The organism is Actinophytocola sp. (assembly GCF_035712165.1).
Taxonomy (GTDB): Bacteria; Actinomycetota; Actinomycetes; order Mycobacteriales; family Pseudonocardiaceae; genus DASYTH01.
The window spans coordinates 1-43,087 of sequence record NZ_DASTBH010000147.1 but is presented as its reverse complement, the minus strand read 5'-3'; the positions used below and the strand labels follow the sequence as shown (position 1 = coordinate 43,087).

Annotated in this window: 36 protein-coding genes and 1 pseudogene; 22 read left to right on the top strand and 15 right to left on the bottom strand. The window is 71.8% G+C overall.

The window, feature by feature from the left end; translation table 11 throughout:
• Nucleotides 1-242: 242 nt before the first annotated feature.
• The gene (locus VFO68_RS08340) at nt 243-2,477 is read right to left on the bottom strand and encodes a rhamnogalacturonan lyase (RefSeq protein WP_325157602.1); all 2,235 of its coding nucleotides are present in this window, start codon (nt 2,475-2,477) and stop codon (nt 243-245) included.
• Nucleotides 2,478-2,606: 129 nt separating this feature from the next.
• Between VFO68_RS08340 and VFO68_RS08335 the strand changes: the two genes are divergently transcribed.
• Both VFO68_RS08335 and VFO68_RS08330 read left to right on the top strand, forming a co-directional pair.
• Complete coding sequence (locus tag VFO68_RS08335) at nt 2,607-3,107, top strand: mycothiol transferase (RefSeq protein ID WP_325157601.1); 501 nt, start codon at nt 2,607-2,609, stop codon at nt 3,105-3,107.
• 103 nt (nt 3,108-3,210) lie between these two features.
• Nucleotides 3,211-4,383: a histidinol-phosphate transaminase gene (locus VFO68_RS08330; RefSeq protein WP_325157600.1), complete on the top strand. Its 1,173-nt coding sequence runs from the start codon at nt 3,211-3,213 to the stop codon at nt 4,381-4,383.
• Nucleotides 4,384-4,387: 4 nt separating this feature from the next.
• On the opposite strand, the gene VFO68_RS08325 is transcribed toward VFO68_RS08330, so the two are convergent.
• A complete protein-coding gene (locus VFO68_RS08325; RefSeq protein WP_325157599.1) occupies nt 4,388-5,551 on the bottom strand; it encodes a hypothetical protein in 1,164 nt (387 codons plus the stop codon).
• Between the two features lie 109 nt (nt 5,552-5,660).
• Between VFO68_RS08325 and VFO68_RS08320 the strand changes: the two genes are divergently transcribed.
• Nucleotides 5,661-6,587: an ATP-binding cassette domain-containing protein gene (locus VFO68_RS08320; protein ID WP_325157598.1), complete on the top strand. Its 927-nt coding sequence runs from the start codon at nt 5,661-5,663 to the stop codon at nt 6,585-6,587.
• Nucleotides 6,587-7,357, top strand: coding sequence for an ABC transporter permease (locus tag VFO68_RS08315; RefSeq protein WP_325157597.1), 771 nt, complete (start codon nt 6,587-6,589; stop codon nt 7,355-7,357). Before VFO68_RS08320 ends, VFO68_RS08315 begins: the two co-directional genes overlap by 1 nt.
• Here VFO68_RS08315 and VFO68_RS08310 read toward each other — a convergent pair.
• From VFO68_RS08310 to VFO68_RS08300, 3 genes are read right to left on the bottom strand one after another with little or no spacing between them, the layout of a single operon-like run.
• Nucleotides 7,341-10,502, bottom strand: coding sequence for an AfsR/SARP family transcriptional regulator (locus VFO68_RS08310; protein WP_325157596.1), 3,162 nt, complete (start codon nt 10,500-10,502; stop codon nt 7,341-7,343). The genes VFO68_RS08315 and VFO68_RS08310 overlap by 17 nt on opposite strands.
• 4 nt (nt 10,503-10,506) lie before the next feature.
• Nucleotides 10,507-11,268: a putative protein N(5)-glutamine methyltransferase gene (locus tag VFO68_RS08305; RefSeq protein ID WP_325157595.1), complete on the bottom strand. Its 762-nt coding sequence runs from the start codon at nt 11,266-11,268 to the stop codon at nt 10,507-10,509.
• Nucleotides 11,261-12,115, bottom strand: coding sequence for a class I SAM-dependent methyltransferase (locus VFO68_RS08300; RefSeq protein WP_325157594.1), 855 nt, complete (start codon nt 12,113-12,115; stop codon nt 11,261-11,263). The genes VFO68_RS08305 and VFO68_RS08300 overlap by 8 nt, the downstream gene beginning before the upstream one ends.
• A 55-nt stretch (nt 12,116-12,170) precedes the next feature.
• Between VFO68_RS08300 and VFO68_RS08295 the strand changes: the two genes are divergently transcribed.
• A complete protein-coding gene (locus VFO68_RS08295; protein ID WP_325157593.1) occupies nt 12,171-12,758 on the top strand; it encodes a TetR/AcrR family transcriptional regulator in 588 nt (195 codons plus the stop codon).
• Between the two features lie 22 nt (nt 12,759-12,780).
• Here the strand turns inward: VFO68_RS08295 and VFO68_RS08290 are convergent, their stop codons facing one another.
• Nucleotides 12,781-14,319, bottom strand: coding sequence for a carboxylesterase/lipase family protein (locus tag VFO68_RS08290; protein ID WP_325157592.1), 1,539 nt, complete (start codon nt 14,317-14,319; stop codon nt 12,781-12,783).
• A gap of 150 nt (nt 14,320-14,469) precedes the next feature.
• Here VFO68_RS08290 and VFO68_RS08285 point away from each other — a divergent pair, with 150 nt between their 5' ends.
• Nucleotides 14,470-15,294: an SDR family NAD(P)-dependent oxidoreductase gene (locus VFO68_RS08285; RefSeq protein WP_325157591.1), complete on the top strand. Its 825-nt coding sequence runs from the start codon at nt 14,470-14,472 to the stop codon at nt 15,292-15,294.
• A gap of 2 nt (nt 15,295-15,296) precedes the next feature.
• The gene (locus VFO68_RS08280; RefSeq protein WP_325157590.1) at nt 15,297-15,836 is read left to right on the top strand and encodes a carboxymuconolactone decarboxylase family protein; all 540 of its coding nucleotides are present in this window, start codon (nt 15,297-15,299) and stop codon (nt 15,834-15,836) included.
• Here VFO68_RS08280 and VFO68_RS08275 read toward each other — a convergent pair.
• Nucleotides 15,781-17,289 carry an NAD(P)/FAD-dependent oxidoreductase gene (locus VFO68_RS08275; RefSeq protein ID WP_325157589.1) on the bottom strand — a complete coding sequence of 503 codons (1,509 nt, stop codon included), beginning with the start codon at nt 17,287-17,289 and terminating at the stop codon, nt 15,781-15,783. The two genes, VFO68_RS08280 and VFO68_RS08275, sit on opposite strands and share 56 nt — an antisense overlap.
• 124 nt (nt 17,290-17,413) lie before the next feature.
• Here VFO68_RS08275 and VFO68_RS08270 point away from each other — a divergent pair, with 124 nt between their 5' ends.
• A complete protein-coding gene (locus VFO68_RS08270; RefSeq protein WP_325157588.1) occupies nt 17,414-17,839 on the top strand; it encodes a DUF4383 domain-containing protein in 426 nt (141 codons plus the stop codon).
• Here the strand turns inward: VFO68_RS08270 and VFO68_RS08265 are convergent.
• Nucleotides 17,836-18,651 carry a DUF6292 family protein gene (locus tag VFO68_RS08265; RefSeq protein ID WP_325157587.1) on the bottom strand — a complete coding sequence of 272 codons (816 nt, stop codon included), beginning with the start codon at nt 18,649-18,651 and terminating at the stop codon, nt 17,836-17,838. The genes VFO68_RS08270 and VFO68_RS08265 overlap by 4 nt on opposite strands.
• A 607-nt stretch (nt 18,652-19,258) precedes the next feature.
• Between VFO68_RS08265 and VFO68_RS08260 the strand changes: the two genes are divergently transcribed.
• From VFO68_RS08260 to gndA, 4 genes are all read left to right on the top strand, one after another.
• Entirely contained in the window at nt 19,259-21,451 is a 2,193-nt protein-coding gene (locus VFO68_RS08260; RefSeq protein WP_325157586.1) for a choice-of-anchor J domain-containing protein, read from the top strand.
• 124 nt (nt 21,452-21,575) lie between these two features.
• On the top strand, nt 21,576-21,713 hold the full coding sequence (locus VFO68_RS08255) for a hypothetical protein (protein WP_325157585.1): 138 nt from the start codon (nt 21,576-21,578) through the stop codon (nt 21,711-21,713).
• A complete protein-coding gene (locus tag VFO68_RS08250; protein WP_325157584.1) occupies nt 21,703-22,392 on the top strand; it encodes a hypothetical protein in 690 nt (229 codons plus the stop codon). The genes VFO68_RS08255 and VFO68_RS08250 overlap by 11 nt, the downstream gene beginning before the upstream one ends.
• On the top strand, nt 22,389-23,819 hold the full coding sequence (gene gndA, locus VFO68_RS08245) for an NADP-dependent phosphogluconate dehydrogenase (RefSeq protein ID WP_325157583.1): 1,431 nt from the start codon (nt 22,389-22,391) through the stop codon (nt 23,817-23,819). Before VFO68_RS08250 ends, gndA begins: the two co-directional genes overlap by 4 nt.
• Here the strand turns inward: gndA and VFO68_RS08240 are convergent, their stop codons facing one another.
• Nucleotides 23,820-24,575 carry an SDR family NAD(P)-dependent oxidoreductase gene (locus tag VFO68_RS08240; protein ID WP_325157582.1) on the bottom strand — a complete coding sequence of 252 codons (756 nt, stop codon included), beginning with the start codon at nt 24,573-24,575 and terminating at the stop codon, nt 23,820-23,822.
• A 102-nt stretch (nt 24,576-24,677) separates the two neighbouring features.
• On the opposite strand from VFO68_RS08240, the gene VFO68_RS08235 reads away from it, so the two are divergent.
• Nucleotides 24,678-25,517 (top strand): helix-turn-helix transcriptional regulator, encoded by an 840-nt coding sequence (locus VFO68_RS08235; protein ID WP_325157581.1) that lies wholly within the window; start codon nt 24,678-24,680, stop codon nt 25,515-25,517.
• Between the two features lie 67 nt (nt 25,518-25,584).
• Here VFO68_RS08235 and VFO68_RS08230 read toward each other — a convergent pair whose 3' ends face one another.
• Both VFO68_RS08230 and VFO68_RS08225 read right to left on the bottom strand, forming a co-directional pair.
• A complete protein-coding gene (locus VFO68_RS08230; protein WP_325157580.1) occupies nt 25,585-28,053 on the bottom strand; it encodes a helix-turn-helix transcriptional regulator in 2,469 nt (822 codons plus the stop codon).
• An 83-nt stretch (nt 28,054-28,136) separates the two neighbouring features.
• Nucleotides 28,137-30,608 (bottom strand): LuxR C-terminal-related transcriptional regulator, encoded by a 2,472-nt coding sequence (locus tag VFO68_RS08225; protein ID WP_325157579.1) that lies wholly within the window; start codon nt 30,606-30,608, stop codon nt 28,137-28,139.
• A 339-nt stretch (nt 30,609-30,947) separates the two neighbouring features.
• Here VFO68_RS08225 and VFO68_RS08220 point away from each other — a divergent pair, with 339 nt between their 5' ends.
• The 4 genes from VFO68_RS08220 to VFO68_RS08205 are packed head-to-tail and all read left to right on the top strand — an operon-like array spanning nt 30,948 to nt 33,410.
• Nucleotides 30,948-31,325: a hypothetical protein gene (locus VFO68_RS08220; protein ID WP_325157578.1), complete on the top strand. Its 378-nt coding sequence runs from the start codon at nt 30,948-30,950 to the stop codon at nt 31,323-31,325.
• Between the two features lie 4 nt (nt 31,326-31,329).
• A complete protein-coding gene (locus tag VFO68_RS08215; RefSeq protein WP_325157577.1) occupies nt 31,330-31,830 on the top strand; it encodes an RDD family protein in 501 nt (166 codons plus the stop codon).
• Nucleotides 31,831-31,866: 36 nt separating this feature from the next.
• Entirely contained in the window at nt 31,867-32,961 is a 1,095-nt protein-coding gene (locus VFO68_RS08210; RefSeq protein ID WP_325157576.1) for an AI-2E family transporter, read from the top strand.
• Entirely contained in the window at nt 32,958-33,410 is a 453-nt protein-coding gene (locus VFO68_RS08205) for a potassium channel family protein (protein ID WP_325157575.1), read from the top strand. The genes VFO68_RS08210 and VFO68_RS08205 overlap by 4 nt, the downstream gene beginning before the upstream one ends.
• Nucleotides 33,411-33,471: 61 nt before the next feature.
• Here the strand turns inward: VFO68_RS08205 and VFO68_RS08200 are convergent, their stop codons facing one another.
• From VFO68_RS08200 to VFO68_RS08190, 3 genes are all read right to left on the bottom strand, one after another.
• A complete protein-coding gene (locus VFO68_RS08200) occupies nt 33,472-34,557 on the bottom strand; it encodes an XRE family transcriptional regulator (protein ID WP_325157574.1) in 1,086 nt (361 codons plus the stop codon).
• Nucleotides 34,547-35,164: a hypothetical protein gene (locus tag VFO68_RS08195; protein ID WP_325157573.1), complete on the bottom strand. Its 618-nt coding sequence runs from the start codon at nt 35,162-35,164 to the stop codon at nt 34,547-34,549. The genes VFO68_RS08200 and VFO68_RS08195 overlap by 11 nt, the downstream gene beginning before the upstream one ends.
• Nucleotides 35,165-35,296: 132 nt before the next feature.
• A complete protein-coding gene (locus tag VFO68_RS08190; protein ID WP_325157572.1) occupies nt 35,297-36,829 on the bottom strand; it encodes a M4 family metallopeptidase in 1,533 nt (510 codons plus the stop codon).
• Nucleotides 36,830-37,050: 221 nt separating this feature from the next.
• On the opposite strand from VFO68_RS08190, the gene VFO68_RS08185 reads away from it, so the two are divergent.
• The 3 genes and pseudogenes from VFO68_RS08185 to VFO68_RS08175 form a co-directional block, all read left to right on the top strand.
• Nucleotides 37,051-37,488, top strand: a complete 438-nt coding sequence (locus tag VFO68_RS08185; RefSeq protein ID WP_325157571.1) for an SRPBCC family protein — start codon at nt 37,051-37,053, stop codon at nt 37,486-37,488.
• Nucleotides 37,395-38,378 carry an NAD(P)-dependent oxidoreductase gene (locus tag VFO68_RS08180; RefSeq protein ID WP_325157603.1) on the top strand — a complete coding sequence of 328 codons (984 nt, stop codon included), beginning with the start codon at nt 37,395-37,397 and terminating at the stop codon, nt 38,376-38,378. The genes VFO68_RS08185 and VFO68_RS08180 overlap by 94 nt, the downstream gene beginning before the upstream one ends.
• Nucleotides 38,378-38,926 (top strand): annotated as a pseudogene (locus tag VFO68_RS08175) (SDR family NAD(P)-dependent oxidoreductase); the annotation flags it as partial. The gene VFO68_RS08180 and the pseudogene VFO68_RS08175, both read left to right, overlap by 1 nt.
• Before the next feature lie 103 nt (nt 38,927-39,029).
• On the opposite strand, the gene VFO68_RS08170 reads toward VFO68_RS08175, so the two are convergent.
• Nucleotides 39,030-39,800, bottom strand: coding sequence for a hypothetical protein (locus VFO68_RS08170; protein WP_325157570.1), 771 nt, complete (start codon nt 39,798-39,800; stop codon nt 39,030-39,032).
• 94 nt (nt 39,801-39,894) lie between these two features.
• Between VFO68_RS08170 and VFO68_RS08165 the strand changes: the two genes are divergently transcribed.
• Entirely contained in the window at nt 39,895-42,009 is a 2,115-nt protein-coding gene (locus VFO68_RS08165; protein ID WP_325157569.1) for a M14 family zinc carboxypeptidase, read from the top strand.
• A gap of 55 nt (nt 42,010-42,064) precedes the next feature.
• Nucleotides 42,065-43,057, top strand: coding sequence for a glutathione S-transferase family protein (locus VFO68_RS08160; protein ID WP_325157568.1), 993 nt, complete (start codon nt 42,065-42,067; stop codon nt 43,055-43,057).
• Nucleotides 43,058-43,087: the final 30 nt, after the last annotated feature.

The following is a 43,087-nucleotide window of genomic DNA, read 5'->3' as shown; positions in this document are numbered from 1 at the left end:
GCGCGCCCGCATCCTTTCTTTCTTCTATAAATGATTTTTGGGTTTAAAGAAGCCGCGCCTGACCCTGCCCGGAGCGGGAGACCTGCCCCGGTGCACGGCTGTGGGCAGGCCCCCAACCATCTAGCTACGCACCCCGAGGGGCTGTCCACAGCCGTGCACCGCAACGCCAGTCCCAGCCCACCCAAAGCCGACCACCCCAAGCATCCCGACCCCGCCAGGGACCCGCAACCAGTCAACCCGCGTCAGTTGGCGAGATGCGGGATGGGCACCCGGGACCAGATCATGTCCGAGGCGAGATAGAAACTCGTGTACGAAGGCTGGTTGTACGTGGTCTGCTGACGAGCAACTTCGGCGCGGTACTGCGGATCATGCATGAGCGTATACAGCTTGTGCTGCGTTACCTCCGTGCTGAGGTAGATGCGAATGGCCGAGCTATCGACCGTGCGGACCAGCATCTCTTCGCGCCAGTCACCGAAGATGTCAGCTACGAGGCTGGGGTTTCCCTTGGTGCCGTTGTTGGTCAGGGTGCCCTCGGCGGTGAGCAGCCGACCTCGCTTCCAGTCCTCGATAGACGGCGTGGTGGTCAGGTTGCCGTCGACGATCTGGGTGGTCATGTCGGCCGCCCACCGGATGCTTTGGTTGGTGCCGGGAGTAAGCGGACCGAGGCGGCGCCCATCTGCCGACCACAGGCCGGAATCCGAACTGGTCTGCGGCAGGGAAGCCCAAGTCTCCATGCCCGGCACATCGGGCTCGATGTCGCCGATCATGCCGCGGCCGGTGTCTCGGCCGGAGTAGCTCCCATAGATCACCTCACCCGTCCGGGCATCACGCAGTGCGAAACCGTACGGCGCGAAGGTCGCGCCCTCGTGAACCTGGAAGACCTCCAGACCGGGGCGGTTCGGGTCGATGTCAGTCACGTGCAACGCGTCGCCGTGGCCGAGGCGGACGACGGCTCCCGGGTCGGCGCTCGGGGGCGGCAGCACGCCGAACGAACTCGACAGCACGCTGCCGTCGTCGTCAATTGTCGCCGCCCCGTACACGATCTCCTGCCGGCCGTCTCCGTCCACATCGGCCACGGACAGCGAATGCACACCCTGCGTGGTGATCGTGGCGAACTCCGGGACAGTGCCGTCGCGGCCGTGCGGGTTGTCGTTGAACGGGTTGGTCATCGGCACGTGGCCGCTGTCGACGAACCACTCCTCGCGCAGCCGGCGACCATCCCACCGGTAGGCGACCAGCGTGGTCCGGGTGTAGTAACCGCGGGCGAACACCGCCGACGGCTGCCGGCCGTCCAGGTACGCCACGGTCGCCAGGAACCGGTCCACGCGGTTACCCGGTTCGATCCGGGGAAGCGCGTAGTCGCCCCACAGCAGACCATCGTCGCCCCGGCCGGGTTTGTACCGAACGGTCGACAACTCGCGGCCGGTGGCGCCCTCGAACACGGTCAGGTACTCGGGCCCGTCGATGATGAAGCCGGCGAAGTTGCGTAACTGGTTGCGGGTGCTGCGGCTCGGCGCGTACACGTCGATGAAGTAGTCGGCGAGCGCGGCGGCGTCGGCGCGGGACAGCGGGTAGGCGTACCGCTGCTCGATGCCGAACGCGGCCTCCAGTGTCGCCGGCCAGTGCCCGGCCACCACCTCGGGATGCCGGTGCCAGTTCTGGAACATCTCGACGACGTGGTCGTAGTAGCCGGCGGCGCTGCGCCGGTAGTCGTCGGTGTGCGCGAACCCGGCCCGTACGTCTTCCTTCGGCATCGTGATGAATCGTTGCCAGGCAACGGTTCCGTCCCGGCGGTACCGGATGACCCTGGTGCCGGGCGCGGTCTTGAACATCAGCTCCGCGCGGCCGTCGCCGTCGAAGTCGTAGACCAGGAACTGGGTGTAGTGCGCGCCGGCGCGGATGTTCACCCCGAGATCGATTCGGTACAGCAGGGTGCCGTCCAGCTCGTAGGCGTCGATGAACACGGTCCCGGTGTAGCCGACCTGCGAGACATCCTTGGAGTTGGACGGATCCCACTTCACGATGTACTCGTAGGAACCGTCGCCGTCCACGTCGCCGACGCTCATGTCGTTGGCGGAGTATGTGTACGGCTCGCCGGCCGGGGTCACCCCGTCAGGCGGGCGGTGCAGCGGCAGGTCGAGGAACGGGGTGGCCCACGGGGTGGCCGTGGCGCCACGCCCGGAGCCGACGGGTTGGACCCGGTAGTGGCTCGCGACGCTGCCCGCGCGGTCGAGATAGTTGGTGCTGTCGGTGACGGTGGCGATCCGGCGGCCGTCCCGGTACACGTGGAAGGCCGGGCCCGCCATGCCGGTCGCGGTGTGCCCGGTGACCTCCTGGCCGAGCAGCCGCCAGCTCAGAAACACCCCTTCGCCGGTCGCGGCGGCGACCAGGCCGCGGTCCAGGCGTTCGAGTTGGACGCGGTCGCGGTGCCGGGCCGGATCAGCGGCGGCGGTTGCGGTGGTGAGGCTGGCGCTCATGCAGAGCACGGCCAAGACGGCGAGGACACGACGAGGAGTCATGGCGATCCCCTAGTGAAACGTTTAAAGGCCCCTACCCGCATCGTAGCGTTGTGATCACGCAGCGCCAAGGGCGGTAACGTGCGCACGATGACGAGTGCGCAACTGCTGATCGACGCGTTCGGCCGGGTCCGGGAGGAGGTCCACCACGCCGTCGACGGGCTGACCGAGGACCAGCTCGGCTACCGGATCGACGGCCAGGGCAACTCGATCGCATGGCTGGTCTGGCACCTGACCCGGATCCAGGACGACCACATCGCCGGCGCCGCCGGTCTCGAGCAGGTGTGGACCGCGGAGGGCTGGGGCGCGCGGTTCGGCCTGCCGCTGGACGAGACCGACACCGGGTACGGCCACAACGACCACCAGGTGAGCCGGGTCCGGGCCAAGGCCGAGTTGCTGACCGCCTACTACGACGCGGTGCACCAGAAGACCATCGACTTCGTCGGCGCTCTCACCGACGACGACCTGCCCCGGATCGTGGACCGGTCCTGGGATCCGCCGGTCACCCTGGCGGTGCGGCTGATCAGCGTGATCTCCGACGACCTGCAGCACGCCGGGCAGGCGGCATTCGTGCGCGGCCTGTTGCCGTGACCTGGCCGAGACTTGGCCGAAACCTTTTCGTGAACCCACTCCTCCGTTCGTACGTATCTGCCAGTGACACGGAAGATCCGTGCATCACGGAGGGAGTGATCGCGTGCGACACCGCGTGGACGCGGGCATGTTCCAGCAGACCGCGCACAGCCCGTCGTACTTCGAGCTTTCCAGGCGGATGGGCGACCACGGCGGCCAGCTGATCGACTTCTGCATTCCGTGCAACCCGTACTTCCCCACGCCGGACATGTTCGACTTCCTGGCCCGCAACCTCGAGTCGGTGCTGAAGTTCTACCCCAGCGACGCCGACACGATCTCCGGCCAACTGGCCCGGGTGCTCGGGCTGAACCCGGCCACGATCGCGATGTCCAACGGGTCGACCGAGCTGATCACCTGGATGGATCACCTGTGGGTGCGGGACAGCATCGCCATCCCGATCCCCACCTTCGGCCGGTGGACCGACCAGCCGATGGAGACCGGCAAGCGGGTGGACATGTTCCCGCTGCAGGAGGATTCCGGTTTCGCCCTGGACATCGACGCCTACATTCGGTTCATCCGGGCCCGCGGATCGCGCACGGCCGTGCTGTGCAACCCGAACAACCCCGACGGCGGATACCTGCCGCGCCGGGAGATCCTGCGGTTCATGGACGCGCTGTCCGATCTGGACCTGGTCGTGATCGACGAGTCGTTCATCGACTTCGTGGAGGCGGAGCGCAACCCCTCGGTCGCCGCCGACGCCGCCATCCGACCGAACGTCGTGGTGCTCAAGAGCCTGGGCAAGAACTTCGGCCTGCACGGCATCCGGTTCGGTTACCTGGTGGCGAATCCGGGCCTGGCCGGCAAGATGCGCCGCACCCTGCCCAAGTGGAACCTCAACTCGCTGGCCGAGTCGGTCGTGTTCATGCTGGCCCAGCACGGCGAGGAGTACGGCGAGAGCCTGCGGCTGCTGGCCCGGGACCGGTACAACATGGGCATGCAGCTCGCCCAGCTGCCCGAGCTGACGGTCTTCGCCTCCCAGGCCAACTTCCTGCTGGTGAAGCTCGCCCCCGGCATCGACGGCACCGAGCTGCGCGACCACCTGATCTCCCGGCACCAGGTGTTCATCCGGGAGTGCGGCAACAAACTCGGCATGAGCAACCAGTTCCTGCGCCTGGTGGTGCGGCCGGAGGCCGACGTCGCCCGGCTGATCGACGGCATCCGCGAGTTCGTCCAGCCGCGCTGGGAACAGGAGTCCTCAGCGCAGGTGCGACCGCTGGTGGTGCGCAGGATCTCCTGAGGCGCTACTGGATCGTCGAGCCGGACACGGCCGGGTTGGTGGCGCCGAGGAAGAAGATGCCGCGGAAGCCTTTGGTCTCGAAGCCGGCGCTGGGGTTGCGGCGCAGGGTCGATGCCTCGATGGACATGGTGCCGGTGCGGTCGTTGCTGACGAAGAACACCGCGCCGCCGCCTTCGTTGGCCTTGTTGTCCTCGACGATCGTTCCGGCCAGGCGCACGGTGAACCGGTTGCCGTCGGTGTAGATCGCGCCGCCGCTGCCGCCGCCCGGGGTGCCGGCGCGGGCCGGGTTCGCGCCGCGGCCGATGGCGGAGTTGCCCCGCAGCACGCTGTTGAGCACCACCCAGGAGACCCCGATGCTGCTCAGGGCTCCGCCGTTGGCACACACCCCGCCCTCGAAGGTGCTGCTCACGATGAACACCGGCAGGCCCTTGGACTGGCTGAGCACCCGTAGCGCGGCGCCGCCGAGATCCGGGCCGGTGCCGTCGCACCGGTTGCCCGTGAACCGGGAGTTCACCACCTTGACCCGGCCGCCACGGACGAACACCGCTCCCCCGCCACCGCCCTCGGTGGCCTCGCCGGTGGAGTTGCCGTCGGCGAAGGTCAGGTTCTGCAGGGTCAGCTGCGGGTGGTCCTGGTCCTGGCAGTGCGACGTGGTGTGGCCCTGCGCCTTGTCGCAGGTGTTCATGTAGAGGATCCGGCGTTTGCCGCCGCCGCTGAGGGTGACCTTGCCGCCGCCGTCGAGCACGATCTTCGGGCCGGTCGCGTTACGGATCTTGGCGGTGGCCGTCATCGTGATGGTGACCGGGTCCGGGCCGCACGCGAAGGTGATCACGCCGCCGGCCGCGACCGCGGCGACCACCGCCTGCGAGGTGCAACTGGCCGCGGTGCCGTCGCCGATCGTGCGGGTCGGGCGGCTGGTGTCGGCGGCCTGTGCCTCCGGCGGGACGGCGGCTTTGCCGGCGGGGTTGCCGAAAGCGGGTGACGGAGCGGGGGCCGGGGCTGGGCTCGGGGCCGGCGCGGCGGATACCGGCGAGGCGGATGCCGGCGAGGTCACCGGCGGTGTGGTCGTTCTGCTCGGGCGCTGGCCGGCCTGGACCGTGCCCGCCGCGCTGCTGCAGCCGGCGAGGGTGGCAACGAGCAGCACCGCGCCCATCCATCGACCTCGCATCCGCAGACCCTAGCGGGCCACATCAGGGCCGTGTCAGTGCCGCATCGGGGCGGTATCAGCGGGGGCGGTGAGGGTGGGCCGAGAACCGATCGATGAGGGGAGCAAGGCGATGATCGAGGTGACTGGGCTGCGCAAGTCCTTCGGGGACAAGGTGGTGCTGGACGGGATCGACCTCACGGTCGAGCCGGGCACGGTGTTCGCGCTGCTCGGGCCGAACGGCGCCGGGAAGACGACCACCGTACGGATCCTGTCCACGCTGACCGCCGCGGACGGCGGGCAGGTGCGGGTGGCCGGCCACGATCCGGTCGCCGAGCCGGACGCGGTGCGGGCGGCGATCGGGGTCACCGGGCAGTTCTCGGCGGTCGACGACCTGCTGACCGGGCGGGAGAACCTGCACATCATGGGCGACCTGCACCACCTGCCCAAGACCGAGAGCCGCCGGCGCGCGGCCGAGCTGCTGGACCGGTTCGACCTGACCGAGGCGGCCGGGAAGACGGCGGTCACCTACTCGGGCGGCATGCAGCGCCGGCTCGACCTGGCCATGACCCTGATGGGCCGGCCGCGGATCCTGTTCCTGGACGAGCCGACCACCGGGCTGGACCCGCGGAGCCGGCGGGGCGTGTGGCAGATCATCCGCCAGCTGGTCGCCGACGGCGTCACGGTGTTCCTGACCACCCAGTACCTGGAGGAGGCCGACCAGCTCGCCGGCCGGATCGCGGTGCTCGACCACGGCCGGCTGGTGGCCGAGGGCACGCCGGAGCGGCTCAAGCGGCTGGTGCCGGGCGGGCATGTCCGGCTCCGGTTCGCCGGCAGTGCCGCGCTCGACGCCGCCGCCCTCCTGCTCACCGACGCCGCGCCGGACGAGGACGCGCTGGCCCTGCGGGTGCCCAGCGACGGCAGCGTCGCCGCGCTGCGCGACCTGCTGGCCCGGCTGGACCAGGCCGGGGTGGCGGTCGAGGAGCTGTCCGTGCACACCCCCGATCTCGACGACGTGTTCCTGTCCCTCACCGAGGGTTCCGCCAAGGAGACTGTGTGATGAGTACTCTTTCTTACGCCGCAAGGGATTCGGCGACGATGGTGCGGCGCAACCTGATCCACGCGATGCGTTACCCGTCGCTGTCGCTCGGCTCGGCCTTCATCCCGATCATCTTCCTGCTGCTGTTCGTCTACGTGCTGGGCGGCGCGCTGGGCGCCGGGATCGCCGGCGGGCGCTACGTCGACTACCTGGCGCCGGGCATCATCCTGATGACGGTCACCAGCTCGACCGTCTCGGCGGCGGTGTCGATCAGCATGGACATGACCAAGGGCATCGTCAGCCGGTTCCGCACCATGGCGATCTCCCGTGCCTCCCTGCTCACCGGGCACGTGGTCGGCAACCTCGTGTGCACGATGGTCAGCATCGTGCTGGTGATCGGGGTGGCGCTGCTGGTCGGTTTCCGGCCCACCGCCACGCCGGTCGAGTGGGTCGCGGTTTTCGGCCTGCTCGCGCTGCTCACGCTGGCCCTGACCTGGGTGGCGATGGCGCTCGGGCTGGTTGCGAAGAACCCGGAGGGGGCCAGCAACATCGTGCTGCCGCTGACCCTGCTGCCGCTGATCGGGAGCACCTTCGTGCCGACCGACTCGATGACCCCGGCGGTGCGCGTGTTCGCCGAGTACCAACCGTTCACGCCGATCAACGAAACCCTCCGCGGGCTGCTGATGGGCACGCCGATCGGGGCCAGCGGGGCGATCGCGGTCGGCTGGTGCGTGGTCCTGACGGTGCTGGGCTACCTGTGGGCCAAACGGCTGTTCAACCGGCAGAGCTGAGCGTGCGCCCGGCGAGGGCGACCGCGTCGTCGATGCCACCCGCGAACGCGAATGCACTGTCGCCCAAGGCATCCCGGACGCCCGCCGCAACGCGGCGGGCGTCCGGTTGCGACTTGTCCGGGCCGCCGCGGATCGCCTCGCTCGCGGCCAGCAGTTGGGCGGCGCCGGCCGGGTCGCCCTGGCGCAGCGCCTGGTCGGCGATGCCGATCAGGACCAGCGCGACGGTCGGGGCGTGGATCGAGGTCACCGCCAGGTCGAGCGCCTCGGCGCGGTGGGCGGCCGCCGCGGCCAGGTCGCCCTCGGCCGCCTCGATGTGGCCGAGCGCGTCGCGGACCATGGCGATGAACACCGGATGGACGTCCAGGGTGCGCAGCGTCGTCTCGGCCCGGTCCAGCTCGACCCGCGCGGTGCGCAGGTCGCCGGACCAGCGGGCGAGGTCGGCCCGCGCCTGCGCCAGCACGGCGTGCGCGTCCGGCCAGCCGGTGCGGGCGGCGACCAGTTCGGCCTCGGCGATGGCCGCCGCGCTGCCCACCGGGTCGCCGAGCAGCCAGCGCAGCTGGGCCTGCCGGGCCCGCATCATCAGCACGTCCTCGCTGGTGCCGATCTCGGTGAGCACGACGATGGCCTGGTCGTAGTAGCCGAGCGCGGCGGTCAGGTCGCCGTCCTGGGCGAGCAGGTCGGCCAGCACGGTCAGCGCGTAGGAGGTCCCCCACCGTTCGCCGATGGCGCGGAACGCGGCCAGCGACGCCTCGATGTCGGCCCGCGCCTCGGCGTGCGGATGGCCCAGGTTGACCAGCGTGCGGCCGCGGTTGAGCCGGGCCTGGGCGGCCACCCACGGGTCCTCGTCGTCGAGCAGCGGATCCATCATCTGCACCACGTCGGCCGCGCCGGACCGGGCGCCCTCCAGCAGCCGCTGCATGGGTTCGAGGAACCGCAGCATGGGATGCCGGCTGGTCTCCGGACCGGCGAGCTGCCGCGCCCGGGTGAGCAGGCCCTCGGCGGCGCGCTCGTCGCCGACGCCGGTGGTGGCGAACAGCGCGCCCACCGCGCAGGCCAGGGCGACCAGCTCGGGTTCCACCTCGCCGGGCAGGGCCAGGGCCTGCCGGACCAGTTCGGCCCCCTCCTGCTTGTGCCCGGTCAGCCACCAGTACCACCCGGCGGCGGACGCCAGCCACACGGCACGGCGAGCGTCGCCGGCCGCGAGCGCGGCCCGCAGCGCGGCGTTGATGTTGTCGTGGTCGGCGGCGAGCCGTTCCAGCCAGACCAGCTGCTCGGCCCGGCGCAGGTGCGCCTCGGCGGCCACGGCCAGCTCGGCGAAGTAGGTGGCGTGCGCGACCCGGGTCCGCTCCCGCTCGCCCGCCTCGTCCAGCCGTTCCAGCCCGTAGGCCTTGATCGTCTCCAGCATCCGGTAGCGCGGCGCCGGGCCGGTGTCGTCGGCGACCAGCAAGGACTTCTCGGCCAGCGCGGTGAGCAGGTCCAGCACGTCCTCGGCGACGACCGGCGCGCCGGCGCAGACCCGTTCGGCCGCCTCGACCGTGGCCCCGCCGGAGAACACGGCCAGCCGGCGCAGCAGGGCCCGTTCGTCCTCGCCCAGCAGCTCCCAGCTCCAGTCGACCACGGCGCGCAGCGTCCGGTGTTGCGGCGGCGCGGTGCGCGAGCCCTGGGTGAGCAACCGGAACCGGTCGTCCAGCCGGGCGGCCAACTGCTCCAGGGTCATGGTGCGCAGCCGGGCCGCGGCCAGCTCCACGGCCAGCGGCATCCCGTCCAGCGCCCGGCAGATCCGCACCACGTCCCCGACCGTGTCCTCGGTGACCGCGAACCCGGGCCGGGCCGCGACCGCCCGGTCGACCAGCAGGCGCACCGCGGCGAACCCGGTCGCCTCGGCCACCCCCGCGCCGGCTGGCGGCAGCGCGAGCGGCTCCACCGGCCACAGCGCCTCACCGGTGATGCCGATGGGTTCCCGGCTGGTGGCCAGGATGCGCAGCCGCGGGCAGGCCCCGAGCAGCCGGTCGGCCAGGGCCGCGACCGCCTCGATCAGGTGCTCGCAGTTGTCCAGCACCAGCAGCACGGCCCGGCCGCGCAGGGCCGCCACGAGCCGGTCGGCGACCTCCCCGGCCGAGCCCGGTCCGAGCAGCGACTGCTCGCGCAGGCCGAGCGCGGTCAGCACGGCCTGCGGCAGCCCGGCGGCGCCGGTGACCGGGGCCAGCTCGACCAGCCACACCCCGTCCGGGGCGGCGTCGAGCAGCGTGCCCGCCGTCTCGACCGCGAGCCGGGTCTTGCCGGCGCCGCCCGGGCCGGTCAGCGTCGTGAGCCGGTACTCGCCGACCAGCTTGCCGACCCGTGCGACGTCCTCGTCCCGGCCGACGAAGCTGGTCAGCCCGGCGCGCAGGTTGGTCCGCGCCGCTCTGTCCACATCGGACACCGGGGTGAGCTCGCCGCGCAGCACCGCGGTGTGCAGGGCGGCGAGTTCCGGTCCGGGGTCGGCGCCCAGCGCGTCGGCCAGCGCCCTGCGGGTCCGGTCGTAGACGGTGAGGGCCTCGGCGGGACGGCCGGCGGCGCACAACGCGCGGATCAGCGCGGCGGCCAGACGTTCGCGCAGCGGGTGTTCGGCCACGAGCGTGGTCAGCTCGGTGACCAGTTCGCCGCCCCGGCCCAGGCGCAGGTCGGCCTCGACGCGGTCCTCGGTGGCGGCCAGCCGTAGTTCGGTCAGCCGGGTCAGCGCGGCGGCGAAGGCGTCCACCTCGGCCACGTCCAGCAGGGCCGGGCCGCGCCAGAGGGCCAGGGCCGCGCGCAGGGTGGCCGCGGTGGTGGCCGGGTCGGCGGTGCGGGCGGTCGCTACCAGACGTTCGAACCGGGACACGTCCACCTCGTCCGGTTCGATCACCAACCGGTAGCCCGCCGGGTGGGACTCGACCGGGACCGGCACGGCCCGGCGCAACCGGGACACCAGGGCCTGCAGGGCGTTGCCCGCCCCGGCCGGTGGGGCGTCCGCCCAGATCCCGTCGATCAGGCGTGCCGTGCCGACCACCCGGCCCGGGTCGAGCGCGAGCATGATCAGCAGAGTGCGCAGCCGGGCCCCGGGCACCTCGACCCGGCTCCCGTCCTCGGCCCGGACCTCCAGGGGTCCCAGCATCCCGATCCGCACGTGGCTAATTCTGCATTGCTCCGATCACCACGGTTGCGCCGAAGTCGGCCGACTCGGCCACCTCGGGCCGCAGCCCGGCGGTGCGGAAGGCTTCGGCGGCCGTGGGCGCCTGGCGGGTGCTGGTCTCGATCAGCAGGTGGGCGCCCGGCGCCAGCCATGCCGGGGCCAGCGTGGCGACGCGGCGGAGCAGGTCGAGGCCGTCCGTACCGCCGTCCAGGGCACGCAAGGGTTCGTGTTCGCGGGCTTCCGGCGGCAGCAGGGCGACCTCGGCGGTGGGCACGTAGGGAACGTTGGCGACCATCAGGTCGACCTTCCCGCGCAGCGATGTGGGCAGCGGCTCGGTCAGATCTCCTTGGTACACCTGGTGATCCGGCAGGTTGCGGCGGGCGCAGCGGACCGCGACCGGGTCGACGTCGGCGGCGTGCACCCGCGCGCCGGGCACGACCGCGACCAGCGCGGCGCCGAGCGCGCCGGAGCCACAGCACAGGTCCACCACGAGCGCTCCCGGCCGGGCCAGGCCGGCGGCCAGGTCGACCAGGAACTCGGTGCGGGGCCGGGGCACGAAGACGCCGGGGGTCACCGCGATCCGCAGACCGTGGAAGGACGCCCAGCCCAGCACGTGCTCCAGCGGCTCGCCGGCCACCCGCCGGGCCAGCAGGGCGGCCAGGCCGGCCGGGTCGTCCGCCGCCGCGTGCAGCAGCCGAGCCTCGTCCTCGGCGAACACACAACCGGCGGCGCGCAGCGCGGCGACCGTCTGATCAACCACCGAGCCGCCAGACCAGCAGGAACGGCATGCCGCCGAGGGCCTGCCGCACGGCGTCCGGAAAGTCGCCGTATGCCTGGTTTCCGGTCAGCGCGGCCTCGTCGACCGGTGGTTCCAGGCAGTCGCGGACCGGCAGCCCGGCCGCCCGGAACGCGGCCAGGTAGGCGGACACGTGGTGGATCCGGCTGCGCACGTACGGCACGCCCTCGGTCAGGTCCGGGCCGGGGAAGGCGGCGATGGCTCCGGTCATGGCGGCCATCGGGTGGATGTCGGAGAGCACCACCGTTCCGCCCGGCCGCAGCACCCGGGCGAACTCGAGCAGCACCGGCTCCAGGTCCGGCACGTGGCTCAGCGCCAGCGCACAGGTGATCAGGTCGACGCTGCCGTCCTGCACCGGCCGGTCGGCCCGGCTGCCGCGGCGGAAGTCGACCCCCGGCACCTTCTTGCGGGCCAGCGCGAGCATCGCCGGGGTGGCGTCCACGCCGACCACCTGATGCCCGAGTTCGGCCAGCCGCGCGGCGTGCCGGCCGGTGCCGCAGGCGGCGTCCAGCGCCCGGCCCACCGGCAGTTCGGCGAGCATCGCGTGCACGATCGGCTGCTCGCGCTCGATCGCCGGGTTGGGTCCGTCGTAGCGCGGCGCCCACCGGGCATAGCCCTCCGGCACGTCGTAGCCGGTCAGCGGGATCTCGGCCGAGCCGGGCAGCCCGTCGAGGATGCGGCGGATCTCGTCGACCCGGGGCCGGGCCGCGGCCGGGTCGGACAGGCAGGTGCGGATCATCGCCAACCCCTCGATGCCGAGCAGATACTCGCCCAGTCGAAGGGTCTGGCCGTGCGGCAACGGGTCCTCCAAAGTTAATCCACTAGGGGGTCAGCAGAACAGCGTTCGGTTCGGGCACACTATCGACGTGACGGTGACGAGGAAAGCCCGGGCCAAGGGGGCGCGTGAGCTGCTGCTGGCCGCGGCCCGGGACGTGTTCGTCACCGCAGGGTATGCCGATGCCAACGTCGCCGACATCGTGGACAACGCCGGTTCCAGCGTCGGTGCGCTGTACCACCACTTCGGCGGCAAGTCCGACCTGTACATCGCGCTGTACGACGACTACCAGTCCCGCCAGGCGCACCGGGCCGCCCGGGCGTTCCGGGCCGCGCTGGCCACCGGCGAGGACGACTCGCTGGCGCTGTTCCTGGCCGCGATGCGGGCCTACCTCAACGGCTGCTGGGAGGAGCGGGAACTGGCCCGGCTGTTCCTGTCCGGCGGCGGCCCGCCCGGCTTCGAACTGCTGACCCGGCGCCGCTTCCGGCACTGGATCAGCACCAACTCGGCGATGCTCTCCGAACACGCCCGGCCGCTGTCCGACACGCTGGTGCTGGTGCTGACCACGCTGGCCACCGAGGCCGGCCGGGAGGTGGCGGTGCAGCCGTCCCGGGCCGGCGCTCAGCGGTTCATCGACGAGATCCTGGAGATCGCCGCCCGGCTCTACCCGCCGGACTAGCAACCGCCGGGCTCGTAGGCGCTCACCGCACCGCTGCCCAGAAGTCGCACTGGTGGGCGGTGGCGAAGTCGGTGCTCACGTGGGGCCGGGGTGGGGCCAGGGTGAGCACCCGGTGGGTGGTGCTGTCGTAGCGGGGCCACAACGGGGTGCCGAACCGGGCGAAGGTGGTCCAGCCCTGGCGCATGGTGCTGGCCAGGCGTTGCTGGTCGGCGGTGAACGGGACGGCCGCGGTCTGGAACAGGTACTGCAGCTCGGCGGCGTGGAAGGCGCCGTAGGGGAAGCTCACCGGCGGCAGGAACGGCATGGGAGCGCCGCGGTCGGCGAACTCGTAGCTGAACGTGGGGACGAACCGGGAGGTCGCCTCGCTGACGGTGCGGCCGGGGCAGGCGAAGATCGCGTCGGTGCCGACGGCGCCGAGGGCTTCGGCGGGGCTCGGGTAGGCCGTCACCGGGTAGCGGGCGGCGATCACGGCGGCGACCGGAGCGGGGACGCCGAGCGTGGCGGAGATCCGGGCCTGATAGTTCTCGGCGGTGACCGGCACCCCGCTGAGCTCGTTCAGGCCGACGAACAGCCGCCACTCGTCGCGGGTGGTGCCGTTCACGACCGGCACCCGGGCGAAGTCGCCGGCCTGCAGCGCCGCGCCGATCGACCGGGTCAGCGTCCGACCGTCCACATTGGGCTGATAGCCGGTGCCCTGAGCCGCCAGCAGGCTCTGCACCGGCCTGCCGCGCAGGCAGGCGGCGGTCTGGTCCGGGCAGCCCACCGCGCTGGCGTAGGCCGCGCCCGCGGCCTCGGCGCCGCTCTGCGAGGCCAGGTTCAGGGCGTACCCGCCGCTCTGCACGACGGCGCGGTCGAACAGTCCCCGGGAACCGGGCGAGACGAGGTGGGAGAGCACGCTCAGGCCGCCCGCCGACTCACCGAAGATCGTCACATTGTGCGGGTTGCCGCCGAACCGGTCGGCATTGCGCGCCACCCAGCGCAGCGCCGCCTGCTGGTCCATCAGCCCGTAGTTGCCGGTCGGGCCGCCGGGCGCGTCGGCAAGCGCCGGGTGGGCGAGGAAGCCGAGCGCGCCGAGCCGGTAGTTGATCGTCACCACCACGACGCCGTTGCCGACCAGCTTGGCCGGGTCGTACTGGGTGCTCGCCCCGTTCACCAGCGCGCCGCCGTGGATCCACACCAGCACCGGCTTGCGGTGCAACCGGTTCGCCTGCCCGGAGGGGGTGAACACGTTGAGGTACAAGCAGTCCTCGGAGGTGCTCGGGATGCCGAACGGTCCGCCCGGCTGCGCGCAGTGCGGCGCGAAGGCGCTGCCGTCCCGGACTCCCGACCAGCGCGGGGCCGGACCCGGTGGCTGCCAGCGGGACGCTCCGACCGGTGGTGCGGCATAGGGCATCCCGAGGAACCGGTCGACCGCGCCGCTGTCCACCCCCCGGACCACCCCGCCCGAGGTGACCACCAGCGGCGCCCGGTCAGGTGCCGGGTTCGCGCTCGCGGCGGTCCCGCCGGCCAGCGACATCGTCAGCGTGGCCACCAATGCCAGCGCCGGCGTTGCTCGAGACATCGTGGCTCCCTCCGCTGAACAGAATGTTATTCGGTGACGGTTCTACTACATGAGGTACCATCAAAGCCAACTATGGTGTGGATGGTGAACGACGTTCTGTTCAACGGCGCAGGTCAACTGATGCCGCACCGGCGCGCGGAGGAGCAACCCATGTCCGACGCGCCCCCCGCGTCCGACCGGTTCGAGGGTCGCGTGGTCGTCGTCTCCGGCGCGGGTTCCCGGGGCGCGGGCATCGGAAACGGCCGTGCCGCGGCGGTTCTGCTGGCCAGTGCCGGCGCCCGGGTCGCGTTGCTGGACCGCAACCGGGAGTGGGCACAGGCCACCGCCGAACTGGTCGCCGCGGCCGGCGGCACGTCGATCGTGCTCGAGACCGACGTGTCGGAGCCGGACTCGTGCGAGGCCGCGGTGAAGGAGGTCGTCGCCCAGTTCGGCGGCGTGTACGGGCTGGTGAACAACGTCGGGATCGGTGGCCCGCCCGGCACCGCGATCGACGTCGACCCGGACGACTGGGACCTCGGCATGCGGGTCAACGTCAAGTCCATGATGCTGATGAGCAAGTACTGCCTGCCGCACATGATCGCCGCCGGATGCGGGTCGATCGTGAACGTCTCCTCGGTGGCCGGCCTGCGCGGCGGCACCCCCAGCCTGCTCTACCCGACCTCCAAGGCCGCGGTGATCGGCCTGACCCGCGCGATGGCCACGCACCACGGCCGGGCCGGCGTGCGGGTCAACTGCGTGGCGCCGGGCATGGTGTACACGCCGATGGTGGCCAGCACCGGGATGACCGAGCAGACCCGCGCCGCCCGGGCCGACCGGTCGCTGCTGGGCACCGAGGGAAACGGTTGGGACGTCGGGCACGCGGTGCGCTTCCTGCTCAGCGACGAGGCCCGGTGGATCACCGGCGTGGTGTTCCCGGTCGACGCCGGCACCGCCGCGGGCAGCATCGTCTACCCGTCCCTGCCACAGCAACGGTGACCATGACCGAGCCCCGAATCCCGCCCCTGGCGCCGTCGCAGCAGGACGAGCAGGCGCGGCAACTGCTGTCCGGCACGGGCAGTTCGAAGAACATCTTCACCACCCTGGTGCGCCACCCCAAGCTGTTCGAGGTGTTCACGCGGTTCGCCGGACGGCTGCTGCTGCGCTCCGGCCTGCCCGAGCACGACCGCGAGACGCTGATCCTGCGCACCGCCTACCGCTGCCGGGCGGCCTACGAATGGGCGCAGCACGTGGAGATCGCCCGGGGCATCGGGCTCGCCGAGGACGTGATCACCGCGGCCGGCAGCGAGCATCCGGAGCCGGCCGACCCGCACGTGGCCCTCCTGCTGGCCGCGGCCGACCAACTCAGCGTCGAGCGCGACCTCGACGACGCCACCTGGTCGGCGCTCGCCGAGCGCTACGACGAGCGTCAGCTGATCGAACTGTGCCTGCTGGTCGGCAACTACGGGATGATCGCCGGGGTGCTCAACGCGCTACGGGTTCCGTTGGAGGACGGGCAGAGCGCGCCGGGCTGGGCATGACGCGGGAGAACCGCATCCCGTCGCCGGTCAGCGGGCCGTGCCGGATCAGCCGCACGTCGCGCAGATAGTTCTGGTGCAGCCGCCACGGCGCCACCGGTCCCTGCCTGGGCAGCGCGGCCGGGCTGCGCAGCACGTAGCCGGAGGTCAGGTCGATCAGCGGCAGGTCCGGCCAGGTCGCGGCCTCGGCGGGGGGCTCGGGCGTGGCCACCTGGTGGCCGGTGCGGCGCAGGTGCGCCAGCAACCGGCACACGTAATGCGCCACCAGATCGGCCTTGAGCGTCCAGGACGCGTTGGTGTACCCGATGGTCATCGCGAAGTTCGGCACGCCGGACAGCATCATTCCCTTATAGGTCAACCGTTCCGGCAGCTCGACGGCGGCGCCGTCGATGCGCAGCGTCAGCCCGCCGATGGCCAGCAGGTTCAGGCCGGTCGCCGTGACGATGATGTCGGCGGTGAGTTCCGCACCGGAGGCGAGCCGGATCCCGGTCGCGGTGACCGTGTCGATGGTGTCGGTGACCACCGACGCCTTGCCCTTACGGATGGCGGTGAACAGGTCGCCGTCCGGGGCGGCGCACATCCGCTGGTCCCACGGGTCGTACCGGGGCGCGAAGTGCGTGTCCACGGCGTAACCCTCCGGCAGCCGCCGTTGGGCGGCCCGGCGCAGCAGCGACTTCACCAGGGCGGGCCGGCGGCGGGACAGCCGGAAGCCGGCCATCATCAGCAGCACGTTCTTCCAGCGCACCACCGGATAGCTCAGCCGGGCCGGTAACCGGCGCAGCAACCGCACCAGCGGGTCCCGGGCCGGCAGCGAGACCACGTAGGTGGGCGAGCGCTGCAGCATGGTCACGTGCGCGGCGTCGGCGGCCATCGCCGGGACCAGCGTGACCGCGGTGGCGCCGCTGCCGATCACCACCACGCGCTTGTCCCGGTAGTCCAGGTCGGCCGGCCAGTGCTGCGGATGCACCACCGGCCCGGCGAAGTCGGCGATGCCGGGCAGCACCGGCGTGTAGCCCTCGTCGTAGCGGTAGTAGCCCGTGCACGCGTACAGGAACCCGCAGGTGATCTCCACGGTCTCGCCCGTGTCGGACCGCTGCGCCGTCACCGTCCACCGGGCCCGCTCGCTGGACCAGTCCGCCCCGAGCACCCGGTGGTGGAACCGGATCTCGCTGTCCACGCCGTGCTCCCGGGCGGCGCGCCGGACGTAGTCCCGGATCGAGTCGCCGTCGGCAAGCGTCGCGCCGCTCCACGGCCGGAACCGGTAGCCGAGGGTGTACATGTCGGAGTCGGAGCGAACGCCCGGGTAACGGAACAGGTCCCAGGTGCCGCCGATGGCGCCGCGCGCCTCGAAGATCGCGAACGTGGTCCCGGGCAGTTCGGAGCGCAGGTGACAGGCGGCGCCGATCCCGGACAGCCCCGCGCCGATGATCAGCACGTCAACGTGGTCATACCGCATCGTCCGAGGTTAGGGACCCCCGAGTATTTTTGACAAATATTGCCATTACCACTTCGCCGGGTCGCCACCGCCGCCCGTTGCGGTAAATTAATCGAGCAGGTTCCCGAGCACAGGGAGATTTGTCATGGCGAACGGCGCCGCCCGACCTGTGGCCATCATTGTCGCGGCGATATTCCTGCTTGTCGGAATTCTCGGATTCATTCCGGCGGTCACCACCGACCACGCCGGGATGACATTTGCCGGGCCGGAGTCGACGGCCATGTTGCTCGGCGTTTTCCATGTTTCGGTGCTGCACAACATCGTGCACCTGCTGTTCGGCATCGCGGGTCTGCTGCTCGCCCGCACCGCGTCCGGGGCCACCGGGTTCCTGGTCGGCGGCGGCGTTGTCTACCTGCTGCTGTGGGTCTACGGCCTGATCATCAACCTGGACAGCGGGGCCAACTTCGTGCCGGTCAACACCGCCGACAACTGGTTGCACCTGACCCTCGGTGTGGTCATGGTCGCGGCGGGCGTGGTGCTGCGCCGGGCGCCGGCCCGGGTCACCAACTAGCTGGCCGTCTGCTGCGAACCGGCCGGAGTGGACATCGTCGCCAGCGCATCGGCCAGCACGGACCAGACCGGGATCGACCGGGTCAGGCCGGTCACCGCGAGCGGGCGCAGCACGACCTGGTTGGACGCGACCACCCGCAGTTCGCTGTGCTCGCCGGCCAGCTGACCTGCCCTGACCAGCGCCGAAAGCCCGGCCGACCCGATGAACCGCACCTCGCTGAGATCGATGACCAGCAACCGGGGCAGCGCGCGCATCGTCCGCGCGATCCACTCGTCGAGCAGGGGCACGGTCAGCATGTCGATCTCGCCGGCCACCGACAGCACCGCGGTCTCGGCGTCCGGGTGCCGGACCCGGACGGACAACCCGTCCGCGGCGGCGACCTCGGCGGTGTCGCCATGGACGGAGTTTGCGTAGCCGGCCAGCCGCCGGGCCAGGTCGTCGACGTCGTCGGCCCGCCGCAGCCGCGGCGGGGTGACCGGGCCGGGGTCGGCGCCGGCCATGATCCGGGCAGCGAACTGCGCCACGACCCGGGGCGCGGGCAGGACGTCGTTACCGAGGTAGGCCAGCACCAGCAGGTCCTCGCCGCTGTGCGACTCCACGGCCAGCGCCCAGCCGTACTCCTCGTCCCACAACAGCGCCACGTCCCGGCCCGGGTACCGCGCCATCCGGTCCTGCAACGGCAGGTAGACGGTCGCGGCCGGGCGCTCCACCTGCACGTACCAGCCCTCGCCCGCCAACCCGAGGGCGTCGGCCACCAGCCGGACGTATCGGTGCAGCCCACGCGCGGGGATGGCTTCGAACTCCAGGTCCATTCCGCTCTCCACTCTCCGGCGCCAGGCGAAACATCCAATGCTTGACGCCGCACCGATCCTAGCGGGAACTGTCCCCCACCCCGGACGGCTCCCGCTCAATTCACCCGACCAGCCCAACAGCCGGGGAGGCATATTCATTCCGCACGATTACCCGTGTCGGAGCGTGGGCATTTCCGCCCGATCGGGCGAAAAATATAAATACAATCGGGCGGGGCTGTGGCGCGGTCGTGTCGCGTGATCGACACGGAGTGTTCCGGTGGTAACCCGTTCGGGCCTAGTTGGCCCGGGGAGGGTGATCGACGCGCACCGGGCCTCCGACCGTGCGGCTGACCACCCCTGGCCCCGGCGCGGCCCGGCGGCCCGCGACCCACGCCGGAGGGTGATCATTCGGGCATATTTTCGCCATTAACATTTGCCATTTGCAGGCGCCTGTGGCGGGCATTTCCGGCACGCCGTACGTAGGGTTGGCGCAGCGTCGATCCTCGTCTAACGTGGCCCTTCGCCGGTCGCATCGGCTCCGAACCGCTGCCGCCCGACACGCGTAGAACCATCACGAAACGTGGCCCAGCGAGACGAGCCACAGCGACATCGAAAGGGGACAAGCCTGATGCGACGCAGCCGATTAGTCGGAGCTGCCGCCACGGTCCTCCTCCTACCACTCATCCAGGTCCTGCCGGCGGCTCCGGCGTCGGGCGCGGCCCCCGGCGCCACGACCGCCAAGAGCGACGTGCGCGAGTTGACCCGCAAGGACTTCACGCTCGACGGCAAGCCGGTGGCGACCCCGCAGCGGTACCAGCCGAAGGCAACCACCCAGCGCCAGGCGAAGGTCGCCGCGGCCACCCCGCCGGTCGGCACGGTCCGGGGCTGGCTCGGCCTGGACGACTTCAACGGCGTGCTGTACCGCAAGGACTACACGCTGCGCGCGGTCGGCACGAACATCGAGGTCTGGGTCGCCAACGACACCGCCTTCCCGGCCGGTGACTGCCGCACGCAGATCCCGAACACGACCACGGTCACCGACGCTCAGGCGGCCGACCTGGCCAACGAGTTCGACAACAACATGTACCCCAAGGAAGTGGCGACGTTCAGCCGGCCGCCGGACCGGGACGGCTCCAACGCGCTGATCTCGGGCGACTTCACCGGTGACGGCAACAAGACCGTCGCGCTGGTCGACAACGTCCGGGACGACAACTTCTACACGTTCCCGGCCGCGCCGACCTACATCGCGGGCTTCTTCTCCGCACAGTTCAACGAGTTGACCGACCGCAACATCATGACGGTCGACGCGTTCGACTGGGCGCACCGCACCGGGGTCAACCCGGCGAACGAGCCGACCGACGACCTGTGCACCAGCCGGCCGGCCCGCCCGCGGCTGTACGAGGGCACCTTCGCCCACGAGTGGCAGCACCTGCTGCACTACTACACCGACCCGTTCGAGGGGAACTGGATCAACGAGGGTCTGTCCGACTTCGCCCAGACCCTGGTCGGTTACGTGGACGGCACCCGGACCGTGTTCGACCGCGGCGCCGACAGCCACCTGTACTGCTTCCAGGGCTTCGGCACCGTGCAGACCCCGTTCAACACCAACCCGCGGGACTGCGGCGGTCCGGAGAACTCGCTCAACCTGTGGGGCGAGGGCACGCCGAACGAGGTGCTGGCCGACTACGGCAACGCCTACTCGCTGATGCTGTTCCTGTTCGACCGGTACGGCACCGACTTCATGTCGCGGCTGCACCAGGACGGCGAGCGGCAGGGTCTGGCGAGCCTGGACGCGGCGCTGGAGGCCGAGGGCGTCTCGGACATGTACAAGGTGCTGCACGACTACCAGTCCATGGTGCTGCTGGACAAGCCGATCGGTGACGCCCGGCACGGCCTCGTGCTCGGCGTGCCGAAGTCCCGCGTCACCACGCCCAGCCTGCGCTCGACGATCAACCAGGCCAACCCGCAGATCAACAACAACCCGGGCGCGGGCCCGAACGGCGCGGACTTCGTGCCGTTGCAGGCCGCGAACGGGACCGTGCTGAAGGGCAAGGACCTGCGGTCGCTGTCCTTCCAGGGCGCGGCGACGCTGCCGCCGAAGCCGCTGGAGTGGACGATCGTGTCCAACGACCCGGACCGCAACGGCAACCCGGTGCTGTGGTCGGGCAACGACAGCAACACCGACGCCACCGCGGTGGCTCGGGTGGCCGTGCCGGCCACCGACCCGACGCTGCGCTTCCAGGCGAAGTACGGCGCCGAGTTCGGGTTCGACTACGGCTACGTGATGGTGTCCACCGACGGTGGGGCGACCTACACGTTCATCGCGGGCGACAAGACGGTGGACGCGCCGCTCGGCCCGGGCCTCAACGGCACCACCGAGGGCTTCGAGCCGCACAGCTACGACCTGTCCGCCTACGCCGGGCAGAACATCCTGCTGGGCATCCGCTACGTCAGTGACGGCGGGGTCAACGAGGGTGGTCTGCTGGTCGACGACATCACCGTCGGCGGCACGGCGGTCAGCGACGGCTCGACGCTGGACGTGTTCGACTCGCCCACCGAGATCCACCCGGTCGAGGTGAACAACTGGAACGTCAAGCTGATCGGTCTGGACGAGAACCACGCGGTCGCCCTCCAACTGGAGAGCGACGGCCGGGGCTCGATCCGGCTCAACCGGCTCCAGTTGCTGGTGTTCGCCCTGTTCCCGAAGGTCATCGCCGTGGTCGCCTACGACGAGCCGACCGAGCAGGTCAACCAGTACGCGCCGTACACGCTGACCGTGAACGGCGTGGTCCAGCCGGGAGGGGCGCCAAGCACCTCCTGACCCGACACACCCGGCGAGTGCCCCCGACGCGAGCGCGTCGGGGGCACTCCCTTTTTCCTGGTGGCAGCGTGCAAATTCCCGGCCGGATGTTGAACCGCCGGCCGGCCGGTTCCGTGTGTCCGCCATGGACACGGCACTGTGGATCGGCGCCGCGGCGCTGGTCGTGCTGCTCGCAATCCTGGTCGCCTGGCGATTACGCCGCGCGGCGCGCACGATGCGCCGCATCCTCGACGAGGAGTTGACTGGCGGACATGACGAGTGACGGCCGGATCGAGACGGCCAGAGCATGGTGCGACCGGGCGGTGTTCGGCGGCGAGGACGACGCGCTGGACGCCGCGGCCCGGGAACTGGACGCGGTCGAGGCCGACCTCGCGTTGCTGCGCGGCCAGGTCGCACATGCGCGGTTCCAGCGTGACCAGGTGGTCCGGGAGACCGAACTGGAGCTGTTCGAACGGGCGGCGCGGCTCTACCGGGGGCTCGGCGACGCGCGCGGCGAGGCCGAGGCGCTGTTCTGGGCGGGCTGCTACCACCAGACCGTCCGGTCCGACCACACCACCGCCGGGCCGCTGTTCGACCGTTGCCTCGAGCTCGCCGGCGACAACCGGACCCGGTCCTACGCGCTGCGCCACCTCGGCATCGCCGAGCACGCTGCCGGGCGGCTGGACGCGGCGCGCGAGCGGCTGACCGAGTCGACCCGGCTGCGCCGGGAGATCGGTTTCCCGGCCGGGGTCGCGGCGAACCTGGTCGGCCTGGCCTACCTCGCCCTGGCCGGCGGCGAGGCCGCGCACGCCCGGGAACTGCTCGACGAGGCCGGGGAGCTTGCCGGGCAGAGCGGCGCCGCGGCGGTGCTGCGAACGGTTGAGCAAGCCCGCACGCAGCTGCCCCCGGGCGCACCGCATACGGTGGCGGGGAGCAGCTTTCCACGGGAGGACACCTCATGACGGCACAGATCGGCGTCACCGGACTCGCGGTGATGGGCCGCAACCTGGCCCGCAACCTCGCCCGGCACGGCTACGCGGTGGCCCTGCACAACCGCACCGCCGCCCGCACCCGGTCGCTGATCGCCGAGCACGGCGACGAGGGCACGTTCGTGCCGACCGAGTCGCTCGCGGACTTCGTCGCCGCGCTGGAGCGGCCGCGCCGAGTGGTGATCATGGTCCAGGCCGGGGCGCCGACCGACGCCGTGATCGAGGAGCTGGTGCCGTTACTGGACACCGGCGACATCGTGATCGACTGCGGCAACGCGCACTTCGCCGACACCCGGCGTCGCGAGGCCGCGCTGCGCGAGCACGGCCTGCACTTCGTCGGGGCCGGCGTGTCCGGCGGCGAGGAGGGCGCGCTGCTCGGCCCGAGCATCATGCCCGGCGGCTCGGCCGAGTCCTACGCCACGCTCGGCCCGATGTTCGAGGAGATCGCGGCGAAGGTGGACGGCACGCCGTGCTGCACCCACATCGGCCCGGACGGCGCCGGGCACTTCGTCAAGATGGTGCACAACGGCATCGAGTACGCCGACATGCAGCTCATCGCCGAGGCCTACCACCTGCTGCGGGACGGGCTGAAGGCCGAGCCCGCCGAGCTGGCCGCGATCTTCGCCGAGTGGAACAGCGGCGACCTGGAGTCGTTCCTGATCGAGATCACCGCGGAGGTGCTCGGCCACACCGACGCGGTGACCGGGGGCCCGTTCGTCGACATCGTGCTGGACCAGGCCGAGCAGAAGGGCACCGGCCGCTGGACCGTGCAGAGCGCGCTGGACCTCGGCGTCCCGGTCACCGGGATCGCCGAGGCGACCTTCGCCCGGGCGCTCTCGGCGCACCCCGAGCAGCGCGCGGCCGCCCGGGCGGCGCTGCCCGGGCCGAGCTCGGCGGTGCCGCTGGCCGACCGGGACACCTTCGTCGACGACGTGCGCAAGGCGCTGTACGCGTCGAAGGTGGTGGCCTACGCGCAGGGTTACGACCAGATGGCCGCGGCCAGTGCCGAGTACGGCTGGAACATCGACCTCGGCTCGACCGCCACGATCTGGCGCGGCGGCTGCATCATCCGGGCCCGGTTCCTGGACCGCATCCGCGAGGCCTACGCCAACGACCCGAACCTGCCGAGCCTGCTGGTCGACCCGTACTTCCGGGACGCGGTGGCCGACGGTCAGGACGCCTGGCGCCGGGTGGTCGCGCACGCGGCCCAGGCCGGCATCCCCACTCCGGCGTTCTCCTCCTCGCTCGCCTACTACGACGGCCTGCGCTCGGACCGGCTGCCGGCCGCGCTGATCCAGGGGCTGCGCGACTTCTTCGGCGCGCACACCTACCGGCGCACGGACCGGGAGGGCAGCTTCCACACGATGTGGGGCGCCGACCGCCGGGAGGTCTCCTCCTGATCAGGTCCCGCCGCTGACCATGATCACCTGGCCGGTGATGCCGGTGTTGGCGGCTGAGGCGAGGTAGACCACGGGGCCGGCGACCTCGTCGGCGTCCAGCAGCCGGCCGAGGGCGGCCTGGGAGCTGTACTGCTCGCCGGCGGCGTCGGTGATCGCGGCGTTGGTGTCGGTGCGGGTGAGGCCGGGCTGGACCACGTTGGACAGGATGTCGCCGGCCCGGCCCAGGCTGAACGCGGCCGAGCGGCTGAAGCCGTGCAGCGCCGCCTTGGCCGCGCCGTAGTACTCGCCGCCCGGCATCCCGTCGGTGGCGATGCTGGAGGAGATGTGCACCAGCCGGCCCCAGCGGCGCTCGCGCATGACCGGGGTGACCGCCCGGGACAACCGCAGCGCGCCTTCGATGTTGGCCCGGAGCATGGCCGGCCACTCCTCGTCCGGCACCTGATCGAAGGTCCGCTCCTGGTCCGGGTCGGTGCTGCCCCACACCACCGCGTTGTTCACCAGCACGTCGATCCGGCCGGTCCAGTCCAGCGTCGCCCGGACCACCGCCGCCGTGGACGGCGGGTCGGCCAGGTCGTGCCTGACCACCAGCGCGCGGCCGCCGATCTCCTTGGCGACCCGCTCGGCGTCCTGCTCGGCGCGGTGATAGGTGAGCACCACGTTGGCGCCCTCGTCGCCGAACCCGCGCGCGATGGCCCGGCCCAGGCCCCCGGATGCCCCGGTCACGATGACGGTGCGCCCGTCAAGTCCCATGTCCATGGCGCCGACGCTGCCCGAGCCGGCGGCGCTCAACCAGGCCGCGCCGAGACTGGCCCTGCCAGGGCCACCCTTGCCCGCGCAGCGCGCCGGTAGGTTGAAACCGTGGCCGACAACGAGTTAGGGGTGTTCCTGCGCTCCCGCCGCGACGCGCTCGCGCCCGGCGAGGTCGGGCTGGCCGCCGGTGCCCGGCGCCGGGCGCCGGGGCTGCGCCGCACCGAGTTGGCCACGCTCGCCGGGATCAGCGTGGAGTACCTGACCCGGCTCGAACAGGGCCGGGACCGGCACCCGTCGGTGCAGGTGCTCGGTGCCCTGGCCGACGCCCTGCGGCTGTCCACCGAGGAGCGCATCCACCTGCGCCGGCTGGCCAAGGCGGCCGGCGGCGGGCCGGGGCTGTGCCCGGCCATGGCGGCCGCCCGCGAGGTGCGGCCCACCGTGCGCGCGCTGCTGGACCGCCTCGAACCGACCCCCGCCCATCTGCTCAACCGCCTGGGCGACATCCTGGCCCACACCACCGGATACGCCGCTCTGGCCGGCCCGCTGGGCATCCTGGACGCCCCCGAGCCCAACTTCCTCTACTACTTCTTCACCGATCCGCGCGCCCGGCAGGCCTACCCCGACTGGGACCGCATCGCCGACGAACTGGTCGGCCAGCTGCGCATCGAGTCCACTGTGGACGATCCGCACCTCGCCGAGCTGACCGACGAGCTGACCGTCGCGGCCGGCGCCCCGTTCACCGACCGATGGGCCACGGGCACCGTGCTACCCGCCCGCACCGGCATCGACCGGGTCCGCCACCCCACCGCCGGCCTGCTCCGCCTCGCCTACGAGACCCTCGATCTTCCCGACCTGCAACGGATCGTCGTCCATCTCCCCGCGGACGACCCCACCGCAACGGCGCTGGCCTCACTCACCCACACCGGGCGGCTGCGGGCTATTACATAGTGTCCCGCGCCGGAAATTCGGTGCCTGAGTCCGGTGATCCAGGTGGCAGATTTCCGGCGCGGGACACTTAGGTCAGGCCGTGTTCGCGGGCGGCGACCACGGCGTCGCGGCGGTTGTTGACGCCGAGTTTGACGTAGATCGCGCGGACGTGGGTCTTGACGGTGTTGACGGAGACGGACAGCTCGGCGGCGATCTCCGTCAGGGAGCGGGCCGAGGACAGTCGCAACAGGACGGTCTGCTGCTGGCTGGTGAGGCTGCCGTGGATGGGAGTGGCCTGGACGGGGGCGAGCACGGCGCGGACGTGGTCGGCGAAGGACCCGGCCGTGCCGAACCCGCCGGCCTGTTCGACCAGCAGCCGCCACACCGAGGTGTCGGTCGCGGCGAACGGGCGGATCAGCATGTGCGGTTCGGCGAGGGCGAGCGCGGCGGCCAGCGCGCGACGCGCGGTGGTGCGCTGGTTCGACCTCAGCGCGGCCGCGGTGCGCAGCAGCTGCGCGTGGATCGGGGTGGTGGCCAGCAGCACCGGCTGGATCGCGTCGAGCACCGCCGGGTCGGCCTGGTTCCACGCGGCCATCAGGGTCAGCTCGGCGCAGCCGTCCAGCCGCTCCCGCGCCCAGGCCAGCGTCTCGCGGGCCTCGGTCTCCAGCCCGACCAACGCCTCCGCCTGGTACTCGATGGTCGCCACGGCCGCGACCAGCCCGTCGGACAGGGCGCGGTCCGACAACTGCCGGCGGGCCTGGCGCATCAGCCGCAACCCGGTCTGCCGGTGCCCGATGTCGAACTGGGCGGCGCCGTCCAGGAACTGGGCGACCGCGCGGATCTCCGGCCGCGTCGCGGCGGACCGGGCCAGCGCGCTGTGCTGCCGGCACGCGTCCGGTTCGAACTGGGTCAGGCTGGCGAAGGCCAGCAGCAGGTGCGCCTCGGCCTGCCACGGCGCCTGCTGCCAGCCGTACTTCTCGGCGATCGCGGCGGCCTCGGCGCACGCGGCACGCATCGCCGAGTAGTCCTGGTCCAACGCTCGGGCGGAGCCCAGCGCAGCCAGCGCCTGCATGACCAGGTAGCGCAGCCCGTCGTGCCGGGCCCCGCGCAGCGCCTCGTCGAACTCCGCGACGGCGCCGTCCCGGTCGCCGTCCCGCAACCGCCGCCACCCGGCCGCCAGACGGTCCCAGACCGCCCCGTCGTCCGGGTCGCCGGCCGGCGGCCCGGCCGGCCAGTTCCCGGTGACCAGCGCCAGCTGACCCTCGACCAGCCGGAGCAGCCCGGGCTCGGCGTCCGGGGCGTCCCGAACCCGGTCCAGCTCCGCGGTGGCCGCCGCCGTGTCCCCGATCTGAAAGTGCTGCAGCGCCGAGACCAACGTCAGCCGGGTGTCGACGGCGTCGGAGTCCAGCGCGGCCAGCGCGGTCCGGAACGGCCGGTGCTGCCCGGCGAGCACCATCGTCAGCGCGTGCCGGTGCAGCAGGTCGTGCGTGGTGACCTCGCCGCCGGTCTGCGCGGCGTGTTCGAGCGCCTCGGGAATCCGCTGATGCGCGGCGAACCAGCGGCTGGCCAGCGAATGCAGCACGATGCTGTGCTCGGGCTGGCGCCGGAGCAGGTCGGCCCGCAGGTAGCCGCGCAGCAGGGCCTGCATGCGGTAGGTGGCCTCGTGGCCGACCTGGACCACCAGGGAGGTCTCCCGGTCCAGTTCTTCCAGCATGGCCGCGGCGTCGGGCCGGCCGGACAGTGCGGCGGCCAGGGAGGCCGGCACCTCGTCACAGATGCTGATCACCCGCAGCAGGTCGGCCTTCTCCTCGGCCAGCTGGCCGATCACCTCGTCGAGCAGGTAGTCGGCCACGGTGCGGTCGTCGCCGGCGAACCCGGCCAGGAACGGGTCCGGGTTCTCGGCGTGCCGCAGCGACAGCGCGGCCCAGCGCAACGCCGCCGGCCAGCCGTCGGTGTGCGTCACCAGCCGGGCCACCCGGTCCGCGGTGAGCTCGACCCCCGCGGCGCGGAGCAGCCGGGCGGCGTCGTCGACGGAGAACCGCAGGTCCTCCGCCCGGATGTCGGTCAGCCCGCCCTGCAGCCGGGCCCGGGCCAGCGGCAGCGCCAGGTGACCCCGGGCGACGAGCACCAGCCGGACCCCGCTGAGCTGGTGCCGGATGAGCGTGGCCAACCCGTGCAGCAGGGTCTCGTCGGTGAGCTCGTGCGCGTTGTCCAGCACCAGCCGGACCGGGGTGGGCAGCATGTCCAGCGCGTCCACCAGTTCGGCGAGGAAGGCCGGGTCGTCCGCCGCCGGGGTGAGCCGGCGCAGCGGGCTGGCCCTCGGCACGGCCGCGCACTCGGACAGCGCCAGCAGCACGGCCGCCCAGAACCGCTCCGGGTCGTTGTCGTCGTGGTCCAGCGACACCCAGGCGGTGTCCGGCCCCGCGGTGTCGGCCAGCACCGCCGTCTTGCCGTAGCCCGCCGGGGCGTTGATCACCGTGAGCGGGCCTTCGGTCGCGTTGCCGATCAGCTCGCGCAGCGCGGTCCGAACGACGAACCCGGGGGGAACGCCGGGCACGGTGATCTTGGTATGGGGGATGCGCGACGCCGGAACCCGGCGCCGGTTGGGAACCTCTCGCCGATGGGGGACTCGCGTCACCCTCATGGGTCCTGGCCAGGACCGGTCAGCGTGACGTCCTCGTCGAGCAGCCCGCCACGCCGGGCCGCGGCCACGGCGTCGCGGCGGGTGCCGACGCCGAGCTTGCCGTACAGGGTGCGGATGTGGGTCTTGACCGTGTTCGTGGACAGGGTCAGGTCCTCGGCGATCTCGTCCAGCGAACGCACCGTGGGCAGCAGTTCCAGCACGGTGCGCTCCCGATCGGTCAGCGCCACCGGTCCGGGCCGCGCCTGAAGCGTGCTGCGGGTCGCGCTGACGGTCGCGGTGTACCGGCCGCGCGGGAACTTGGCGGCGATCTCGGCGGGGGCGAACACCAGCGGGTAGAGCACGTCGAACGACTCGGCCAGCGCCACCGCCCGGCCCAGCGCCCGCCGGGTCTGGGTCTCCTCCTCGGCCGCCAGCGAGATCTGCGCCTCCAGCAGCCATGCCTCGATCGGCGACCAGGCCAGCGCCGGACGCACGGTGCCGTCGAGCACCGGCCGGAGCAGGTCCCGGGCCAGCCGGCGCCGGCCGAACAGCAACCGGGACCGGGCCCGCATGATCAGCACCTCGGCGGAGTCCGGAATGGCCTGCTGGGTCCAGATCACCACCTCGCGGCTGGCGTCGCCGTAGCCGAGCAGGCTCGCGGCCCGGTGCTCGAGCATCGCGGCCAGCGCCACGTGCTCACCGGACAGCACGGCCGGGTCGGCGGCCAGCCGGGCGTCGGCCAGCGCCCGCAGCCCCGCCGCCCGGGCGCCGTTGTCGAACAGCGCGGCTCCGGTGAGGGTGCCGACCAGCAGCCGCACGCCGGGATCGGCCGGCTGCACGCCCTCCTCGATCAGATGCGCCGCCCGCCCGGCCTGGCGCAGGCACTCGTCCGGATCGGCGTGCAGCAACGCGCCGTAGGCCAGCAGCGTCGCCGCGGTCGTGGTGGTCTCCTTCCACGACCGCTGCCCGATCAGCGTGTCGGTCTCCCGGGCCAGCCCGACCATGGCCAGGTAGTCGCCCCGGGCCGAGGCCAGCCCGCCGAGCATGATCAGGCACCGGGCCATCAGGTAGTCGTAGCCGTGCGCACGGGCCGCCGCGAGCGCCGCGCGCAGCGCCGCCTCGTCGTGCGGGGCCGGGCGCAGCAGCTGCGCCATGATCTCCAGCTCCGGCGTCGGGTCCTCGGGCCAGGCCGCGTCGGCGTGCGCGAGCATCGACCGCGCGGTGTCCGGTTCGCCGGCCTCGAGATGCAGTTGGGCGGACAGCAGCGCGAGCCCCGGGTCGTCGGCGACCGTCGGCTCGCCGAGCCCCACCATCGCCCGGTGCACCACGCTGTGCTCGCCGGTCAGCACCAGGGCCGGGCCGCGCGAGCGGACCAGCACGGTCAGGTGCGACGGGTCCTCGGCGTCGATGGCGTGTGCGAGGGCGGCCGCGGGCAGCCGCTGGGCGTCGAGCCAGTCGGCGGCCCGGCGGTGCAGCACCGGGACCAGGTCCGGGGAGCGGCGCCGCAGGTCGGCCTGCAGGTGGGCGCGGAGCAGGGTGTGCACCCGGTACCACCGCCGGCCGGCGGCGACGCTGATCACCATGGAGGTCTGGTGTTCGAGGGTGTCGAGCAGCTCACCCGCGTCCTCCCGGCCGGACAGCGCGGTGGCCAGCGACGCGGACACCCGGTCGCACACGCTGATCGCCCGGAGGAAGTCCTGGGTGTCCTCGGGCAGCCGGGACAGAATCTCGTCGATCAGGAAGTCGGCGACCGCGCGGTCGTTGCCGGCGAAGTCCTTGACGAACCCGTCCAGGTCGTCGACCTCGGCCAGGGACAGCGCCGCCAGCCGCACGCCGGCGGCCCAGCCGTCGGTGTGCGCGACCAGCGTGCTCACCTGCCGCGACTCGATGCTCACGCCCGCGGCCCGCAGCAGCGCGCTGGCCTCTTCGACGGAGAACCTCAGGTCGGCCGCCCGAAGCTCGCGCAGTTCGCCGGACAGCCGCAGCCGGGCCAGCGGCAGCGGCGGGTCCCGGCGGGTTGAGAGCACGAGTCGTAACCCGGCGGGCTGGTTGCGCAGCAGGGTCTCGATGCCGTGCAGCGGATCGGGGTCGACCAGTTCGTGCAGGTCGTCCAGGACGAGCCGAACAGGGGTCCGAAGAGCTTCCAGTCCATCCACGATTTCGGCAAGAAAGTCAGGATTTCGACTGGGATTTTCCGGAATTTTCATCGAGCGCAACCTGCTGTCCGCCGGCACCGCGGCACAGCCGGCCAGCGCCTCCAGCACGCTCGACCAGAACCTGTTGTCGTCGTTGTCGTCGCTGTCCAGCGAGACCCATGCGGTGTCACCGGTGTCCGGACGGCGCACCCACTCGGCGAGCAGCAGCGTCTTGCCGGAGCCGGCAGGCGCGCAGACCAGCGTGGCGGCGACGCGGCCAGGCCGGTCAAGAGCGGCGAGCAGGCGCGGCCGGGACACCAGGCGGGTGGGCAGCCGCGGCACCGCGACCTTCACCCGCGACACCCGCGGGCGGGGCAGCGGTGGTGGTTCAGACGCCCGTTGCCGCGGTACCCGTGCCGCGGCAACAAGTTTCAGCCCCGGCACGCGCGTAGGCGAGACCCGGGGAGCCGGCACGCGATTCGACGGTGGTTTCGCCATCGCCTTCCTCGCCTCGTTCGCGTCGGAACGCTTCGGTTGATTGATCACCCATACTTGCACTTCTCCCCCCGTACGTCACTTCGCCCGTTCCGGTGTATTTCGCCTGGAACGGGGGAGGTAACCAATCGATTACGGAGCGATCGTCAGTACTGACGCGGCACCAACGAGGTAACTGCGGCGGCGAGGAGTGACACCGTGGTGCGGTCCAACTACGAGTTGCGCGTGTCCGGCCGGCTGTCCGAACGCGCCACCTGTGCGGTCGGTGAATTCGCAGGTCTGACGGTCCGTCCTGGGCCGGCGGAGACCACCATCCACGCGGTGGTGATCGACGAGGCGCAGTTGCACGGACTGCTGGCCCTGCTCGAGTCCCACGGGCTGCGGATCTGCTCGATGCGGCGGGTCGACGGGGCGGGTGAGGCCGGATCGGGACCCGCCAGCCCGGCCTCACCCGTGGCGAGTGAGGAACCCGGCTCGTGCGGTGGAGCAGGATCAGGGGTTGACGCGCACGTCCGAGGGGGCCACATGATCGAATCCGATGACCGGGCCGAACCCCGGACCCCCGCCAAGGGCTAGGCACATGCCCCCCGAGCGCCCCGCGGGCATCGTCACCCGGATGCTCGTGGCGGTGATCGACGCCGGGGTGATCGGTCTGGTCGCGGGCTCGCTCTATCTCGGGGTGTCGGGCCTGGTCTTCATGCTGCGGCCGGGGTCGTTCGCCTGGCCGCAGCCGGACCTGATCATCACGTTGCCGCTGCTGTTCGCGCTCACCACGATCTATCTCACCCTCGGCTGGGCCACCACCGGGCGCAGCTACGGGGCCGGGCTGATCGGCGTGCGGGTGCTGTCCAACCGGCGCGAGCTGCTCGGCTGGTCCCGGGCAGCCGTGCGCGCCGTCCTGTGCGCGGTGTTTCCGTTCGGGTTGCTCTGGGCGGCGGTCAGCCCGCACCGCCGTTCGGTGCAGGACGCGTTGCTGCGTTCGACCGTGATCTACGACTGGCGCCGGGACGGCGGCGCGGCGGTCACCGCCGTTCCCGAACAGGTGGCCAGCACCGATGTGGATCTCACCCCGAAGGGGTGACTCTGCCCGTCGGAGGCCTAATTACGGTTGCCGGGCATGAGCAGCGGCCCGGCGGTCGGCCAGGACAGCGTGCCGCCGGTGAGCGTGCTGCCGCGCGGGCTGATCATCCTGCAGGGCCTGTCCGCGGCGGTGATCACCGCCGCCGGCATCTATCTGATGGCCTGGCTGATCGCCCCGGTGTTCCTGTCGCTGGTCATCGTCGTGTGTGTGAGCCCGGTGCAGGGTTGGCTGCGCCGGCACGGCGTGCGGCACTGGCTGGCCACCGCGGCGCTGGTGCTGTCGATCTACGGGCTGCTGGTCGTGCTCGGCGTGGTGCTGGTGATCGGCATCGGGCAGCTCACCTCGCTGCTGCCGCAGTACGCCGAGGCGGCGCATGACCTGGTCGACTCGATCACCGGGACGCTGGCCCGGTTCGGGGTCGCGCCGGAGGAGCTGCAGACGATGGCCGGGGCGTTCGACCCGGCACAACTGACCGACCTGCTCGGCTCGATGCTCGCCGAGTTGGGCAACGCCGTCAGCAACACCGTGCTGGTGCTGTGCCTGCTGCTGTTCATCAGCCTGGAGTCCCGCTATGCCGGGGCCCGGATAGCGCGGATCGCGGCCGAGCGGCCGCAGATCGCGGTGGCACTGCGCGAGTTCGCCTGGAGCACCCGCCGGTACATGGTCGTCACCACGGTGTTCGGGGTGCTCACCGGGATCATCGACGGGACGCTGCTGGCGCTGCTCGGGGTGCCGCTGCCGGTGCTGTGGGGGCTGCTGGCCTTCATCACCAACTACATCCCGAACGTCGGCTTCATCTTCGGGCTGGTGCCGCCGGCCCTGCTCGCGCTGCTGGACGGCGGGTGGGGACTGATGCTCGCGGTGACCGCGGTCTACATCGTGATCAACTTCGTGATCGAGTCGCTGGTCCAGCCCCGGTTCCTCGGCGGCGCCGTCGGGCTGTCCAGCACGGTCACGTTCGTGACGCTGCTGTTCTGGGCGTGGGTGCTCGGCCCGGTCGGCGCCATCCTGGCGATCCCGCTCACCCTGCTCGGCAAGGCGCTGCTGGTCGACGTCGACCCGCGGGCGGGCTGGCTGCGGGCGCTGATCGGACCCCGGACCATCCGGCCGGCGCCGGCGGAGACCGGGTGAACCGCCGCCGGATCCGGCCGGTGAAGCGCCAGGTCGACCGGTTCCTCACCGAGCCGGCGACCATCCGCCGGGCCATGGCGGTGATCATCTCGGCGATGACCGTCACGGTCGTCGCCGGCGGCCTGCTGGTCTGGATCTTCGACCCGAAGGACTATCCCCACTTCGGGCTGGGCATGTGGTGGGCCCTGCAGACGGTGACCACGGTGGGATACGGCGACGTCACGCCCACCACGCCGCTGGGCCGGGTGGTCGGTGCCGTGATCATGCTCGAGGCGGTGGCGTTCATGTCGGTGTTCACCGCGCTGATCGCCACCAGCTTCGTCGAGCGGGCCCGGGCTGAGCACGCGGCACTGGATCCGGAGCTGAGCCGGCTGGCGGAGATCGCCGACCGGCTGGAGCGGATCGAGCGCGTGCTGGGCATCCAGGACGAGGACGACCCGGAACGCTAGCGGTGTTTCATCAGGCGCGCGCAGCTGGTCGCTTTGATCGGAGCACTTTCGAAACAGGGCCCTAGACCGTGACCAACGGCCGCGGGTCGGGGTCGCCGATGATCGCGCGCACGTCGTCGAGGGGCAGGCAGCATTCGGCGGCGAGGCGGTCGATCCCGATCCCGGACCGGGCGGCGACCTCGCCCGCGGTGGCCAGCAGGGCGGGCCGCTCCGGCTGGTCGAGCGGGTAGGGCTCGGTGCGCCGGCCGTACCGGCGGTTCATGACCATGACCGCCCGGCGGTAGGCCGCGTCGCTGATGACCTCCAGGGTCCGCGCGCGGTAGAGCAGCGCCGCGATCGACACGCCCCACTCCTGCTTGAGCCGGGCGTAGGCGCCGAGGTCGAACCGGCGGGGCAGCACCCGCGCCATGTGTGCCCGGGGCATCAGCAGTTCCGCGGCGAAACCGTGCGCCTGCTGCTCCTGCTCGCCGCCGGGGTCCGCGTCCGGGTGGCACACCAGATGGCCGAGCTCGTGCGCGGCGTCGAACCGGCTGCGCGCGGCGTCGCCCTTGTCACTGCCCAGGATCACCACCGGCCGGGCGCCCTGGAAGTGGCTGAACGCGTCGATTCCCTTGTCCGCCACGGCCAGCCGGGCGACCAGGATGCCGTGCACCTCGAGCTGGCGGACCAGATGGCCGACCGGGCCGTCCGGCAGCCGCCACACCGAGCGCAGCTCCTCGGCGGCATCGGCCAGCTCGTCGCGCCCGGCGTCGGGGGCGAGCGAACGCATCGGCAGCACCGGATCGGGCAGCCGCACATGCCGTTCGAGCACCTCGGCCACGTCGAGCACCAGCTCCGACCAGGCCCACGCGGAGGCCCGGCCGGCCCGGCCGGTGGAGCGCAGGCTGCGGAAGTGGGTGCCGTCCAGCCCCCGGGCCGAGACCGGGCGCCGGTTGAACACGAAGAACCCGGCGGAGACGCCGGTGGCGATGGCCAGCCGGGCCAGCACGGCGGGCGTCGGCCGGGTGCGGCCGATCTCGTACTGCGAGATCGCCGCATGGCTCACGTCGACGCGGTCGGCGACCTCCCGGACGGTGAGACCGGCGCGAAACCGCGCCAGCCGAAGCCGTTCCCCGGAGAACCCCGCCGCGGCCTCCTCAGCCCTCATCGGCGCGGACGGCCGGATGGACCAGCAGGTCGAACTCGGGCAGCGGCTGGTCGACATATCCGACGCCGGTGCGGGCCCTCGGGATCGCGATCTCCCGAGCGGCGCCCGCGGACTCGTCGACCCGCAGCAGCACCGACCATTCCAGCTTGTCCCCGCCGGCATAGACCAGGCGGCCGATGTGCACGGCGGTCAGCCCGGACTCCGGCGTGCCGCTCCACACCAGGTGCACCACGGCGGGTTCGGGCATGCCGTCGAAGGTGAGCTGGCCGGCGTTGCTGGCGGCGGCCCGGCGCCGGGCCGGGGAGGAGTCGGCGTCGAAGGCGGCGGGGTCGGACAGGTCGGTGCCCCGGGCGACCGCGAAGTGCAGCTCGACGCCATCGCGCGCGCCGACCAGCCCGGCGCCCCGGCGGGAGACGCGGAAACCGTGCTCGGACAGCACTTCCGCGGCCAGCTCGGTGCCCCGGTGATAGCGGTCGGTGCCGAAGGTGAACCCGTTGGACCCCGGATCGTTGTGGTGCGCCTGCGCCACCCGATGAGCCTCGCGCCCACAGCTGACCAGCTTGCTGATCAGCTCATCCTCAAGATCAACCGTAACTCCGATCCGCACCGGCCAAGGTTAGCCCAACGTCGCGTCCGGAGCCGGTTTGTCAAGCGGCGTGTCGCGTAACGGGAGCGGGTGGGCCGGTCACGGGCGCGGGGACCGGCCCACCCGCCTTATTTCAGGAGGGTCCAGCAGTGCTCAGCAGGTCGGCTCGCCCGCCTGGGCCGGGACGCTCACCGCGTTCCAGGCCGCCCGCGTGGCGTTGAACTGGGTGCAGCTGTTGGGGAACAGCGCCCTGGCCGCCTGCAGGGTGGCCACCCGGGCCCGGGCATGGGTCCAGGCCGAAACCTTACGCAGCAGGCCGTTGTAGAAGATCTGCGCGGCCGCCTGGACGCCGATGCCGGTGACCGTCGAGCCGTTGCAGGTCGGGCTCGGCGGGTTGGCGTTGGAACCCTTGGCCAGCAGGTAGAACCAGTGGTTCTGCGGGCCGGCCGCGGCGTGCACCTCGGTGTTCGGAATGGCCGAGCTGAAGCAGTTCGGGTGGTTGCGCAGCGACGGGTTGTACATGAACCGGATCGGGCCGTTGCCAACGAGGTTGACCTCTTCGCCGACCTGGAAGTCCGGCGGGTCGTTGGGGTTGTTGGCGAAGTCCTCGGTCACGGCGCCGAAGATGTCGCCGGTGGACTCGTTGAGCCCGCCCTTCTCGTTGCCGCCGCCGCCGGAACCGCCCGGAGTGAACTGGAAGACGCCGTGCCCGAACTCGTGCGCCACGACGTCGATCGGGACCACCTGGCGCTGGCCGTCGGAGGACCGGCCGAACGTCGCCGAGCTACCGTTCCAGAACGCGTTGGCCTGGGTCAGACCCACGCGCGCCGGGAAACCCTGGCCCGCGGTGCTGATCCCGGTGCGGCCCAACCAGGTGCGCATCATGTCCCACATGCGCTGCGTGCCGTAGAGCGCGTCCACGCAGGCCGTTTCCAGGTTGGTGCCGGACCCGTTGCCCCAGTTGTCATCGGGCCCGGTGAAGGTCGTACCGGAGGTGTTCGTGCACCGCACGCCGGGACGGGTGGGGTCGATCATGGAGAACGACGTGGCGCTGTTCCTGGTGGTGTTGATGGTCACCGTGCCGTAGTAGAAGCCGTTGCCGGTGCCGGCGTGCACGTCGTCCCAGCTGTCCAGCACGGCGCCGGAGGCGGCGTCGACGAAGACGTGCAGGTTGCTCGGCGCGTTCTCGGCGGTCAGACCGGAAACCACGACCTCGTAGGCAAGCGCCTGCTTGCCGGCGAGGACCACCAGCCGGGCGCTGGCCACACTGTCTACTGTGGACAGCTGCTTGCTGGCGATGGCCACCGCCGCGTCCTTCGACAGCTTCGGGGTGGTGTCCAGCGCGATCGGCGTGGTGTCCGCGGTCACCGTGTCGTGCAGGTTGCCCTTGGCGTCGGTGACGACCACGGCGTCCCCGCCCACGACCTCGAGGCCGCGGTAGGTCCGCGCGTAGGCCGCGTAGTACAGCCCACCGCCGCCGGGAGTCAGGCTGGTCCGGACGAAGTCCTGGTCGACACCCTTGGCCAGGCCGGTGCCCTGGTCGGCAACCTGGTCGGCGGCCTGCCCGGCCACCACGTCCGGAGCCGGCTGGGCCGCCGCCTGGGCGGTCCGCAGCGGTACCACCACCGCCAGGGCGAGACCGGCCGCCGCGACCAGGCTCACTCGTATCCCTCGCTTGTGATTCATCTACAGGGTTTCCTTTCGAAGGCGTACGCCAACGCCCCCGAGAACAGGGAAAGGGACGCTGGCCGCCGCGAATTAGGCGCATTCCGAGTGAAGAACCAACCGGGCTAAAGGTCAATGCCACGATCGGCCCAGTCGAATAACTGTGAACCGCTATCCGGTCAAATTTCCGGAAACGTACCTAGGAAATACCCCTAGGTGGCCCGGGACTATCCTTGCGTGGCATGGAGTGGAGTTCGTCGGTGCGGATCGAGGCCCCGCCGCCCGTGGTGTGGCAGGTGATGACCGAGGTCGAGGCCTGGCCGGAGTGGACGGCGTCGGTCCGCTCCATCGTCCGGCTCGACCCGGGACCGCTGCATGTGGGCCAGCGGCTGCGCATCAGCCAGCCCCGGCTGCCCACCACGGTGTGGCGGTTGACCGAACTGTCCGAGAAATCCGAGTTCGTCTGGACCGCCGGCGGCCCGGGCGCCCGAACAACCGCGCGGCACCGGGTCGAACCGGACGGCACCGGCAGCCGGGTCACCCTCACCCTGACCCAGCGCGGCCCACTCGGAGTGCTGGTCGGAAAATTGACCAATGGGCTGACCCGACGCTACCTGGAAATGGAATCCGGCGGGCTGAAGAAGCGCAGCGAGGAACGAGCCGCGCGGGAGCCGGGCTGAGGGTCCTGCTCACCGGCGCGTCCGGCAACATCGGCTCGCACGTGCTGCCCTGGCTGCGGCGGCGCGGCCACTCCGTGCGCCCGTTCGCCCTGCCCGGCGACGACATCACCGACCCGGCCGCGGTGACCCGCGCGGTCGCCGGCGTCGACGCGGTGCTGCACCTCGCCGCGATGATCCCGCCGGAGGCCGACGAGCGGCCGGACCGGGCCCGCGCGGTGAACGTGGACGGCACGGCCAACGTGATCGCCGCCTGCCGGGCGCGACCGGAACCGCCCCGCCTGCTGTTCACCTCCACCTTCGACGTGCACGGCCGCACGCTGCACCGCGATCCGCCGCGGCGGGTGGACGACCCACTGGTGGCCACCGACCCGTACACCGCACACAAGATCGAGGGCGAGCGGCTGGTCCGGGACAGCGGGTTGACCTGGACGATCTTCCGGCTGACCGACGTGCCGGTGCTCGGCGCCCGGCCGCCGCACCCGATCATGTTCGAGATCGGCCTGGACAACCGGATCGAGGCACTGCACGCCGACGACGCCGGCCTGGCCATCGCGACCGCCCTGGAGACACCCGAGGTGTGGGGCCGGGTGCTGTTCCTCGGCGGCGGGGTGACCTGCCAGGTCACCTACCGCGAGTACCTCACCCGGCTGCTCGCCGCCATGGGCATCGATCCGTTGCCGGACGGCGCTTTCAGCGATGCCGAGTACGTCACCGACTGGGTGGACAGCACCGAGAGCGAGGCCCTGCTGCGCTACCAGCGGCACACCTTCGACGACATCGCCCGGGCGGTCGCGGCCGGCCTCGGCTGGCGGCGGTGGCTCGCGTCGATCGCCAAACCCCTTGCGCGGCAACGCATCCTGCGACTGTCGCCGTACTACCGGAGTTCCTGATGTGGTCGATGGTGGTCGGCGGCTCGGACGGCATCGGCGCCGCGTTCGCCGAGGAGCTCGCCGCGCGCGGCGACGACCTGGTGCTGGTGGCCCGGCGGCCGCAACCGCTGGACGAACTGGCCGCCCGGCTGCGCGCCGGCTACCGGGTGCGGGTTCGCTGCCTGTACCTGGACGCGGCCACCCCGGACGCGATCGCGCAGCTCGCGGCCGTGCCCGAGGACATCGGCCTGCTGGTGTGCAACGCCGCGCTCGCGCCGGTCGGGCCGTTCCTCGCGCTCACCGCCGAACAACTCGACGCCATGCTGGACCTCAACTGCCGGTCCGCGGCCCATCTCGCGCACGCCTTCGGCGCGCGGCTGGCCGCCCGCGGCCGGGGCGGCATCGTGCTGCTCGGCTCGCTGGCCGGCGAGCAGGGTTCGGCCCTGGTCGCCCACTACGCGGCGACCAAGGCCTACCTGCGGGTGCTGGCCGAGGGACTGTGGGACGAACTGCGCCCGCACGGGGTCGACGTGCTGGCCAGTTGTCCCGGTCTGGTCAGCACGCCGACGTTCGCCCGGACCGGCGCGCGGCCGGCCCGCCTGGTGCCGCCGCCGATCGACGCGCGCACGGTGGCCCGCGAGACCCTCGCCGCAGTCGGCCGGCGGCCGGTGGTCATTCCGGGCCGGCGGAACCGTTGGGTCGCGGCAGCGGCGCGACTGGTGCCGCGGCGCCGTCGGATAATGCTGGCTTCGGCCCGTGTCGCCACGATGTATTCGACGCGATCTCGTCGTAGGGCTCCGGCGGACGGAGCCGGCGGGTGAGCGCGTTGCCCGCGCCGACCAGCGCGGCGCCGATGCGCTGCCGGCGCCGGGACGGCGGTGAGCCGTCGGCGTGCGGCTGCTGGCAGTGGTGGCCGATCAGCGCGGCGTAGATGGTCACGGTCTGCGCGACCGTGGCGAAGTCCAACGTGCTGATCGCCGCGTCGGCGAGGCCGAACGGCAGGGAGAGGGGGAGCAGGCCGCGGGCGTACTCCACCGCCCAGACCCCGTTGGTGAAGTTCATGCCCCGGGCCTGGCCCGGCCCGACGTAGACCCGGTCGCCCGGCTTGTACACCCGCCGTTCGAACTGGCCCTCGCCGTAGTACCACATCTCGCCGTCGAGCACGGTGTCCCAGAACCCGACCGCGTGCCGGCCGGAATGCCCCTCCGACCCGATCGGCGTCCCCCAGATCATCACGTATTCGAATGCCGAGGCGTAATACACCTTCATCTGGATCATCGCGCCGCCGGCGTTGCTGAATATCCAGGGCTGTGAGCGATCGAGCCGGTCCGGGTACGACACGGCCATCGCGTCGGCAAAGGCGTCGAACATCGCCGGCTTGGGCTTGCCGAGCCCCGTCATCGCACAGTCGTGGATGACGCCGGGATCGAAGACGTACTCCATCCCGACATTCTGGCCCGACGAACGGCCCTTGACTGCTCCCCATGTTGGAGAAGGGTTGGCGAATACCAACCCCTGCGAGCCTGGGAGGCGCGTGATGCGGCGACGATGGTGGGTAGCGGCAACCGCCGCGCTACTGCTGTCCACGGTGGCGGCGGCGATCGAGGCCCCCGCGGCCGGTGCCACGGCCGGTCCGGTCAGCCTGGCGGCCGGGGAGACCGGCCTGGTGCGGCTGCGGTTGCCGAACGAGGCGATGGCCGACGCGCTGATCGCGGCGGGCGCGGACGTCGCCGCCCGGTCCCGTGCCGGCGGCGAGGTGCTGATGGACCTGGTGCTGACCGACCGGCAGCTGGCCGAACTGACCGCGCGCGGCGCCGAGCCGGTGCAACTGATCGCGCGAGAACAGGACGGCTCGGCCAACTACACGGCCAGCGTGCAGGCCGCCCAGGCGCGCCGGCAGGCCGGCGTCGGCAAGACGGGCCGCGCCCCGGACGGCACCGGGATCACCGCGGACACCCTGCAGTTCCTGTCCGCCTACTGGTGGACCAGCAACGGCCAGACCTTCCTGCAGACCCAGGTGGCCACCACGGCGATCAACGACCCGGCCGTGGAGATCACGGTGACCTGGCGGACCGCCGACGGAACGACCGGTTCCTACCCGCTGCAACGGTTCTCCGACGCCGGCGAGTACCAGTACCACGTCGCGCTGCCGCAACCGCTGCCCGCCCGGCCGACGCAGGTGAGCGCCGCGTCCAGCCTCGGCGGCAGCACCCGGGTGGTCACCCCGGCGCTGTGGCCCGGCACCACTCCCCCGGCCCCGCCCGCCGGCTACCAGAAGGACTTCATCGACGCCTACCTGACGCCGATCGACATCCGGGCCCGGATCGCCCGGCTGGCCCGGCAGTTCCCGAACCTGGTCGATGTGATCAACCTGCCGAACCCGACCCAGGGCTACCGGCGTACCGCGACCGCCTACCTCGGCGACCCGGCCACCGCCGCGATCGTGGTCGAGTCGGTCCGGTTCGGCGACCAGGGCCCGAACGGGATCCAGGTGCGCAGCGTCAACCCCGGCACGCCGAACCGGCCGCTGTCGGCGCAGTTGCGCGACCGGGTGCTGACCATCTCCCTGGCCACCGACGCCACCGGCGCGGCGATCAGCACCACCGACCAGGTGGCGGCCTTCATCTCGGCCCGCTACCCGCAGCAGTTCCAGTCCTTCGTGGAGAACGGGTCCGCCGGGCAGGTCATGCCCGTGGCCGGACCGGCGCGGCTCAGCGACGGGCTGCAGGCGCCGGCCGGTGTCCCGCACCGGCCGTGGACCGTGCAGGCGCTGCGGATCGGCGTGCACCGGGACGGCTCTCGGATCGGCGTGCTGACCTACTCCCAGGAACACGCCCGGGAATGGGCCACCCCGCTGGTCACCCTGGAGTTCGCCGAACGACTGCTGGCCAACTACGCCACCGATGCGGAGACCCGGACGCTGCTGGAGAACGTGGACGTGTTCGTGCTGCCGACGGTCAACCCGGACGGCGCGAACTACTCGTTCAACGACTTCAACTTCCAGCGCAAGAACCTGGTCAACCACTGCGCCGGCGCGCTGCGTGACCCGGCGCTGCGCGACTCGTGGGGCGTCGACGTCAACCGCAACTACACCGTCGGATCGCTGTTCGACGGGTACTTCGGGGCGAGCACGAACTGCCTGTCCGGCACCTACGCCGGCACCGCGGAGATGTCCGAGGCGGAGAGCTCCAACGTGATCGCGCTGGCCCGGGCACACGCCAACATCAAGTTCGCGATGAACGTGCACAGCTACGGCGGGTACTTCATGTGGCCGCCCGGGGCGTACGTGGCCGAGGGCCGGATCCCCCTGCCGCGACCGCCGATCGAGGAGGCGGCCCTGTTCCAGGCCAGCGCCAAGCGGATCGTCGGGGCCATCGCGGCCAGCCGGGGCACCGTGACCTGGCCGTCGCAGACCGGCCCGGTGGCCGACGTGCTGTACTCCGCGGCCGGCAACTCCGCCGACCAGCTGTACTACGAGAACGGCATCTTCGCCTGGGACTTCGAGATCGGCGCGGACCGGTGGAACCCGGCCGCGCAGCGGTTCGAGGGCGTCGGCTTCCAGCCGCCGTTCGGTGAGGCGCACGCCGAGTCGCAGGAGTTCGCCGACGGTCTGCTCGAACTGCTCCGGGTGGCCCGGGACTACGTCGGCTGACCCGAGGTTGCCGGCCCGGCTCGCACTCGCCCGCCGGGCCGGCAATCATGGTGGTATGGGATCAGACGGCGAGTTCAGCCGGGACATGCGGTACATCAACAGCCGGATCACCGCCGACGGCGGGGACGGCTATCCGGTCGAGCCCGGGCGGTACCGGCTGGTGGTGAGCCGGGCCTGCCCGTGGGCCAACCGCGCGATCATCGTGCGGCGGCTGCTCGGGCTGGAGGACGCGCTGTCGATGGGCGTGGCCGGGCCGACGCACGACGAGCGCAGCTGGACCTTCGACCTCGACCCCGGCGGCCGGGACCCGGTGCTGGGCATCGAACGGTTGCAGGACGCGTACTTCGCCCGGTTCCCCGGCTACGAAAAGGGAATCACCGTTCCGGCGATCGTCGACGTGCCGACCGGGCAGGTGGTCACCAACGACTTCGACCAGATCACCGTCGACCTGTCGCTGGAATGGTCCGAGCTGCACCGGCCGGGCGCGCCCGCGCTGTACCCGCCGGAACTGCGCGCCGAGATCGACTCGGTGAACGAGCTGGTGTTCGCCGACGTCAACAACGGCGTGTACCGGGCCGGGTTCGCCAGCAGCCAGTCGGCCTACGAGGAGGCCTACCACCGCCTGTTCACCCGCCTGGACTGGCTCTCCGAGCGCCTGGCGACCCAGCGCTACCTGGTCGGCGACACCATCACCGAGGCGGACGTCCGCCTGTTCACCACCCTGGTCCGGTTCGACGCGGTGTACCACAACCACTTCAAGTGCAACCGCAACAAGCTCACCGAGCTACCGGTGCTGTGGGCCTACGCCCGCGACCTGTACCAAACCCCCGGCTTCGGCGACACCATCGACTTCGACCACATCAAGCGGCACTACTACGAGGTGCACCGCAACATCAACCCCACCGGCATCGTCCCCGCCGGTCCAGACCTGTCAGGTTGGCTCACCCCCCACCACCGCGAGTCCCTCGGCGGCCACCCCTTCGGCCAGGGCACCCCACCCGCCCCACCCCCACCCCCCGAAACCGTCCCCCCCACCCACGCCCCGTAACCCCCCGCGAGTCCCCACTTCCAGCCCGGC

Coding starts and splice junctions, on each gene's coding strand:
- VFO68_RS08340 (WP_325157602.1), bottom strand. CDS start 2,477: ATGAGCGCCAGCCTCACCACCGCAACCGCCGCCGCTGATCCGGCCCGG.
- VFO68_RS08335 (WP_325157601.1), top strand. CDS start 2,607: ATGACGAGTGCGCAACTGCTGATCGACGCGTTCGGCCGGGTCCGGGAG.
- VFO68_RS08325 (WP_325157599.1), bottom strand. CDS start 5,551: ATGCGAGGTCGATGGATGGGCGCGGTGCTGCTCGTTGCCACCCTCGCC.
- VFO68_RS08320 (WP_325157598.1), top strand. CDS start 5,661: ATGATCGAGGTGACTGGGCTGCGCAAGTCCTTCGGGGACAAGGTGGTG.
- VFO68_RS08315 (WP_325157597.1), top strand. CDS start 6,587: ATGAGTACTCTTTCTTACGCCGCAAGGGATTCGGCGACGATGGTGCGG.
- VFO68_RS08290 (WP_325157592.1), bottom strand. CDS start 14,319: ATGTCTCGAGCAACGCCGGCGCTGGCATTGGTGGCCACGCTGACGATG.
- VFO68_RS08285 (WP_325157591.1), top strand. CDS start 14,470: ATGTCCGACGCGCCCCCCGCGTCCGACCGGTTCGAGGGTCGCGTGGTC.
- VFO68_RS08280 (WP_325157590.1), top strand. CDS start 15,297: ATGACCGAGCCCCGAATCCCGCCCCTGGCGCCGTCGCAGCAGGACGAG.
- VFO68_RS08275 (WP_325157589.1), bottom strand. CDS start 17,289: ATGCGGTATGACCACGTTGACGTGCTGATCATCGGCGCGGGGCTGTCC.
- VFO68_RS08270 (WP_325157588.1), top strand. CDS start 17,414: ATGGCGAACGGCGCCGCCCGACCTGTGGCCATCATTGTCGCGGCGATA.
- VFO68_RS08265 (WP_325157587.1), bottom strand. CDS start 18,651: ATGGACCTGGAGTTCGAAGCCATCCCCGCGCGTGGGCTGCACCGATAC.
- VFO68_RS08260 (WP_325157586.1), top strand. CDS start 19,259: ATGCGACGCAGCCGATTAGTCGGAGCTGCCGCCACGGTCCTCCTCCTA.
- VFO68_RS08255 (WP_325157585.1), top strand. CDS start 21,576: ATGGACACGGCACTGTGGATCGGCGCCGCGGCGCTGGTCGTGCTGCTC.
- VFO68_RS08250 (WP_325157584.1), top strand. CDS start 21,703: ATGACGAGTGACGGCCGGATCGAGACGGCCAGAGCATGGTGCGACCGG.
- gndA (WP_325157583.1), top strand. CDS start 22,389: ATGACGGCACAGATCGGCGTCACCGGACTCGCGGTGATGGGCCGCAAC.
- VFO68_RS08240 (WP_325157582.1), bottom strand. CDS start 24,575: ATGGACATGGGACTTGACGGGCGCACCGTCATCGTGACCGGGGCATCC.
- VFO68_RS08215 (WP_325157577.1), top strand. CDS start 31,330: ATGCCCCCCGAGCGCCCCGCGGGCATCGTCACCCGGATGCTCGTGGCG.
- VFO68_RS08210 (WP_325157576.1), top strand. CDS start 31,867: ATGAGCAGCGGCCCGGCGGTCGGCCAGGACAGCGTGCCGCCGGTGAGC.
- VFO68_RS08200 (WP_325157574.1), bottom strand. CDS start 34,557: ATGAGGGCTGAGGAGGCCGCGGCGGGGTTCTCCGGGGAACGGCTTCGG.
- VFO68_RS08190 (WP_325157572.1), bottom strand. CDS start 36,829: ATGAATCACAAGCGAGGGATACGAGTGAGCCTGGTCGCGGCGGCCGGT.
- VFO68_RS08185 (WP_325157571.1), top strand. CDS start 37,051: ATGGAGTGGAGTTCGTCGGTGCGGATCGAGGCCCCGCCGCCCGTGGTG.
- VFO68_RS08170 (WP_325157570.1), bottom strand. CDS start 39,800: ATGGAGTACGTCTTCGATCCCGGCGTCATCCACGACTGTGCGATGACG.
- VFO68_RS08165 (WP_325157569.1), top strand. CDS start 39,895: ATGCGGCGACGATGGTGGGTAGCGGCAACCGCCGCGCTACTGCTGTCC.
- VFO68_RS08160 (WP_325157568.1), top strand. CDS start 42,065: ATGGGATCAGACGGCGAGTTCAGCCGGGACATGCGGTACATCAACAGC.